Origin of the sequence: Rhizobium sp. RHZ01, from assembly GCF_014851595.1 — a bacterium.
In the GTDB taxonomy this organism is placed as follows: Bacteria; Pseudomonadota; Alphaproteobacteria; order Rhizobiales; family Rhizobiaceae; genus Rhizobium; species Rhizobium altiplani.
In genome coordinates this window covers 56,547-112,422 of record NZ_JACUZZ010000016.1, presented here as the reverse complement: position 1 = coordinate 112,422, position 55,876 = coordinate 56,547, and the positions used below count along the sequence as shown (strand labels likewise).

Below are 55,876 nucleotides of genomic sequence, written 5' to 3'. Positions count from 1 at the left end.
CTCGGGCTCGCCCAGCCAGCCGTATCGCGCACACTTTCCATGCTGGAGAAACGCGTCGGCGAACCGCTGTTCATCAAAGGCCGGCGACCGCTGCAGCCGACGCCCTTCGGCCTGGCACTGGCAGAGCATGGCTTCGTCATGCTGGCCGCCTCCCGCAAGGCTTCCGATCTCCTTGAAAGCTTCCGAGTTGGCAAGAGCGGCGTCGTGCGCGTCGGCGGTACGCCGTTCTTCATGGATGCCCTGATCGCCGGGCTCTGCGCAGAATTCCAGGCACACCATCCCGATGTGCGCATAGATCAAAGCTACGGCTATTTCCCAGATCTGCGCGCCGCATTGAAAGCCGACCAGATCGACCTTGCCATCTGCCCGATCGACATTCTCGACGAGGGCTCCGGGCTGGAATTCCAGCAAATCCTGCCCGGCCGCAACGTCATTGCCTGCCGCGTGACGCATCCGCTGCTCTTGAAACGCCGGCCGCAGCCGAGCCATCTGCTTGATTATCCCTGGGTCGCCCCGCCGCCCGGAAGTCCACTGATGACGGACCTTCGCGCGCTGCTGCTCTCCTTCGGCGCGACCGAGATCAAGATCCGCTATTCAGGCGGGTCGCTTATGGCAGTGATCAACTATCTGAAATCGGCAGATGCGCTGACCGTGATGCCGCACAGCGTCGTTTTCGCGCAACGCAAGGAAAAGACGATCACTGCCCTGCCGGTGAACATTCCCCACCCGGAGCGGGCGCTGGCGATCCTGAAGAGGACGGACGCCCCAAGGACGCCCGCCGTCGAACAATTCGCCTCCTTCATCCGAACCGGTTTTCAGGATCTCCGCCACCTCATCAAACGCCATGAAGAGGCTGTCATCTGGGGGCTTTGAACAGCTTTGCATTACCCCGCCGAAACAAGGCTCCTAAACTTTGGCGTGGCAGTCAGTGACAGAAAAGGCGATCGAAATCAGACCGCGCAAGTCCGGATGGGCAACCTCATTCGCCGCAATCAACGTAGGATGCGTTGACCTTTCTCGGGAAAATCGTCGAAGGTCGTGGTAACGCGAATGCGATACAAGCGAACACGAAAGATCGAAGAGGTTCCGGATTTTTGGTAACTGAAGGATCCAACCGGATCCCTCGTCACGATGCCACGAACGCCTGCCTCCTCAAAAGCTTCGCGCACGGCGCCCTCGGATGCAGTCTCCCCAGATTCCATGTGCCCTTTGGGAATACCCCAGTCTCCGGTACGACGGCTGGAAATAAGCAAGACCTCAGGCTCGCCACCAGACTCAACCTGGCGAAAGCACAGTGCGCCTGCCTGTTCGACCGTATCTTCAAGGGAGCTGCCAAGCGCCGGTCGGAGTGGAGTTGTCGTCAATATGTTCCGTCCTGACAAAAAGAGCGCCGGTGACCTCGGTCATGTCGAATCAGTTCGTGCCATTTATGACAGTTCCATGACGAACTGTCTGCCAGCCACGATCTCAAAAGCCATTGAGGCGCGTCTTCGAAGACATAGTTTTTCTACCGACAATCACGCGAAGAACTGTTTTCTCCTGGGATCACAGGCGCGCTATTAAAGGATAGAGCGAGCATGAGCCCCCAAGGTTCTGGCAGGAGCCAATAATTTGGATATCGAAGAAGAAGCAAGCCTGCTCGAGGTGGAAGCATCGGCGTGGAGCGAACTTGAGAACGGTGCCCTCAGTCCAGAGTCAAGTTTCAGGCAGGTGAGCCTGTGTTCGGTCGACACATCGTTGCGGCCGCAAGCACGCATGGTCGTGCTGCGAAAGGCAGACAGACGTGGCCGCCTCTTGGAGTTCCATACCGATATTCGAAGCCGAAAGTGGAGCGAGATAAAATCAAATGCCTGTGTCACGGTTCTTGGATTCTGCAACCGAACGAGATTGCAGCTTCGTCTAAAGGGGACGGCGACGCTTCATGGACCTTTCAGTGAGCAGGCAGAGGAGGCTTGGACAAAGCTATCGGAGTGGACCCGTAGAACCTATACAGGTGGACCGCCCGGAGACGCATTGGGCAATGACATACAAGTGCCCATGGCTGCATCAGGCGACACCACCGGGAAAGCGGTTTTCGGAATACTGACCTTCCAGGTCGAAACATTGGATTGGTTCATGTTGGAGCGGGACAATAACCGAAGGGCCGAGTTTATCTACAATGACACGGGCGTACTGGTGTCCGCTCGCTCGATCAATCCTTGAGTATCCGGTCGAGAATTTGCTTGAAGAAACGGACATATGCGACTGTAAACATGCCGACTGAGCCGAACCCGCCACGACCGTGGGTCGAGATGGTCGCATTCAAATACCGCTTGGCCAGACTGTCGCGGCGAAACTCACTTGATCGCATCGCCCCACCAGATACGTGCCAGCAAAAGCGAAAGGACAGCATGCAGGACCACAGCTGGCCAAAGCAGAATACCGGTCATTCCGTGAGCTAAACCGAGATAGGCGAGATAGAAGGTCACAAGGATACTGTAAGAGAGCATGCCCTCAAGGGGTTTGCTCCGCCAACAGGCGATCCCCAGTCCGATCAGCGCGATGCCGGCGACACGCGCGGCGGCCGCCGCCACGCCGACCAGGGCCTCCCCAAGCAGAAGTTCACCGACGAGTGCGGGAATGGCGACCAGCGCCAGGCCAGTCACAATTTCACCGATAGCCGCGACAGCCAGTGCCCTGTTCATCACGCCGATCCTCCTCTCGGACAGCTGGGTCACGAGGACGTGGCAACACTAGCACGGTGGCAGCGGATAGTATCCGCAGCCTGGCGGCGGGTAGTAGGGCCGGTAATAGGGACGGTCGTAGGCGGCCGCGGCCGCACCAGCGGCAGCCGCTCCGTACCATGCTCCCCGATAAGCAGTTCGTCGTGCCACACCCGCAAAGGATCGCGGGGTCCTCGGCATGCCAATAATGTCGATGAAAATCGATGCCGGGCCATCTGCCTTGGCGAGGCTGCCCTCCAGTATATCCACTTTGAACGTCAGGTTCGCGCCCTCGAGCTTCGGTTCCTTCAAGACGACGACGGCGTCCTCAACGCTCGACGCGTCCTTGTTCAGCACCGAGACGGTGGCGTTTGGCGGATCCTTCTCGAAGCTTCCGCCCTGAGCCCACTCTTCCAGCAAGTGCGTGGTCAGCGCATGTCCGGCGGAGCGCACCGGTCGGTCGGCGAACAGGATCGAGTTGTTGGAAATGCTCGTCAGCGTCAGCGTGTCGCCCTTTAAGGTCGCACCATCGGAGTTCATTACGATAAGCGACGGAACCAGTTCCGTCTTCTGCGTGCTCGAGGTGCCAATGGACTTCGTCGCTGGCGCGGTGATGGCATCCTCGGCGATCGACGTCGACGACGTCAGAATGCCGAGGTTCGCGGCTACACCAAGGGTGATGCCAAGGGTGATGATCGTGTGCTTGAGGCTCATTGGTTGCTTCTCCCGAGCTCAAAGGTCAGCTTGTCGATCTTGCCGGTGAACTTGAATGGTGTGTCGTAGCGATATTCCAAGAGCGCCACGCCTGTGCGCGTATCAAGGCCGACGTCGAAGGTCTCGTCCTCGGGAAAAGTCACCGGAATGCCATGTTCCAGGGAGTTGCGGGCCACCTCCTTTCCGTCGACGGAGAGGACGCCCATGCCGCCTGTACCGAGATTGGTGCCGTCCGCCTTGTAGTCAAAGGTGACCCGGTGTTTGCCTACTTCCAGTTCGGGGCCTTCCCACATGGTCCGCTTGAGGTCGAGCAAGTTGTAGAGGAAGACCACCCTGCCCCGGCCAACGCCGAAATCGCCCTTGCTCAGGAACAGGCCGTAGCCGCCGAAGCGCCCGCCTTCCGTGACGATCATGCCCTCCGCACCGCCCTCGGGAATATCGACATCGGCGGTGATTGTGTAGGATTTGTTCATGATGTCGGGGGCCGCACTCGCTGGCACGCCGCTCAGTTCTCCGGAATAGCTGAATTCCGTTCGACCGGCCGTGAGGTTCGGGCGTGGCGTATTCCAGCGGGTAAGCGTCGAGTTGTCGAGCGGCAGCACGTTGTACTTCTTTGCCTCGGAGTAGAAGAGGTCCTGCATCTGTTTCAGCTTGTCGGGCGAGGCTGACGCCAAATCGTTGGCCTCTGTCGGATCATCGACGACATTGTAGAGTTCCCAGTTGTAGCCGGTAATCACATCAGGCGGCGTCTTGGTGCTGAGTTCCCATGGCAGCGTGGCCGGCGTCGTCGCCGCCACCCAGCCGTCGTGATAGATGGCGCGGTTGCCGAGCATCTCGAAATATTGGGTCTCGTGCCGTGTCGGAGTATTCGCGTTGGCCTTGTCCCAGGTGTAGACCATGCTGACACCCTCGATCGGACTCTGTGGAATGCCATTGATCATGTCCGGCGCCGAAATGCCTGATGCCTCGAGTATGGTCGGCACGATATCGATCACGTGGTGGAACTGACGGCGCACGCCGCCGGCGTCGGTGATATGGCCGGGCCACGACATGACGACGCCCTGCGAGGTTCCCCCGAAATGCGAGGGCACCTGCTTGACCCACTTGAACGGTGTATCCATCGCCCAGGCCCACCCGGCCGCATAGTGCGGGAAGGTTCGCTCCGAGCCCCAGAAGGGATACCAGAGGAACTGGTCCTTGACCGGCACCGAGACACCGTTGAAGGTCGTGAACTCGTTCGGAGTGCCGTTGACCATGCCCTCCGCGCTCGCCCCATTGTCGCCGCCGATATAGATGATCAACGTGTTGTCGAGTTCGCCGAGGTCATCGACCGCCTGGACGACGCGCCCAATCTCGTGGTCGGCATAGGCAAGATAGGCGCCGTAGATATCCGCTTGACGGATGAACAGCTTCTTCTCATCGAAACTCAAGGAATCCCATTGCGGCAGGCCGTCCGGCCAAGGGGTCAGCCTGGCATCCTGAGGCATGATGCCGAGCCGCTTCTGGTTGGCGAAGATCGTCTCCCGCACCTTGTTCCAGCCGTCGTCGAACAAATGCATGTCACTGATCTTCTTGATCCACTCTGGCGTCGGATGATGAGGCGCGTGGGTTGCGCCCGGCACGTAGTAGACGAGCCATGGCTTACCGGGGGCAATCTCCTTCAATTGCTTGATGTATCCGATCGCTTCATCGGCCATTGCCGTCTCGAGGTTCCAGCCCGGATTGCCTTCGAAAGGGTAGATGGCTGTGGTGTTGCGATACAGGTTCGGTTGCCACTGGCTAGCATCGCCGCCGACGAAGCCGTAGAAGTACTCGAAGCCCATGCCGTTCGGCCACTGGTTGAAGGGACCCGCCTGGCTCGACTGATAGGACGGTGTATTGTGGTTCTTGCCGAACCACGACGTGGCATAACCGTTTTCCTTCAGGATGGTACCGATGGTGCCCTTCTCGATAGGGATAATGGAATCGTAGCCGGGATACCCCGTCGCGATTTCACCCACGACCCCGAAGCCGACCGAATGATGGTTGCGTCCGGTGATCAGGGCAGCCCGCGTCGGCGAACAGAGCGACGTGGAGTGGAAATTCGTGAAGCGCAGCCCTTCCTTCGCGACGCGATCCATCGCGGGCGTAGGGATCACCCCACCAAAGGTGCTCGGTGCACCGAACCCCTGATCGTCCGTCATGATGAGCAGCACGTTGGGCGCCCCTTTTGGTGGCACGATGCGCGGGGCCCACCATGGTGTCGATTCCGACGCCTTCTGCTTTATTGCGCCGCCAAAATTCGGATCGGGCGAGGGAAGTTGTTTTCCGGTAATGGTGGTGGTGGCTCCGGGCGACCCTGGTGTACCCGTTACCTGTTGAGCCCAAGCCCATCCTGGGACACAACCAAGGGCTAGGAAGCCCGCACCCGCAAGCATGCTCCGGCCAATTTTCATGACGCCCCCCTGCCGCAAACATCGCAAGGCACGATTATAAATTAGAGGTTGCTAATTTGCATCAATTAATTCGTGCGCCAAGGGCCGTGAACCCATTGGGATCCATAGCTCCGAGGACTTGATACCGGTGGGCTAATAAGTTGACAGAATAGGGAACCCTTGATTTCGCTGGAACGGTCAACGAATTACTGACGGCGAATTGTTTGGGGACGCCGCCGAAAGAGGCGCTAATCCGCCGACGAACAAGAACGACAAATGTTGACACTTTGGCCAAGGGGAGAATGGCCCAGCGCCGCGATACAAATGGCGTGAAACATGGCCGGGAGAAGGCCATGAGGACTACATCGCCTTTGACGGCAGCCGCGAGTTCGGCCACGATCTTTGAGTACCCGATCGAGGTCCATCAGCGCGGCCAAACGGCGGCTATACTAGATTTGCGGAAACAGTATAGACCGCCAGCTGGGCGATGCAGCTTGCCCAAACGAGTTGGCTATACTAGATTTGTGGAACTGGTATAGGAGCCGATCTCATGAAGCAAATTGACCTCATGTTTCGCACGATGGTAGCGGAACTCCAACAGCGGACGTTCGATGCTCAATGGTCGGCCGACTTTCCTCCGACGGGTCGCTTCGTCCCGGTAACAGTCGATAATCGCAAATACTGGTATTTCGATGAACCAGACGGCGCGGGCGGTCAAAAGCGGCGTTATGTCGGACCCGCTGACGATACCGAAATCTCCGCTCGGGTCGCAACGTTCAGGGCTGAAAAGGACGATTACCAGAACCGGCGAAAAATGGTCTCAGCCCTGACGCGCGAAGCCGGTATGATCGCGCCGGATCGTTTCACGGGCGCGGTCGTCGAGGCGCTGGCTGCAGCCGGTCTTTTCCGGCTTCGTGGCGTCTTGGTGGGAACGGTCGCCTTTCAATGCTATGCGGCATACCTTGGCGTGCGCCTACCAATGGCCGCGATCCTGACGGGTGATGCCGACATTGCCCAAGATTACGCGATCTCGGGGGAAGTGGCAGATTCCATGCCGCCAGTTGTGGAACTGCTGCAAGGTATCGATCCGTCATTCCGGGCGCTCCCGCATATATCCGGATCGCCCCGCTCTAATGCTTTCCGGAATGATAGCGGCTACCGCGTCGAGTTCCTGACGACAAACCGGGGATCGGAGGAATACGCTGATCAACCGGCGAACATGCCCGCGCTCGGCGGAGCTGCGGCGGAACCGCTCCGATACATGGATTTCCTGATCCGTGATCCGGTCCGAACGATCCTGCTGCATGGTGCCGGTGTCTCAGTCGTTGTGCCCGATCCGTCGCGGTTCGCGGTCCATAAGCTCATTGTCGCTGGTCGTCGCCTCAATGATGCCGGTGGGCGGGCAAAGAAGGACAAAGACTTGCGCCAGGCCGGAATGCTTTTCGAGGCACTGCAAGAAACTGCCTATGGTCGGGAACTGGCTGCCGCTTTGCGTGAGGCGTGGGGTCGAGGGCCGTCATGGAGGAGTGCGATCACGGCGGGCGTTGATGCGGTTCACAACCAATATGAACCGGCCGTCCATCGCACGTTTGGCATTCTGCCGCTAGAGGAAGTGGAAAAGGCCCGTCTATCCAATGAGCATAACGTCTGAAGGGTTGCTCATCGCGCATTGATTTGCAACGGAATATTCAACTTGAAGTTACTGCACTTTATACTTTTACTCGCAATCAGCAACACCCTCAACTGCATCGCGAGTTGCGAAGAAACGATGTTTTGATTTCGGCACCGCCGAGATGGTCGAAGCACCCATCGATGCCTTGTGCTCAAATCGTGCGATGCGAGCTCATCAAACTCAAGCAGCCAGGCAAACCCCGCGACAGCCAGGGGCCAACCGCTTCGGCTCGGCTATAGGTAGTCCGGCACTGGACGCGACACGCAAGAATGCTGCCCATCCCTACCAGCAAACCGAAAAACACTGCTGGCGAGCTAACGTGCCCCAACTATGGTCGTGAGTGGGATATTCGAGCAGGGCAAGCTCAGACCGATCGAAGAGAAAGGGCTCCGATCGCGGACTCGGGATTGCGACCATTTCCATCACGCCCTACCTACTGGCGATGATCGTATTCCTCGACTTCGAAGCCTCCTCCCTCAGCAAGCACAGCTACCCCGTCGAGATCGCCTGGGTCTTCGAGGATGGGCGCTCGCGGTCATTCCTGATCAAACCGAAGTCCGGATGGACGGACTGGTCCGCAGATGCGGAGAAGATCCACGGTATTTCGCGCGACCGCCTGCAGGAAGATGGAAGCGACATCGAACTCGTCGTGGGGGAATTGATGGCAGAGCTTTCGGGGCACGAGCTTTATGCGAGTTCGCCCTCCTGGGACGGGAAGTGGCTCAGCGCACTGCTTCGGGGTGGAGGAAAGCCACGCCATGCATTGCGGCTTCGGAAATCAGACGATCTCTTCATCGAGGTGGCGTCTGCCATCCTTGGCGCCGATAGCGCAAACGTCGATATTCCGGGTTTCGTCGCCGATGTCATCGCCCAGTCGGAACCTGTCAATCCGGCTCATCGCGCCCTTCCCGACGCACGCCTCGAGCTGAAACGGCTCGGGCTTGTCCAGGCTGCCGCCAGGAAAATTGCGGCCTCCTGCCACGATTGACGCGTCCGTTGCTGCAAGCTTTGCCGTTGCTCCAAAGCAGACATCGTCGGCGAACAGGTTGTAGGTCGCAGATGCACCAGAGAACCTGATCTCAGAAGAGATCGCTCCGAGCGGACGTTCTCCTGTCTCTGTCTTCCTGCTATCGTGGAGATGGGGGATGACCCTATGAGCGAGAATCGCAAGCTGGCTGCAATTCTGGCCGCTGATGTAGTCGGATATAGCCGGCTCGCCAGCGAGGACGAAGATCGCACCCTTGCAAGGTTGCGGGCACTGCGCAGCGACCTGATCGATCCAACCATCGCCGTGCACAATGGCCGCGTTATCAAGCGCACCGGAGATGGAGCGCTGGTCGAATTCCGCAGCGTTGTCGATGCCGTGCGCTGCGCCATCGAGGTACAGAATGGCATGGCCGAGCGCAATGCCGGCGTTCAGCAGGATCGGCGCATCGAGTTCCGGATCGGCATCCATCTGGGGGACGTAGTAGAGGAAAGCGATGGCGACCTGATGGGTGATGGCGTCAACATTGCCTCCCGTCTCGAGGGTATCGCGACCCCCAGCGCCATTTGCCTGTCCGAGGATGCCTATCGCCAGGTCAAGGCGAGGCTCGATCTCTCCGTCAGCGATCTTGGAGTGATGCAGCTCAAGAACATCGCCGAGCCCATCCGGGTCTATTCGCTTCAGGTCAGTGCCGCTGCGGAGGCAAAGCCAGCAGTAAGCGCAGGCGCCGTGGCTCATGCTCCGGCCGAATCGCCGCCTGAGCTTTCGATTGCCGTGCTGCCCTTCGTCAACATGAGCGGCGATGCCGAGCAGGAGTACTTCGCCGACGGCATCTCCGAAGATATCATTACTGCGCTATCGAAGCTGTCGCAGCTGTTTGTCATTGCTCGCAACTCATCATTTACTTTCAAGGGCCGGAGCGTGAACGTGCAGGAGGTGGGGCGCAATCTCAACGTGCGTTACGTGCTGGAGGGAAGCGTTCGCAAATCAGGCAATAAGGTAAGGATCACCGCGCAGCTCATCGATGCGACCACTGGCGGGCATCAGTGGGCTGAGCGTTTCGATCGCGACCTGAGCGATATCTTCGCAGTGCAGGATGACGTCACGCAGCAGATCGTCGGTGCTTTGGAACTCAAGCTGACGGCGGGAGACCAGCAGCGCCTCGCGGCCGAGCAGACACAAAATCTGGAGGCCTATGACTGCTTCCTGCGGGGTCGTGAACATATGTGGCGGCTCACGAGAGAGCAGAATGTTGAGGGCCAGCAATTGTTGCAGCGCGCCATCGATCTGGACCCCAACTTTGCCCCGGCCCACGCGTTCCTCGCCGTGGCGCAGGCACTGGCCTACGTCAACCAGTGGAGCCAATCGCCCTCGAAGTCACTGCAACAGGCGATCGAGTCTGCGACGCAGGCGGTCGCGCTCGACGATCGATATCCCTACGCGCATTGGGCGCTGGGCGTCACCAACTTGTACCTGCGACGACTTGACGTGGCCATCCGCGAGGCTGAACGCGTGATCGCGCTTGCCCCCAATCTTGCCGAGGGCCATGAAAGCCTCGGCAACGCTCTGCATTATGCGGGCCGGTCCGACGAGGCCCTCGTCTGTTTCGAGCGCGCAGTTGCGCTGAATCCATATTATCCCGACATCTTCCTGCACTTCCACGCGCAGGCGATGTTTCAGTTGGGCAGGTACGAGGAAGCTGTTGCCTTCCTGAAGCGTCGGCTTGTGCGCAATCCCGGCACCGACATCTCACGCGTGTTGCTAGCGGCGAGCTATGGTCACTTGGGCCGCTTCGCGGAGGCGCGCGAGGAGTGGGACGGAGTGTTCCGCATCAACCCTGATTATTCACTGGAGCACCGGCGCAAGGTGCTGCCCTACAAGAACCCTGCCGATTTCGAGCGCGTTGTGGACGGCCTGCGCAAAGCCGGTCTCACCTAATTGACGCGGCAGTATACAGCCTGATCCGCGGCGGCGCTAATGCTTCCAGCGCTGTGGCGCAAATTGCGCCGACACCCGGAATTGTCATCAGTCGAGAAGCGAGGGCATCTTGCGCGGCGGGTATCGAAGCTCCTTCTCAAGCACGGCGAGCTGTTCGGAGATCAAGACCCTTATTCCAACAAACCCTGCAGAGCATTCCGGCTGCCATGGGCTCAGACCGCAGATCCGCTCACCAAGGAGATATTCAATGCCACTCCGATGAGCATCTGACGGCAACGCCTCACCCATGGTGGTTAAGCGCCTGGTAGAACAGACTTCGGTGCATAGCGTTATCGACTGGAACCGACCTGGCGAGTCCACTGCACCGGGGCTGCCAATGAGAGAAGACGCCAGCAGCTTCAAACGCGCCGATGAGCGCTGAGACAGCAGCAGAGGTTCGCGCCAAGCCGCGCCGATCCACGTAGGTAAAGCTACGAAGATACAAGAGGAAAAGCGGGATGTAAGGATATTGTGCCACATCCACCGGCAAGGAGATTTCAGATGCGAATTTAGAGAGCATTTTCAAGCGGTTTTTGATGGGCTACTTCAGACACGGGCCGCCTTTGCAGACTACAGCCGAATGGCGGGTGTGGTGCGGATTCCGGCCAAGTAACTAGGTGCATTTCCGTATGACGCTGTTCGTTAAGCACCCTTGCACTGCTACGCTCTGCGCCGATCTAAAAAAGATATGCGACGAGGAGCATTTCAAATCGTATGCGGTCCTCAAATTTCCCGACGCTGGCACTGCCAATTTTTCTGACATGCTTATTGGCACAGATTGGTCAAAGGACGCTATTCTTCAAATATGCAAGGAAAGCGTTTTTCAAACGAAACTCCTGGATCTTGTCAAGCTTTCGACGTTGCCGATGGAAATAGAGCTAGAAACCAGAATAGAAACTTGCAACGATTCAGTATTCATCATGTCTAATTTGGGAAACAGACTTTCCGCCTTCTGCATACACGACCCGGAAGACAGTAAATATCTATTAATATTTACATCAACCCCGCATCAATACCATAATAGTAATTCTGTTCTGATGAAATGCCTTGCTGCAATTAACAGTTACTTCAGGCAATCTGTTGCCTCAAGACAAAGATCGCCGCTATCTCAGCGCGAGATTGAGTGCCTGCGTTGGGCGGCCGCGGGTAAGACCAGTGAAGAAACTGCGATCATCCTGTCCCTGTCCGGATCAACAATTAACACGTACCTAAAATCGGCTATGCGCAAGTTGAATGCATACAACAGGGTTCAGGCGGTTGTGCAAGCTTACAAACAGAAAGTCTTATGACGCTGCTGCCCATTGCAACGCTACCACCCAACCTCAGCAATGCGCGAAGACTGAAGGCATAAGCCCCGCAACTCTGGGCGCGCCGAGATCGGTCCCCTCAGATAGACGCGACACTATGGAAACCACAGATGGTCGCAAATGGGCTGCTGTTTACTGCCTCGTACCCCTTGATGACGGTTGCTCTGTGCGGATGGAAGTGCTCTCGTGATTGATGAGAAGTCGATCTCCCGCAGGAATCTGAGCTATTTTGCGCGGATGTGCCTCTACCATAAAGTACGAACACCAAAAGCATAAGGCCCAGCTTTCGCCGGGCCTTGATGAGTTGTCCATTACCGTGGTGTACGAGACCTAAGCCGTAGGGCCTTGGTTGACATGACAGCGACCTTTAAGTCAGCCTGCCTGAACAGATGAATAAGTGGTGGGCCAACTAAGTCAAGGGCTTGGCCTTAACGCGCCTGTTTTTCGGTTGTGCATGGAGAAACCAACCAGATAGACAGGTTTCTGAATTCGGCGTTACAACCCGCCCGTCCGGCAATGCACCGAGCCGTTTACGCTCTCGGATCAGGAGATGAAGGCGTTTGTGGCATTTGCTCCTAGAGGCTCTAGCAGCTCAGCAACGTGCGCATCGGTATGTTTACCTACCTGGCGCCTCTACCAATTGCAGCTGGAAACGCGGTATCTTCCTGAGATTTCATTTTTAATGCAGTTGTGATGGTATTCGTAAATGGTTCAGCGAAATCCGGTCTATCTCATCGATGATGATGAATCGATCAGGGATGCGATTCTGCTGAATTTGCACGTCGGCGGGTTGATCGCCATGGGTTTTCCCGACTGCAACGCTTTTCTGTCCAGCCTGCCGAATTTGAAGCCGGGCTGTATCTTGCTTGATCTACATATGCCGGCGAAGGGTGGGTTGGAACTGCAAACGGAGTTGACTAAGGCGTGTATTTACTGGCCCATCATTGTCGTCACCGGAACCAGAGATCTCGAAAGTTGCCGAGCGGCATTTCGCGCCGGCGCGGTCGATTTCCTCTGCAAGCCCATTGGTGGCGACGAGCTACGGGAAGCGCTCAAGCCAGCGTTCGCACAACTGGAAACACTCCTGGAACGCGACGAAGCGAGCCTTCTAGTGCATCAGCTCACGCTGCGAGAGCGGGAGGTATTCGACTTGTTGTGTCGCGGATTCGGCACCAAAGAGATTGCGAAGGTGCTTGCTATTTCCACCCGAACCGTCGATGCACATCGCGCCAACATTTCCACCAAACTGGGTACACGGTCCGTTGCTGAGTTCGTCCATATTCAGATGTTAGCATCCGTATAGCTGGCTGACTTTAGTGCGGAACGAAGACAACGAAACGCTGCCGAGATCTGCTTTACCTCAGTGACGACGACAAATCGATGAGGGATGCGATACTACCGAGTATTCAGGTCAACGGATTGACCTTTGAAGCCGCGCTGTAATCCTGCTCGACCTTCTTATGCCAATGAAGGACAGTCTCCTTCCGCGACCCGAAAGATGAGACCTGGCGGCGATATCGGCACCTTGCTATGGCGCGAGCCACGATCCCGGGAACAGCCCGGACATGACCTTCAAGACAATCTCCACCAACATCTGTTGTCGAACAATTCCGAAGCACTTGTGAAATAATACCAGTACGCCTTGGTGTACAGATAAAGAAATTTTAATGTTCCCAACGGAACTGGAGAGATTTCGTTTCCGGATTCATAAAGTTGATCTGTCAATATGACGTCATATGGACAATATCCTAGAGCAACATTGCGCCTCTGTTCCCTAATTCTTTCAGATCCGTCCAATTGTCCAAGAATATTGTCATGGTCATATAGAATTGTTTTAACCTTAAAACCGTCGCTTAGCACATCAGCAGCAAGGTTATACTCTTGAAATATCTCCTGAATCGTAATGTATCTTATGAATTCATTAAGTTCCGACTCTTCTAACCCCTGAATATCTGGGACATTTACGTATATCGCTGTTTTTTCTATATTTGTATTCTTTAGAGCGTAAGTCTTGCGTTCGTTGATTACCGATTTGTAGTCGATTGAGGCGAACTCAGAATTAAAGAAAAGCGGCGTCCCGAAGAACTGAGTCAATGACGCGGATTGATACCTCCAAAACAAGTCGTGAGTTTTGTTGGGAAAAATCCGTTCGAGAGACAAGCTGAGTTTCTGTACAAATGGGTTTTGCTGAGCATGGGGATTGGCACCAGCTGCTTGCCTGCCTACGTAGACGTAGCGGTCGCTCTGGTCGAAGACGTTTTTGGTCCCCACATCAAAGATGACCGAACGCCCGCTCACCCGAGCAAGAAACGTGTACGCGGCGCGGATATGTCGCGCAACAGCCGCTGGCACGGCATCGTCTATGGAAACCCTGAACTCCGACGCCCTATCATCATGTCGATCAAATTTGCTGGTGTAGATGTAATTGATCAATACCCCATATTCGTACAAGGCCTTGTCGAAAAAGCCGTTGTACTCCTGCTGCTTTTCAACAGCAAACGCGGCGGCCAACCAAGTCGCCGCGATGGCCGCCATCGCCAACCCCATAAGATAAACCGGGCGTCTTGAAATCGCTTTGCCTCCCTTTTTGACGCTATAACATGCAGCAGAAGCGGGAACGCTCAGACATAACGAAGCGCCCCGCGATCTCGGGGCGCAAGTTTGCTGCCATTGGCCTTAATTCGGTCGAGCCAACCTTGCGGGGTCGCTAGTATCACAACTCCCGCAACGATTGCCGTTCAACGCGCTCCACACATGATCATGGCTTCGAAGCGATTGCCTGTATCTCGATTCTGGGGCCTCCCGACCTTGGTCGGTCAATTCATCGCGAGTATTCCTCGTACCGTCGCGGTACCACTTGGTTTCGCTCACCACAGCTTCAGCCTGTCGGATGACGAGCCGTGCGCCCGTGGTTCACGCTATTTTTGTGGCTGTTAGCCTCCCTCACGAGCCAGAACCGACCAATGCTGCATCTCTCCGCCTGACAGCGAGTTCTTCACGATCGACGATTTAGCTGAGCCATTTCGTTCCATCCTCATCTGCCGCATCGAGGATAAATTCTTAAGTCAGCAATTGTTAGAGGTTGTATCTAGGTAAATATACCGATGCGGGCATTCGTCGTCAGCGCCACCTTCGCTCCCGACGACCTGTAACATTATTCTAACTTCAGAGATTGCAAGCTTGTTTGCTTCCCAGCGATTGAGAACCGCAGTTAATTTGGCATTGCCCGCCATCCTGATTTGGGTCGCTCTTCAGATTCTATCTACAATAGTATTGATATTTTTCCATATAGACAAAGTTGAGAGCAACATTGCTTCCTACGCCCAAAGCCTTGAGCGTCTGGCAGTTAGTCGGAACAGCCAGAACTTTGGCTTCATGCAATCACTTACGATGGTAGCGGACGCTCCACGTAGCCGTTCTATCGCGTCTTTTACGAATCTCGCGGAGAACCTCCACGCCCGGTACCCGCAAATATCTGGCATAGCGTGGTACGAAATGGAGCCGGACGAGAAGGTGCGACTGAAACCTATCGTGCAAGTGCCCACCGAGGGGGAGAGCTCGATACTGAAATCTGCAAAGCTGTTTGAGGCCTTAGCAGGCCACCATGGTCAGGTTCAAGTTGTTGTTGATAGTACATTAGAGAACAAATACTACCTCGTCGAGCACGTCCGTAACTACAAAAATCATTTCTCCATCATAATCACGATCGATTCTCGAGAAATGCTCAAGCCATCTTTAGTCGATAATTGCCCAAAGGTTACCTGGACGTCGGGCGAGTTGACTTTATTCTCCAATGTATCCACGAAAAAGAACAACTCGTTTATACTTTCAACAATAGAACGCCGTATTGAGGTTTATATCGGCGATATATATCAAAAACCAAACGACAATTTCTTGAAAACGAGCATCAATGTTGAAAAACCAATCGCCCTGGACGCGATTTTCGACAACAGCATGCTGTACGTCTTCTCCACATTCTCCATACTTATAGCGGGCCTGTCTTCATATGCTCTCCACCAAGGACAGGTCACGCGGCGCCTGCGAGAGGCCGAGCGCCTCGCGAAAGCGAATATTAACCGCCTCGAACTGGAAAAGCGGCACGAACATGCGTCGCGAGTCTACGCGATTGGGGAAATGGCGGCAGCAATTGCTCACGAGCTGATTCAGCCACTGACAGCTATTCTCATCAACAGCCAAACTGGTGTGAAGCTGATGAATGCCATGTCGACACCCCAGGCGAACGTGACGAGCATTCTTTCCTCGAACGTGAAAGACGCGCAGAGAGCGAGCGAAATCATCAGGAATGTTCGAAGCTTCGTAAGCCCGAAGCCAACAGACACAGCCTGCACCGACATAGTTGCGGCGATACGTGAGGTTGTCACCCTCATGGAAGCTCTGTTCGTAGAGTGTGGTTTCGAAATCGCACTCGATTTCGACGAGGGACCGCTGCTTTGCAAAATCGGCAGAGTTGAATTTGAACAGGTCGTTTACAATCTCGTTCGCAATGCGTTGGAGGTGGGCGAGCATCTTGACGCCAAAGACCGGATTGTCGCGATCAGCGCTCGGCGCACTGACGATCGTATTTCTATCCGAGTACGGGATCGGGGACCTGGTATCGAGGAGAAAATGCTGCAGAGCCTCTTTGTCCCATTTTCGACGACTAAAGTATCGGGTATGGGTTTGGGCCTTTCACTTTCTCGCCGTATCATAGAACGCGCTGGAGGGGAGCTTTCTGGCCAGAACCATCAAGGTCGGGGAGCGATCTTCGAGATAGTGTTGCCAAAGGCGCCGCGCGTGATAGCGTCGTCAAACCGGCGGCAGCAGGTTACAGCCGACGAGGCTCGATGTCACCGCGAGACAAAGCAGTCCTAAAGGCGTTGATGTTGCCGTCGCTAGAAGGCGACCAAAGCGCCCACGGTTGTCCTGCTGAAATCGAGTATCGGATGGCGCAGCAAGCTCATGGAATGGGCGAAGAAACGGGGGATTGCATTGAGCCGCATCCAAACCGGGCAAGCCGAAGCAGAATGCCTATGTCGAACGCTATAACCGAACCGTCCGACATGAATGGCTCGACCAACACATCATCGAAGGCATTGAGGGGGCACCGAAATTTGCCACGCAGTGGCTAACAACCTACAACAACGAACGGCCCAGTATGGGCATCGGCGGCATCAAGCCCGCACAGAACTGAAATGGCCGCGTGAATTCTACCGCGGAGCTCCGTTGAAAACGAGCGGATTACCACTCGGCGCGGCCGAGAAAACAGCCAATCTCGTAGGGATTTAGTCTGCGTCGGTGTCGCGGGCCGCGCTCGTCGAAGTCATCGATCGGATGCTGGAGCTTGGCCCGTCTATCGCCGATACCCTTTCAAAATCGAGTCCGATGTGGCTGAGAAGAAATGCCATGTGTTTTCCTCGATCCGTTGACCGATCGAGGTTGATCAGAAAGGTTCGGGGCTAGGCCGGCGCATGCCGGGCTGGCAATGTTTCCCGGGCGGGAACGAAATTCATCGAGGCCGCGGGGGGGCGTGGCGATCCCAAAGAACGGCGGCCCTAAAAATCTCCGCACTCTGTCCACGATTATACGCTTTCGTAAGATTGTGCCTTTCTACGAAGGCCCTATCGCGCTAGCCGAACCACTGAAAGCTAGTTGAAAGCTTCGAGCGGCTACCAACGAGCTGCATCGTGGAGGAAGCACTTGTATCGTGATGACAGGCGATGCGTAACTCATACTGGAGGAGACCTTAATGCGTTCGTCACGCAGTCTTTTTAATAGCATCGCTGTTTCCGCAATGATCGCCGCCGCGTCGTTTGGTGCATCCACGGCCCGCGCCGCTGACAAGATCACCATCATGGTTGGCGGTTACGAGAAGCAAATCTACCTGCCCGCAAAGCTCGCCGAGTCCCTCGGATACTTCAAGGATGAAGGCCTGGACGTCGAGCTTCTGAATGAAGCCGCAGGCGTCGACGCCGAGAACCAATTGCTAGCCGGTGCCGTCCAGGGCGTTGTTGGTTTCTACGACCACTGTGTCGACCTTCAGGCCAAGGGAAAGTTCGTCGAGTCCATCGTCCAGTTCAGCCAGGCACCAGGCGAAGTTGAGCTCGTCTCCACGAAGCAACCGGACATCAAGTCGCCGGCAGACTTCAAAGGTAAGAGCCTTGGCGTAACGGGCCTTGGCTCGTCCACCAATTTCTTGACCCTCTACATGGCCTCGAAGGCTGGGTTGCGGCCCGGCGACGTCGTCACCATCCCCGTAGGCGCAGGCGCGACATTCATCGCCGCCATGCAGCAGGATCAGATCCAGGGTGGGATGACGACCGAGCCGACGATCTCGCGCATGTTGAAGACAGGAGAAGCAACTGTCCTCGTCGACATGCGAACCGTCGAGGCGACGCGACAGGCGCTTGGCGGCACCTATCCGGCGGCATCGTTCTACGTCGAAACCTCCTGGGCGGATGCTCACAAGGACGAGGCCCAGAAGCTGGCCAATGCGTTCGTGAAGACACTCCGCTACATCAACACGCACTCGGCGGCCGAGATCGCTGAAAAGATGCCTAAGGACTTCTACGTCGGCGACAAGGACGGGTACGTCAAGGCACTCGACCAGGGCAAGGGAATGTTCACGCCAGACGGCGTGATGCCGGAAGACGGCCCCAAGACAGTCCTGGCGGTCCTTTCGGAATTCTCGAAGAACGTCAAAGGCAAGCAGATCGACTTGTCAAAGACTTACACGACTGAGTTCGTAAAGAACGTAAAGTAAGTCACGTTGCGCCACTTCCGTCCAGTCGGAAGTGGCTCCCACCCTGGGCATCGCGTGTGCGCCCCCAAAACCACGCACAGGTATCACCATGAATCAGGACAACAAGCAGATCCCCGCGATCGAGCTGATCAATGTCAGCCGTCGCTTTGTTTCCCCGACCGGAAAGTCATTGACGGCACTGCGCGATTTCAACATGACGGTTGGCCGCGGAGAGTTCGTTGCGGTCGTCGGCCCAACGGGTTGCGGCAAGTCGACCACTCTCAATCTGGTCACAGGTCTTGCGAAGCCTAGTGCAGGTGAAGTTCGCTTGATGGGCGGCCCAATCAACGGCATAGACCCTCGTGTTGGCTTCGTGTTCCAGACCGACGCTCTCTTCCCCTGGAAGAACGTCCTCGACAACGTCATGTCCGGTCCGCTCTTCCGTGGCAAGTCGCGGGCTGAAGCCGAGAAAGGCGCAAAGGATTGGCTCGCGCGCGTCGGGCTATCCAAATTCAGCCATCACTATCCCCATCAGCTATCCGGAGGGATGCGCAAGCGCGTTTCGCTCGCGCAGACGTTCATCAACGAACCTGAAATCCTGCTAATGGACGAGCCGTTCTCGGCCTTGGACGTCCAGACCCGCACTGTAATGCACGAAGAACTCCTGAAGCTTTGGGCGGACCGCAAGGCGTCGGTCATTTTCGTCACCCACGACCTCGAAGAGGCCGTCGCGCTCGCCGACAAGGTTTACGTGCTGACCGCAGGTCCGGCGACCGTAAAGTCGGTTTACACGATCGACCTGCCCCGCCCGCGCGTTGTGTCTGAGATCCGTTATGACCAGACCTTCATCGACTACTGCAAGACGATCTGGGACGACCTGCGGCAAGAGGTCGAGACCAGCTATAGGCGCGCAAGCGAAGCAGCCTAAGGGAGGAAATCAGACATGGCATACACGACTTTCGAGGCCCGAACCGCGCCAGTCTTCTCTGCCGGCACCTCTGATGCCGAAATTGAAGCCACTGCGCTGAAAGCCATAAAGCGCCGGAAGAACCTCGTTCTCTTCTGGCAGGTATTTATCCTGGTAGCTGTCGTCGGCATGTGGGAGCTCTCCTCCAACATGCACTGGATAGATCCGTTCTTCTATTCCAGCCCCAGCGAGGTGATGCAGCGGCTTTACGAATGGGCGACGCAGGGAACCACCGAAGGCTCGCTCTGGTACAATCTCTGGGTCACAATGGAAGAAGCCCTGATCGGGTTCTTCGCGGGATCGATCACCGGCGTATTCGTCGGCATCGGCCTTGGCCGCAACAAGTTCCTGTCGGACATTTTCTCGGTCTACATCAAGGCGATCAACTCGATCCCGCGTGTTGTTCTCGCGCCGATATTCATCATGATCATGGGCCTTGGGCTACCGTCCAAGGTTGCCCTCGCCTTCATCATGGTGTTCTTCGTGGTGTTCGCCAACGCCTTCCAGGGCGTCCGCGAGGCAGACCGCAACATGATTGCCAATGCTCGCATCCTGGGAGCATCTGACTGGCAAGTAACGCGCACAGTCGTGATTCCTTCCGCCATGAGCTGGATCTTCGCCAGCCTGCACGTATCCTTCGGCTTCGCGATTATCGGTGCGATTGTTGGCGAGTTCGTCGGAGCTCGGTTCGGCATCGGCCAGCTGATTTCAATCGCAAAAGGAACATTCGACGCTGCTGGAATGTATGCCGCGATCCTGCTTGTGATGGTCGTTACGCTTTTCGCCGAATTCATCATGACGTTGATCGAAAACAGGCTCGCGAAATGGCGTCCGCAACAGCACATCGACACGCAATAAGCAGCTAGTCCTCCCAAGGACCATGGGGCTGGGTTCGTAGGGCCCGGCCTCATCTATTTCTTGCGTCAACCGCAATAACCTGTTGATTTAAAGCAATAGATGCCGATCATCTGACACCTGTAAACGCCTAGAAATTTCTCCTTCGCAGAGAGTCGTCGTTCAAATTCGGTGTCAGGCGACACCATGTCTGAAGAACCAAAGCTACGAGGTCTCCGACCCGCCCACTGATCCAGCGCAGCAACTGGGGCAGCATCTTTCGTCGCGGCAGCCAGCCCCTTGTAAGACCCTTTCTAATGCAACCCTGCGCAAGGGCCACCTGCTGACGTAGACACTCGTAGTGTGTCGTCGCTTACCGTCAACGCAGCGCCACCATTGAAAACCAGGATGGTCCGATGTTTACCTATGCGTGTTAGTCAGCTGCGCAGACCCAAAGATGGATCCGGTCCATTGCTTTATCGACAAAATGCCCGTATATGTTGTGCAGTCGGTGATTAACGTGGGCAATACCTCCCATCCCATGCACCGACCGTTCCCCTCTGGAGGTTTCAAACCTCCACACCTTGGGCCTCGACTATCGATGGCCCTATTTTTTTGGTGCTAGCCAACCATCTGTTGCGACAGTCCGGCCCCCGGGTGGCTGAAACGCCTTCAACTTGACGACCTTGCCCTGTCAGCCTGGTCTCCTGCGAGGCTGAGCATGTTGGGGCCTGCTAACACGCTCAGTGTTTGGCTCTTGCAGGCAGCCGAACGGTTACCACCAGTCCGCCACCCTTGGCGCCATCCAGCCAAACGGTTCCACCGGCACCCGTCGCCACCTCAAGAACGATGGCTAACCCCAAGCCGCTTCCCTCCCCTTCGGTGCCGATAATGCGATAGAAGCGCTCGAGGACGTGCTCGCGCTCCATTGGGTGAATTCCCGGCCCGTTGTCCTCGACACGAAGCACGGCTGTCCCATTTTGTCGCGTTACGGCCACAGTGACCCGGCCAGGCGCAGGAGTGTAGCGGATGGCGTTGTCAACGAGGTTTACCAGCATCTCCCGCAACATGGTGCCGTCGCCCTCAACGTCGACGGAACCATTTTCCTCCAGCCCAATGTCGATGCCACGGCGAAGCGCTTCCTCGGCTTGCGTGCCGAGTACCTCCCTTGCAACGGCGACGAGATCGACGACGTCTGTCCGTGGCCGTCTGCTTCCAGGCTCTGCACGGGACAGGGTCAGGAGCTGACTGGCAAGCCGCGATATCTGGTGCGTGCTGTTGCGAAGCGCCTGTAAGGCCTCATCGCGGCGCTCTGTATTTTTCTCCCTTGCCGCAACGCTGGCCTGCGTTGAAATGAGTGCAAGGGGCGTGCGGAGTTGATGTGCTGCGTTCGAGACAAATCGCCGTTGAGCGGCCATTTGGTTTTGGACCCGCTCCATATGGTCGTTGAGCGCGAGAACCAGTGGGCGCAGCTCGGATTGCACCATCGTCGGTGACAAAGGGTCGAGCCGATCTCGACCTCTCTCACGAACCGCATCGCGCAATCTAAGCAGGGGAGCGAGCCCACGCTGGAGACCAATAATCGTGACAACGCCCGCGAGGAGCACGAGGACGACCTGCTTCGTGAAGTCCGAGAACCATAGACGGCGCCGCAACGCGTACTGAGCGTTGTGGGTGACCGCAACCGTCACGGCGATTTCGCCGTCTTTGGGGAGCCCAACAACCGGGTGGTTCAGCGTGAGCGCTCGTACCCCGGCGTTACGAAAGGCACGATCCTGCCCTACCCGCTCGACGGTCGGCAACGGTAGTTCGGGGAAGCCCGCGACGAGATTTCCCCAGGCCGTGATGACTTGATAGAAGACCTGGTCACCATAGCCGGTGTCGAACATTTCGATTGCCGCAGGCGGGATATCGACCTCAACTGTACCTCCTGCGTCAACGCGAACCGCTTCCGCGATGACGCGGGCCGAGGCAAGCAACGTATGGTCTGTAACAAGCTTCGACGCGGCGTCTGCGGTTCGGAAGCTGTCGTAAAGATTGAAACAGATCGCGCCGAAGAGCGTCAGGATCACCCACGCAAGCAGTTGCGCTCGCAGGCTTTCGCGAAGCCGCCCGAAAACAGACCGCGGATAGTTGTACCAGGCCAGCCGCATATCACTGTGCTTCTCGGAGCAGATAGCCTAGACCACGCAACGTCGCGATCTGCGCTGAGCTTCTCTCAAGCTTCTTGCGCAGACGGTGAACATAAATCTCGATTGCAGTCGGGTCGGCCTCGTCATCGAAACCGAATACGCTTTCGGACAGCGTGGCCTTTGACACCGTGGTCCCCACCTTCATAACCAAGTATTCCAGCACCGCGTGTTCGCGCGGAGTAAGGGCTAGCGGTTCACCGCCGATGAAGAACTGACGCGTTGAGCCAGCAAATCTCAGATCGCCCACCATGATTTCGGGCGCGGCCCTGTCTTGTCCGCGTCGTACGACCGCTCTGATCCTGGCTTCCAGTTCCGCGATTTCGAAGGGCTTCGCGAGGTAGTCGTCCGCGCCGCCATCAAGCCCGGCTACCCGACCGTCAAGGCTGGCATTGGCCGTCAGAATAATCACGGGCACCTTCTCGCCATTTTGGCGGATGCGTTTCAACAGCGTCATGCCATCGATCTTGGGAAGGGAGAGGTCAAGAATGACGACCGAATAGGTCGCGACCTTGAGCATCAACTCGGCATCTTCGCCGTCGAAGGCGATGTCCACTGCATACTGGGCTTGCCGAAGCGCCTTACCGAGCCAATCGGCAAGTTCCTTATTGTCTTCAACGATCAGGATTTTCATAGTCTGTCCCTAGCACATGCGAGCCGTCTATTGAATGCGAGAGAGCCTCAATACAAACGCCATGTGTGCGAGATAGCTCGATATGGCCATCGATTGTCGGCAGCGGTTACGACAGGCTTTCGAGCGAACCCGCCAGAACTCCCGGATTAACACGCCGCGCCGTATAGGCCGGGCGTTCACCGCGGCCAGCCGACTTTCAGCTTGTCGGCAATCCGGGCTTCGACAATCAGCAATGCCATGAAGAGAATGATCGCCAAGAGCCAGCCAAGCAAGGCATCAGACGCGTAGTGCGAACCCACTGCGACACGTAAACCTGCCATTGTCAACGAGCCTGCGACCAATGGCGGTCCAACCCACAGGCGAATACGGGACGGCAGCAGGAAGAGAAGACAGAGCAGCCACCCTGCCCCGGAGGCTTCGCCCGAGACAAAAGAACAGTTTTTCGCACACTCACCAACGAACGTCCCGGCTGCTTCAAAATCGAAGGGGCCGCCGAAAAGACTTGTCTGTACAGGCCGAGGTCTACCCGAATAGGCTTTCAGAAACCCGTTTACAATTAATCCCGGCCCCAAGCAAAGGCTTATGATCGCAACCACCAGCCTGCCCATCGGAATGCGTTTGCGGATTTCCGTTGAAAGAACGCCACTCGCGCCGACCACGACAATCAGCGCTGCCGCTGCGAATGGAAGCACGTACAGTATCTGCCTTACGTGTTCGACGACCTGCAGTCGACGAAGTGGGAAGTACCCGCAGACAAAATCGGGAAGAGCTGCCTCACATAGTGGGCCGGCGAAGAAGAACGAGGACACCTCGACGTCGAGGGAAGGATGGAGATAGAACGCGGCCAGCAAGGCGAACCATGCGACGATCAATGCGAGTACTGCCGTGGCCGAAGGGGCTGGCGTATAGGACGACTGGCTCACGTGCGCCATAAGAAAATCTCAACGAATGAAGCCTGAGGCTGTTCCATATTCATCATAGCCTGACAAACACCTGAACCGGTAATCGGACTGACGATGAGCTTTTGCGACAGTTAACGGGTTGCTTCTGTCGGCTCGCTCGAGCTTTGGGACAGCGTCATATAGATCACGATTGCGACGATCAGCCCGAGGAAGAGCACGCTGGTATAGATCGTTCCGAAGCCCATCCCGCCGTACTCAAGTGGTTGTGACAGCAGATCACCCAAAGAGGCACCCAACGGGCGGGTAAATATGTAGGCAAGCCAGAACGCCACGATTGAATTAAGGCCCGCGAGGGCATAGGCCGCAGTAATAACGCAGATGACCACCATAAAGAGGAGGGCTGTCGTCAGGTAGCCGAAGTCAAACGTTTCCGCGATCAGGTCCCCCGCTGCCGTGCCCAGTGCAAATGTGAAGAGGATAGCCAACCAATAGAACGCCTCGCGTCGCGTCGTATAGATCGTGTGGATCGACAGTGTGCGTTCGAACGCAAACCAGACGGCGAACGTCACAGCGAGTGCGATTGAAAATCCAATTGTGGTTGCCTCGAGCGGAACCCCGAAATTATCAACCAGATTGTCCGTGATCAGTGTACCGACAACACTGATCAGCACAACCGCCGCCCAGTAACTTGCAGGCACATAGCGTCTCTGTGCGAATTGAATTGCCACGACCGCGACGAGAACCGCTGTCATGATGACCGACGTCACCGTCAGGCCTAGACCGAGGTTGACTGCGAGATAGTCCGCTGCCGTTTCGCCCATCGTCACAGCCATGAGTTTGATCAACCAGAAATCAATTGTGACCTCGGGGACCCGGTTTACGGGGGCGGTCTGTGCCAGCGCTTTCATCTGCCCGCTCCTTTACTTGCCCATGATCTTCATTGCTTCGGCAAGGAACTTGTCCGAGCGGGTGTCATCGTCGGCATTGCAGCGTTCAACGGCTTTCGTTTCGAGGTCGTTGACCTTTTGCACGTCTGCGTCACTGAGCTTCGCCCCGGCCTTGGCAGCGCGCATGTCCTTCAGCATTTCTTCACAGGGAACGGCCGAATGCGCAGGAATGGAGAGAGCGAGGAAGCCAAGCGCAGCGAACCCGTTGAGAACAGCGGCGGCAACAATCGTTTTCATGATGAGTGTCCTTTGAGGATTTCTCCGCTGCCCAGAGCGGCAGTAGCGGGACACTATGCGTCGTCGTATACAGGCGCCTTGCCACAACCATACGGTTTCGTAAGGTCGCGAGATCGGTTACGTTTCGGATCCGTGTGCTTTCCGAAAGATCGGCGAAAAGCCAGTGGTTCAGATAACGGTCAGGAAACTATGGCACGCGAATCTGATGCGGATTTTAGTTATCGAAGACGATCGCAAGACAGCTGACTTCCTTGCCAAGGGCTTCGGAGAGGCGGGACATGTTTGCGATGTCATGAAGGATGGGCGAGACGGCCTCTTCCAAGCACAACGGGAAGAGTACGATGTCGTCATCGTTGACCGCATGCTTCCGGGATTGGACGGTTTGTCGATCGTCCGGTCACTGCGCGCTGCCAGGGTCAGCACCCCTGCCCTGTTTCTAACGTCGGTCGGCGGCGTGGATGATCGGGTCGAAGGGCTCGACGCGGGCGGCGACGACTATCTGGTGAAGCCGTTCGCCTTCTCGGAGTTGCTCGCAAGGGTCAATGCGCTCCTGCGACGCCCTCCCGTGCAAGAGCAAAAGACGGTCCTAAAGGTGGCCGACCTTGAACTCGACCTGATCCGACGGCAGGCAAGGCGCGCTGGACAGGCAATCGAGCTTCAACCAAGGGAATTCACACTGCTCGAAGTCCTGATGCGAGGAGAAGGTCGCGTGCTTACGAAGACCATGCTGCTCGAGAAGGTCTGGGATTTCCACTTCGATCCCAAAACCAGCGTCGTTGAAACGCACATCAGCCGCCTTCGCGCCAAAATCGACAAGCCGTTTCAAGCGCAGTTGCTGCACACGGTCCGTCATACCGGATATAGCCTGCATGCGCCTAACTAACCTCAGACGAAGTACGCCGTTTCGCCTGGCGCTATCGTTCGCGCTGCTGTTCATCCTGACAGTCGTAGCAACTGGTGGCATCATGTATCACCTGCTCCGCAACGGCCTCAACGCCCAGCTCGACACCGCGCTGAACGACACGTTCCAGGTCGTTTCCTCGACCTATGCGCCTGACGACATTGAGGACTTGGTCACCACCCTCGATAGCTATGCTAATCTCAAACCGGCTGACGACGGCGTCTACTCCTTGATTGATGGGTCCGGGAAGAAACTGGCTGGCAATTTCAAGGCGCCGATACTTCCGGAGGGCGTCTTTACCGTGACATCGGCCGATCTCGGCTTGAAGGGTAGCACCGTCTACCGGCTGCAGGGAGCCAAACTGGGCCAGAATACGCTCGTTGTCGGCAGGAGCTTCGCGCAGATGGACTCCATGCTGAGGACGGTGCTCGTCAGCCTGATCTGGGCTGCGGTCCTCGCTGTCCTTGCGGCGGTCGGCGGAGGCATATTCCTTGCAAGCCGGGCACAAAAGCGCCTGGATGGCGTTGCCCGGACGATGCTGGAAGTGTCAAATGGGCAGCTGGAAAGCCGGATACCGCTGCGAAACGCAGATGATGATCTCGACCACGTCTTCAAGCAGATCAATGACGCACTCGTTCGGCTTGCAGGACTGGTCGAAGGTATGCGCCAGGTTAGCGCGGACATCGCACACGAACTGAAGACACCACTCAACCGCCTGCGGCTGACCCTGGAGGAGGCACGCCAAGCACACGGCGAACAAGATGACGTCGCGAGGTTTCTCGACGAGGCGCATGACGAGTGCGATCAGATAAACGCGACGTTTGAAGCGCTGTTGCGTATTTCACAGATTGAAGCAGGCGCGCGCCGCCTGAGCTTCAGCTTGGTAGGGCTCGGCGAACTCCTTGATCTCGTGGAGGACGTCTACACCGATGTCGCGCAGGACAATCACCAACGGCTGATCGTCGAGCCGTCCCGAGAGACATATATCAATGGAGACCGCGAACTGCTGGTTCAAATGGTCGTAAATCTGGTTGAGAACGCCATTGCGCATTGCCCTCCGGACACCGTTATCAACGTTTCCCTGCGGCGCGATGGCCCGATCGCGGTCATCACGGTAGCCGACACTGGTCCCGGTATACCCGCCCCTGAGCGCGACAAGGTATTCCGACGGCTCTACCGCCTCGACAAAAGCCGGACGAGGCCGGGAAGCGGTCTCGGACTAAGCCTTGTGAAGGCGATAGCCGATCTGCACGGGGCGCGGATCGAGATTGGGGATAATAGTCCTGGCGTCAAGATTTCGGTGCAGCTTCCAGCACTCTAGTCCCTGTCCTTCAGGCCTCCGTCAGCTTCGGCTGGCATTTGGCCGTGAGTAGTCAAAACCTGCGGAACATTGATGTCAAAACGTACTTCGGTGATTTTCGCTTGCCTGATTGCTGTGGGAACGGCGGTCGGTTGCTATCCGCTTTATCTTCAACTTTCCGGCAATTTCCACACAGTGATTGAAGGGCAATTGTATCGCTCGGCTCAACCAACTCCCCGGCAACTTGAGAGGTATGTCTCCAGCCACGATATCAAATCGATCATCAATTTGCGTGCGAGTGGCGACAAGGGAACATGGTATTCCGCGGAACTCGCGACCGCGGGCAAACTTGGCGTCGAGCATGTTGACTGCCCGATGTCAGCCTCCCAGGTTCTCACACCTGAGCAGGCCGACCGTCTTGTGGCGCTCATGGCAAGCCTTCCGAAGCCTATCCTGATTCACTGCCAGGCAGGTGCAGATCGTACGGGACTTCCTTCAGCACTGTACGTCAGTCGGATAGCTGGGCGCGACGAAGAAGCCGCCGAGCGGCAGCTATCTTACTATTTTGGCCATGTGGGTATCCCTCGTCTTTCGGCAGCATATGCCATGGATAAGAGCTAGGAAAATCTGGAAGTTCATTTCGGGCTAAGGGGTTAGGCTGGATTTTTCGGCCGACTCGCCAATCCATCCGTCTTGCACAGTACGACGGGGTGCCGTCCTCGAAGATCGGCGAACTCTGCCCCGACGGTGGCCATCTCTGAGGACTAGAAGTCGAAAGGCTTTTGGCCGGTCGAAACACGGTCGCCTGTCGTGGCACCCGCCATCGCTTCCGAGAGACTCCGTTCGCATCGAGATGACGCCCACCAACCGCCTGCCCCATATAACCGTTTCAGGAACGTCACGGGACGCATATTCTCTATTTCAATACGAGCGATGATTGGAACCCCGGTGGCGCCACGCTGGTAGTCGGCGGCAAGAAGATCGAAGCTATGAATCCCGATTTCGCGGATTTCGAGACCAGCGCTGCAGCTTGCATCACCGACAACCACAGCTTTCTCTTCAAGAACACGTCGTCGGCCTGGCCCGGAGCTACAGCACTTACCTTTCCCGACGACAGCTACCGCCGCCTCTCCAGCATCATTTTTGAAATGCCTAGACGCTCCGCGGGGCGCAAGCTGGTCGATCGTGCACGCGCGCTGTTCAAGCTATCAGACTAGTAGCACCACACTAGGCACTTACACGTTCCTCCGCATTCCGGCTGACCGAAGCGCTCAGTTACCGTCACCCAGGGGGGTTACCATATGTGGAAGCCGTTCACGACAGAATGCCTGGCAGGCAGACAATCCTCGGCGTCGTCGGCTCGTCGGTGAAAACCGGCAGCAGGCCAGTCGATACGGTCTTCAAGATCGCCCAGTGCGAGGACACTCTCCGGCGCCCCCCAAAACTCAAAACCGAACTCCAGAACCTTAGCCAGCCTGCAGTTCGGCCCGAGGAAACTCGCGCGAAAGAGATTTCAGCGTGCCGCTTTCAGCTCGTCAAAGACACCCATTTTCTTCATCGAGCTCACCAGACCAGTAAGTACAATCACCGCAATGAAAAGCCCGACAAGCACCATCGCATAAGAGAGCTCCTGATCCGATATAGAATCTGCCGCCACCCTGTAGAACTCGGTAGCCAACAGCGCGATCAGCGCAGACGACATCGTCGAGTAGTCCTTGGCAATAACGCGCCTGAAATTGAATGCCATTCCTTCCGTGGATGCCGAGAATGCACTCAGCTTGAGCCCCCACCTGGGGACGTCCCGGCAGTACGCGCTGTAGGCCTCCCCGAACTTGTCAGCCAAGAACTCTTCTTCGGCGTAAATGATGCACTGGTAGATAAACCCGAACAACAAGCATCCGACGGCAACGACCACTGGATTGCCGTGGAACAGGAAGAGCCCGGAGTAAATGAGCATGTTCCCAACGTACAACGGGTTGCGGCAAACACCGAACATGCCTTCCGTGACCAGGTCCTTGGCATAGACCCGCTTATTCAGGCCGCCACGCTTGATATAGGCATAACCGATCACGGTTGCGCGCAGTATCAAACCCGCGGATACGATGAGCAGTGCGGCGGCGTCTTTCCACTGTTCGAGCGTCGCACTGCCCAGAACCGTCGCGGCCGGCGGTGCAGCAACAAACAATGCGACGATGATGAGCGGAAACGCCTGGTTTCGGTACTTGAAAAAGAAATTCCCGATCGACAGCATGAGATCCTTCATGGCTTCTTGTCTCACTTGACCGCGACGATGCCGCAGAAATTATACCAACGGAAGAACACTTCGGTGCTCTTGAAGCCCACCTCTTTGAGCAATTGGGTGTTCTCCTCGAGACGGTAAGGGATGAGAACGTTTTCCAACGCCTCCCGCTTCTTTGATATTTCGATCGAGGAATACCCGTTACGCCGCTTGAAGTCGTAATAATGGTCGATGAAGAGCCTGTTGAAGGTCGTGTCCTCGCTGGTCAACTTCTCGATCAGCAGCAAGCATCCGTGTTCGTTAAGACCGTCGTAGATCGTTTTCATCACCCGCTCGCGAAAGAGCGGCCGTACAAATTGCAAAGTCAACAACATCGTCACGACGCTGGCGTTTTCCACGGAGAAGCCGCGGTGAAGGTCGCCTGTGACGAGCTCGATAGATCGGTTTGTTCCCGAGTCCTCGATCTTCTCGGCAGCTTTTTTGAGCATCTCCGGGGCGTTGTCGATACCGACGAAGTCCACGTGGTTGTCGACGACGTGGTCGAGTGCGAGGAGCGTCGTGGCCGTCGAGCAACCAATGTCGTAGAGGTTGGACTGAGGCTGAGCAAAATCCCGGGCCAACTCGCAAACCATCCGCTGCATTTCCCCGTAGAACGGGACCGAGCGGCTGACCATGTCATCGAATACGTTCGCGACGGTGGAATTGAACGAGAAGTCCGCAACTGAATCGCGTTCGTCGGCAAACACCTCGTCGCGCGAATTCGTATGCAAGACAAGACGGTTAGACGGGTCGGTCATATCCGCTCCACATGTATATCAATGTTATATGGGCGGGCTTTCTTCCCCAAAGCACACCCGGCGCGCCACGATTTGGTCACAGTAGTCTGACGGCTACCTGAAAGCGTCTCCGTCAGATCGATGGCGGAAAAACCGCCTGAAAGTGAGCCAGCACGCGAACGTCCAAAGGGAGCCCGCGCACCACCCGAAGAGGACATCAGTTGGATAATGTACGCCGAGGTAAATTCGGCTGACGCCTATCGTGCAGATAAGCGTGCCAGCGACCGTGAATATATATGCTTTCTGGGCTGGCGCAGACAGAAATCGGGAGGCGACAATTGCCAGTGCCAGATAGGTTGCCGCCGAAACCATCGCGTGACCGCTTGGAAAACTGGCATCGCCGACCGCCGCCAAATGGGTGACTACGTCTGGGCGGGGCCGCACCACCCATAGCTTCAGAGTATTGCTGGAAAGCCAACCGCCCGCAAGCGCAACACAAAGGAACAGCGCTTCGACGGGCCGGCGTGAAACCAGCAGGAGACCGGTAGTGGCCAGCGTGATGAACAGAAGAACGGCCACGCCACCGAGGCTCGTGAAGTTCACCATCGTCGTTGTTATCCACGCAGGTCCGAGCGGCAGGGCAACATCGTCAGCGTGCCTCAACGCAAGCAGGAACGCCTGATCCCAAGCCAGCGTGTCGCCCTCACCTACCTCGACCGAGAAGTAGAAGAGAACCGCGAGAGCCAATAGGAGTAACGCGAAGGGTATAGCCCTATAGGCAATTTTCGAGCTCAATCGCGCACGCGCATTGCCGATCGCGCGCCTCATTGCTTAACCAGCCTCATCCGTACCGAAAGCTCGTCAAGGTCGAAAGGTTTGACGAGGAAATCGTCCGCCCCTCCCTCAATTCCCGCCAGTCGATCGCTGTATTGGTCCTGTGCTGTCATAATGATAACCGGGGTCTTGTCATCTCCCCTGCGAATGTCCCGCAGAAGAGACAGGCCATTGCCGTCCGGCAGGCGCAGGTCGAGAAGCACCAGGTCATACTTCTTCGATGTGAGCCGACAGGCAGCGTCCTTGAGGTTCACACACCAATCAACGCGATGCCCATCGGCCACCACATGGGCCGATATCGCGTCTCCGATGTTAATGTTGTCCTCGACGACAAGCACGTTCACAGGATCGCGCTCCTATCTGTTGTGTTGCTGTCGCGTGGAAACGATGTTCATGAATTTCGACTCCTGCACTTTGCGAATACGTCGAGCCGCTTGTCGTAAACCGACGTCTCCACGTTCATCATACCGAGCACGCTGTGGAACAGGTTGTCGTGAGACGTCGCGGCAAGTGCATCTCTTCGGAGGCAAGCCGTGTCCAGATCCATCGACTTACTGAAGTCGTTGTCAAACCAAGTTAGGAACGGCACATGTGTCTGCTGCGAGGGAGCAAACATATACGGTGTTCCATGAAGGTAGAGCCCCTTCTCGCCGAGGGACTCCCCATGATCGGACATGTAGATCAGGCCCGTCGCCATCTTGCCCGAACGGGACTTGAGGCGGTCGATGACGGTCGCGATGAAGTCGTCCGTATAGAGGATCGAATTGTCATAGGCATTGACGATCTCCCCGGTCGAACACTTGCCAAGCTCAGGGGTACGGCAGTCGGGAACGTACCTACCTTGATGTTCGGGATATCGTAGATAGTAAGCGGGTCCGTGGCTGCCCAGCTGATGGAGTACCAGAACGCTATCGCCTTTGACATGATCCAACCAGCCATCAAGCTTGTCCAGGAAGATGCCGTCAAGGCACTCGCCTCCCTGGCAGAATCGCGGATCTTTCGAATTCGCCAAGTCGAGGTATTGGACACGATCAGCAACGCCCTTACTGCCCGTATTGTTGTCGAACCAGGCAACGCCAATTCCTGCATGAGCCAGCACGTCTAGAAGTGATTCATTCGCCATAGCCTTTGCGTGGGTGAAATCCGCACGAGTGAACCGCGAAAACATGCAGGGAATAGAGGTCGCGGTAGCCGTGCCGCAGCTGGTTGTATTTGGAAAATAGATGACATTTGCGGCCTTGAGGCGCGGATTGGTTTCGCGCGAATATCCACCAAGCGAAAAATTCTCCGCGCGCGCAGTCTCGCCGGCGACAATTATCGTAACCCGCGGCTTGTTGATAGGCGGTTCGGGAGGTTTGACCGTAGCGTCGGCACCGACTGGCTGAACCACAATCGATGCCTCTTTCCCTGCGTTCAAGATGTAACGAACCGTGCTGACAATCGGCGTGACGGGATTGAAGCTCTTTGCGATGTCCCGCCGTTCCCTGACGGTAGCGGTGTACTCCCTAGAATAGGTCACGCCACAGATTCCGAAGATCGCGAGTGAGGCGGTGATTGCTGTCAGGTTCCAGATAACCTTTCTCAGGAACGGGCGGTGAACAATCTTTGCCCAGCCGATCACAAGAGATGGCACGACCCCGAAGATCGCAACGTGAACAATGAATTCGAACGTGATCAGGTGTTGCGCTTCCGCAGGCGTTGTCTCCATCGCGTTGCGGATCATGTCACTGTCGATAACCGCCCCAAACGTGTCTGTGAAATAGGACGCCACGGCGGCGACGACGATCAAGAAGATCAAAAACGGCTTGATGAGGTACTTAGTCGAAAATGGAGTAATTACAGCAATGAACAGCGCCGACATCGCGAGGTACAACGCCCATAGCGAGCCGCTTCCGCTTCCGAGATAGTCAGTTGCCTTCCGCCAGAACGTGTTGTTGCAGAATAGTAGGATGTAGCAGCTTGTCAGTACGCAGAGCGGGATGCTTCCAATCCTCGGCCGCAGCGAGCTCACATGTGCAGGCATGTTCGTCAATTTTACCTCTCCGATGCAAACACCCGTTTTGGAGAGGGTTGCTGACAGTTACCTGAAATCGAAAGAGATGAAGGTGATCCAACGGTCGCGGCTGCCGTCACTGGAGCCCTTTGCGTCGCTCAACGGCAATGTCGCCAAGGGGATGAAACGGACACAAATGGCCCCTGCACCAGGAATTGGCTGACGGCGACGACTTCGCCCATATGGACGCCGTCATAAATGCCTTGCGATGCGTTCGATTAGGCGAGGAGCCGCGATCGCCAAAATGCTGCCTGAGTTGCGCGTGGAGGCAAAGTCAAGGCCGGCAAAGTCAAGGCCGGCAAAATAGAGGCCCGGAAGGAAGCCCAGCTAACGGATGGTCCCAATCTATGGCTGGTGCGATACAGGAAATCCGTAAGGTCTCTCTCTAAGCCGTTATCAACGAATTGGGGCGTCTCTCTCGAGCTTTCGCGCGTACTCGGTCAACGGATAGCACAGGGCAAAGAAGATTGCAGCAACGAGGCCGTAAACCTTGAAGGGCTCGAACGTGGCGTTGTTGATCGCATTTGCTGTCCTCATCAGTTCCTCAAAGCCGAGAATGGACGTCAAGGCGGTGCTCTTGATCAGCTGCACCAGAAACCCGACGGTCGGCGCGCGAGTTATTCGGAAAGCCTGTGGCAGGATGATAAGCCGAAGTTCCTGCAAGCGGTGCAGACCAAGGCTTGCGCCCGCGTCCCACTGGCCACGCGGAAGTGCCTCGACACCGCTGCGCCATATCTCGGCCAGATAGGCACTGGCATAAAGCGTCAGCCCGCACACGGCAGCCGTCCAAGGCTCAATCCGGAATCCCAACATGGGCAATCCAAAGAACATCAGGAAAAGCTGCATGAGCAGAGGTGTTCCCTGGAATAGCGCTATGTAGCCTGACGCGAGCCGCCGTGGCCAAAAGGACTGCGATATCCGAGCAAAGAGGATTGCCATGCCGACCGTTGCCCCGCCGACAAAGGCGGCGATCGACAAGAGAACTGTCCAACGCGTCGCGAAGGCAAGATTGCGCAAAATATCCCAGAACGTGAACTCGATCATGATATCCCCGCTCCAAGAAACCGACGACCGCCAGCGATCAGCAACCGCCTGAGGCTTGCCGACATGGCAAGATAGATCATCGTTACGACCAGATAAGTCTCAAATGAACGAAACGTGCGGGCCTGCAAAAGATCGGCCTCCTGCGCCAGTTCCCGAACGGAAATCTGTGAGACCACGGCTGATTCCAGCATCATGATGACGATCTGGCTTGTCAGGGCCGGGAAGATAACCTTTAGCGCCTGGGGCAAGACGACTTTAAAAAACACGTGTCTCGGCTTCAGCCCAAGCGCCAGTGCCGCTTCGCTTTGCCCTTTCGGGATCGCATCGAGGCCCGCGCCGACAACCTCGGTCGTATAGGCCGCCATGTTGAGGGTCATGGCAAGTATTGCCGCAGTTACAGGATCGAGACGGATTCCAATGGTTGGAAGGCCAAAGAAGATGAAGAACAGCTGGACGAGAAACGGCGTGTTGCGGATCACTTCAACATAGATGCCAACTCCCCGTCGCAGCCAGCCGAACCGACCTCTTCGCGCGGCAGCACCGAAGACACTTAGCACCGTTCCGAAGACGGTGGTGCAGGCAATCAGGAAAAGCGTCATGCCCGCACCATATGCCAGCGCTCCCGCACCGCCCCAGAGCCAGTCGAAGCCAAGGCTATAGGTCATCGCCACTCCTTTCACGGCGGGGAGCACTCATTTCGATCAATCCTTCAGGTTTTCAGGGTTGAGTGGCGTCTTCAACCAGGCCTTCGAGCTTGCGTCGAGTTTCCCTTCCGAGATCATCTTGGCAACGACGTCGTTGACGGTGCTCTTGAGACCCTCCTCGCCCTTGCGGAGGGCGATGTGCGAAGGCGACGTCAAGAGCTGGAACTTTTGCTCGGGTTTCAACGCGTCCTGGCGTGCCAGGACCTGCGCTCCAACATCGTTTCCGACCACCATCAACTCGGTTTGACCAGAAATGAAGGCCTGTATGACCGAATTGTAGTTTTCGAAGCGCTGGATCGTTGCCGATGCCGGTGCTGCAGCCGTCAACGAGGTGTCTTCGAGCGTGCCGCGGTTAACCGCAATTGTCTTGTCGGCAAGGTCATCCTTGCCTTTGATCGAGACAGCTGCCGGGCCTATGACCGCGATGTAGTACGGGGCGTAGGCAGCAGCAAAATCGATGACCTCGGCACGCTCCTTGGAAAAGCCGACGCTCATCAGAATATCGACGCGCTTGTCGTTCAGATAGGCAATTCGGTTTTGTCCGGTGACACTTACGAGGTTGAGCTTCACACCAAGACTGTCGGCAATGCTCTGGGCGACATCGACATCATATCCCTTGAGGCTCATGTCGGCGCTGGCCGACGAGAATGGAGGGAAATCAGAGAAAATGCCGACACTGATTTGGCCGGCGGCCTTGATGTCGGCGAGGTCGTCGGCATGTGCCGACAGTCCGACCAGAGTGAATGCGGCAGCAGCGGCGATGGCTCTTCCTAGTTTGCTCATATTCATTTTATGTTCCCTTTTTCTTGGTTTTGGATTTTGAAGACAGGTCCGACTGTTTCAGGCGGCCCGCTTGCGTGCGGACGGACTGAACATGGCAAGGCAAAGCAGTTCGAACAGCACCTGTGCGGCTATCTGGGCAGTATTGGTAGTCGCGTCATACTGCGGCGCGACCTCCACCACGTCGCCGCCGACGAGATTCACGCCTCGGAAACCGCGCAGCATGGCGAGAACTTCTCTCGGAAGCAGTCCACCAACCTCCGGTGTTCCAGTTCCCGGCGCAAAGGCGGGATCCAGGCTGTCGACATCAAAACTGATATATGTCGGGCCGGAACCGACAACCTCGAGTGCGCGCGCGATGACGGCCTTGATGCCCATCTCCGCGACTTCCTCGGCGTGTATAACCGTCATGCCCGAAGCGAAAGAGAATTCCCAGAGGTATTCGGCTCCTCCTCGAATGCCGATCTGGATCGTTCTCTTGGGGTCGAGGACACCGGCGAGGACAGCCTCCCGGAACGGCGCGCCGTGATGGAACTTGGAGCCCTCATATGGCCCGGCCGTATCACAATGGGCATCGATGTGGATCATTCCAACAGGAGTACGGCTTGCAAATCCCTTGAGGATCGCGCCGGAAATGGAATGGTCACCCCCCACGGACAAGGGGATCACTCCGGTATTGGCGACCATGCGGTAGCAGGCCTCGATGTCCGCGTGGCAACCGGCGAGATCAAAGCGGCTTCTCATCGGAACGTCACCGACATCAGCGACCTTGAGCTTGCCCATCGGCGCGACCCGAAGAACATGCTCGTAGGGTCCGACACGTTCGATCCCCCGGACAGCCCTCGGGCCCAACCGTGATCCGGCTCGATTGGTTACGCCAAGGTCCATTGGCACGCCGATAAGAGCTACATCAAGGGCCTCCAAAACCTCCGGCCTGATGCCGTTCTCGATGAAGGACGCGCCAAGGAAGGTCGCCGGATCGGCAAACGGCCATTTGCGGCTGTCGCCATCCTTGAAGACGCTTGCAGCAACTTCGCGAAAATGTGGATCCTGCATTTCACCGCCGGCGGCATTGCCGAAGCGACGGCGTAGGTCCTCCAGAAAATCCTGGTCAATCGTCAAGACAAGCTCCCCCGTTTGATCCGAGATGCCATCATTCGCCGAGCCAAAAGGCTTTACAACCTTGATATTTCGTGAGGGCCTATAACGATTTCTGATACTCAAGTCGCTCCCATTGCAGCATTCAGCAGCGGGTCCGTTCAGAAAACCTTATAAGCTGGACGTGGGGGGCGATTATGACATTACAGACGACGGCAAAGCTTCTGGCCGTTGCGCATGAACTTCAGATCGTACAATGTCCACGCTTAGCCGAAGACGGAGACCGTCGCACGGCTGGTTTAACGCAGACGAAGAACCCGCCTAATGCTTGATCTCGATTCATATTTGTTGCGGGCGTTCCTGACGGTCGCCGAAATCGGCACGGTCAACGGCGCTGCTGCCAAATTGCACCGAACTCAAGCGGCGGTGAGCATGCAGATCCGCAAGCTCGAGGAGCTCGTGGGGGTAACGCTCTTTTCCCGGTCGTCCAAAGGACTTGAGCTCACCGCTCACGGCCAGATCATGGTGGCCTACGCCCGAGAGATCGTGGTCCTTTCCGACGAGGTCGGCCGCAGGCTCACCGGAAAGATACTTCAAGGGCGCATCCGTCTCGGAGTCGTCGAGGACTTCGCCGCCAGTCGACTGATAAATATCCTTCGTGACTTCAGGGCTCAGAACCCCAAGGTCGACATCGACATAATCGTCGAGCCCAACCGGCGTCTGGCAGAGATGTTTGAAGAAGGGAAACTCGATATCGTTGTTTGCGATATCACCGTCCTCAATCGGAAACCCATCCTGATCTGGACCGAGTATCTCACCTGGGTTGTCAGATCGGATTTCGTGGTCGACGCAAGCAGGCCGCTCCCGGTGATCATGTTTGATGAGAGCTGCCCCTGGAATGTCCGCACCATCGCGACGTTGTCGCAGCGGAACATAAAATGGAAGACGGCATGCGTTGCTTCCACGTTGGTCGCGATGGCAACGGCGGTAAGGGTCGGCATTGGCGTCGGTCCTATGCTTGAAGCCACTATCCCCGAGGGATGTCGTGCGCTGGACAAGGCCGCCGACCTACCTGGCGCAGTGCGGATCGAAATTGGATTCTATGCCCAGTCCGAGGCATCCGAGGGCGTCCGTTATCTTGTCGAGTTCGTGTCACGACACACCGCCATGGCGGACCGCCCATAACGACCCGTTATAGCCGCGAAAAATAAAACAGCCTGTTCAACTGGCGCGATGGCTGCAATCTGACCTTCGGCAGCAACCGGCATGCCAAGTGAAACAAGGATACCGGCCGATGGCTATCGAGCACTCGTCCGTGGACGAGGAAACGCCACTCCAAACAGTCCATATTGTCGGCCAGATCGCCAGCTCCGCCGCGGGGGACAGCGTAAGTGCGCAGACGACCGAAATTCTTCATCGCCTTGATACCCTTCTCAAAGAGGCGGGCACCGATAGGGACGAACTGATTCAAGCAAATATCTGGCTTCGGGATCTCATGGATTTTGACGAAATGAATGCCGTTTGGGAAGGATGGGTAGCTGCCGGCACGACACCGCGGAGAACCACTTTTGAAGATCGGACTCTGCCACGCTTGTGCGATATCCGGGTAGACGTGATCGCTTGGCGGAAAACCGAAGAGTTTGCCTCGCCGTGAAGCCGTTGACGGTATGCTTATTGCAGTGACAGTCGTCGCGACTTGCGCCAACGTGACAATGCTGGTCGAGGAAGCGCCTGAGAAGCGGCCAACCCCTTGCGTCCCGCTCATTCAACGCAGCAACCAGGCTGTCCACGGTGGGTACCGGCAGGCCATCGAGCGCAACAACCCGAACTGGGCCGGTCACCTGAAAAGGTGCCAATCATTGCCCCACCGCCGTTTGATGAACGTGTTCTCGAACCATGTTGCTTTTTATCCATCGGTCGGCATGGGCAAAACGTAGATTAAAAAAAGCATCGGGACACAGTCGATACATGGGCTCAGCTGCGGACTAAATTTGCTGACTGTTCTTAATCAGTAGTCACACGCGTGATCGTGCGTGCCTGTAGGAACAAACGACGTGTAACGCCATTTACCTTCTATCAATGGAGGAAATGCGATGCCCTATGATCCCAATTCTGAGAAGGGCCTCGATCTTCGCACGACACCAATTGCACGCCGAGGCGGAGCCTGGGGTCCCTGGATTGCTCTCGCCGCCATCATTTTGGTGGCTGCATTTGCATGGATCCAGTGGGGTGGCACCGCAACCGACCCAACTTCAACTGCATCCACAACGCCCCCGATTTCTCGATCTATTCCGAAGCCAGCGGTTCCCGCAAGCCCGCCGGCCGCCGCTCCGGCAAATCCGTCAACCGGTACTCATCCGTAAGGGCGCGACGATGGAATGGCAGCTTGGAATCATCGTGGGGACCTTCACTTCACCTAAACCGTCGTCATTTTCGTGCGCCAGGAGTGGCTGGGATGGCGGTGACTTTGCCATCAGGCGACTAAAGAGAAAGCTCAAGAAAACAATTCAACCCGATATGACAATGGGCAAAGGAATACGCGGTTGAAGAGGGCTTGACGTGATGGGCCATCACGTCGGCATGTCTTTTACTCTCGGGGCCGGAGCGGAAACCAAAATCATCGACAACATGCGGCCTTGGCAACCGCTCAAGGAGAGCATGATGGCTATCGGAACTCGTTATCCGCCTGCGGATTTTTTTCAGGTGTCGCCCATCTCCAAGCGCGGGACGCCAAATTATCCGCCAGGATCATTAGCAGCACCTTGGAAATCCCTTCGATTCAAGGCAAATTCAAGCCGCTCTAGTGTTTGGGGAGGTTTCGATGGAAAACCACGAGCCATTTTTGCACGAGGCAATTGCACTTTCGAAATCCGCGGTGGAACACGGCGACGAACCGTTTGGGTCGCTGCTGGTCAAGGACGGCGACATAATCCTACGCGCTGAAAACAGTGTCTATACCGGCCACGACATGACCAACCACGCCGAGATGAATTTGGTTAAGCTGGCGGCGAAGCACTACGATCCTGCTTTTCTCGATCACTGCACGATTTACGCCAGCACGGAGCCTTGTGCGATGTGCTCGGGGGCAATTTACTGGTCGGGTATCGGGCGCATGGTGTTTGCGTGCTCGGAAACGCGGCTTGGCGAGATCGCTGGTATCGGGTTGAACGTGCCGAGCCGGTCGATTTTGCAAACCGGCGCGCGCGTCGTCACCGTGGTTGGTCCGACGAACCTCCAAGACGAAGCCGCAAAAGTACATCAGGAATTCTGGCCGAAGCATCTTGGCAGGGCATAGGTTCGTTTTGGTGTTCATAAGCAGACGGGGGCCGCTTTCGGTCGATGACCCTGCGGATAACTCCAAATAGTTGCGACAGTGGAAAAGTTCGCGCAGCTTGAAACGGCCAATTCAGAACGCGATGCGCAGCAAGGATTATGCGGCAAGCTAACAGCGGAAAGCAGACACCAACCATCGAAGCGAAACGGAAATCCACCGTCAAGCTGCAAATTGATGGCAACGTCCTATGTGCATTTTTCAGGTTTGGGAGGCGAACTGGGAGATTGTCACTATCATCGGTGTTTTCGGCACCTTCTATCTCGGGCACCAGTTTAGAATAGTGCTGGCAAAGGCTCGCGCGTGCGGTTGGAGCGATTTTGCAGGTAATCCGTCGCACGCAGAACGCCCATTCTTTCGACTGTGCACGGCCGCAATGATTGGGAAAAGCTGGGCGTGCAATGCCAGTGGATTGTGTTAGGACGACGTCTTCAAACGACACAGGTTCCCTAAACATGATTGAGCTTACCCCATCGCAGATTGCCGCATTAAAACTCGCCAAGGACGGAGATCTATATCCGCAACCGTCGAGTAAATGGACGCACCAGAATGCAACGGTGACTTACGCGAAGTCTGACCGCTGGAAGGAACGGCCCCAGAAAGTGAAGTCCGTAACAGCTAAAACTTTGGATGAGCTAAATGGACATGGCTTCCTAGAGCGGCGGCATCTCCACGATGACGACTCGAAAGACGTCTACGGGATCACGATGGCCGGGAAGGTCTGGCTACTTAAGAACAAGTAAGGCGCGGAGCGGCAGGCGACGACCGGTGTAGCGGATTGAGCCCCTCAGAAAAACCGCTTGTGGAAGAGCTTCTTCTTGCTCCGTCAGGGCTTCAGATCCAGCAGAGCGCGACCGCTGCCATCCATGGCGAACGGAACAGACTCATGCTGGTGGGCAACCAACCATCGACCATCGCGCTTCACGAGCCCGAGCGTCTGCCGGAACCAGAGATCAACGTTTGTCCCCTCCGTCTTCGTACCCGTCATATGGACCAGCCCGCTCCAAAACGCTACGCAGGCGCCGATTGTCAGCTTTGCATCCTGGACCTCGCCGCCGATCGGACCATCCCAGGTGTCGAACCACGCTTGGAGACCAGCCTCATCCTTTCCGTGATGAAGGAGCGGCGGCGCCAGCGAGAACTCGACGGAATCCTCAGCGTCATAGGACAGTGCATCCTTGGCGTTCCTTTCCCTGTTCGCGATCGCGCGCATCATCAACATCGCGGCAATTGCTTCTTCGTCGCTGGTGTTGGCTTTTTCATCGTTCATTCTGGATCCTCCTTTTCTCACCAAGGACGGACAAGAGTCGAGCTATCCGACATCGGCATTAAAGATTTGTGGGTTCGTGTGTGCGCGTCCTAGGGCATGTGCGATCGCGGCGAAGAACGTCGCTGCGATCCATTGACTTCTCCGACATTCAATCAGCAATGGCAGCGCGTACCGCTATTGGCGTACGTGTCATCTATGGCTGGTTGTGCTCTTATGAGCGCGGCCCGAATGCGGCCAACGCGACCATTGTGCGCCTATAGCCAAGTGCTGCAACGCGCGACTGCCTCGGCTCTCTCGAAATAGCTTGGCCGTGAGCAGATACCGGCCCGCAATCAACTCAAGCAACATCAAACTGGAGGGTTATTTGTATGCGTACTTACGAACCATCTGAGTTTATTTCGCAGTTGGCTGCCAACGAGCTTGTTGAGCCATTAGACCTAACGCTTTATGGGCTCGTCAAAGTCGATGAAAAGGACAGCTCTGTTTTGTATTTTTCATCTGCGCGCTCGTGCGAGCAATGGATATCAATTCCCGTTTCCTTGATCTCGTCCGTATCACATATCCGCAATGTGAAATGCAAAGATCATCAGCATCCACTTGCAAAGATTGCGCTCATTGAACCCAACAAAGATGATGCCCAGGCGGTTCTTTTCATGCAGCTATTCGCTCAGGCCAAAGCGTCCGCGCCCACAAGACGAATGGCAAAGGCGAGTGCAATGACTCGCCAGGGATGCGAAATCCTCGAATTCGACGACGTGCCGTACCTTTGCTGTGACGGAGAATGTTGGATCATGCTGTAGAACGAGTTGACTGGGGCGCCTCACTACATGGCATTCCGGGTCTTCGACGCGGCGCATGTGTGCCCTTTGTTTGAGGAATGACGGCGGTCGCCGTCTGCGATTCAGACGATGAGGCCGTTACTGAATGACCTGGATGACTTTGCGCGACGAAGGTTCAATGATCACGCGCTCGTCGTTGACGATCGCATAGGCATAATCCGGGTCGTCGGGAATTGGCGTTACCACGACGGTTTCCGGAAGGGGCTGGCCAACCACGATCTTTTCCTTGACGACGACGCGCGTTGTCGGCGCCGGAGCCTTCTGTACAAAGGTGATCACTTTCTCCGCTGCCACAACCGACTGCGCAAAGGCTCCGCTCGAGGCCATGAGCACCGCGGCTGCAATTCCTACCATTTTGAGATCCTTGACGTTTTCCTCCTTTGGCAGCGGACAATCCCGCTGGGGATCAACCGCCAACAAAGGCCACTGTTCCACCCCCGGACTTCAGTCCCAGGCACGCAGGACCAAAGGCCGAGATGCCGCAAGTCCCGATCACCGAGATGAAATCCGAAGAGAATTGGGTTGGTCTCTACGTGGCCGGCGGCGGGGTAACGGGGGTAATGCGGGCGCTTCGGGAAGACGGAGGTCCTGCTCGAAACGGCTCGTGGTTGTCGCGCACGAACTGACCAATGAGACGCGTGCCGGGCTGGCGGAGGGGATTATCAAGGTTGTCCTTTCCCACCCTGCCCGGTTGCTTGCGGACACCCTTGTGAAGGCCACGGCGGAGGCGCTGGACACGCAACGCACGCCAATCGTCTCACGGCATATGCTGCCGTTCGAAATCTTCACCGCAGCCAATATCATATCTGATGGCTAAACAATCTGCGATCAACGCGTTTCGGATTCCAATGGGCCGAAGGTTAATCCACCGAGGAACGTCACGCCTTGAGATCCACCCAGTCCCCGAGCCAACGTCGGTCTAAGCGATCGCCCGCCTCCGATAACATCCTATGGTCCCTCGGTCCCCCGCCGTGATTGCACTCAGCGCTGGGTCCGCTCAACTGCCAGTGACGCTCCCACCACCAGGGCGCGCAGACCCAAGTAGTCAGGCACGGCCGGCCTGTTCTGCAGCGTCGCACTGTTGGTGTGGGTAATAACAACAACAGAGGCACCAGCAGCCTCCGCGGCATGTATCCCCGCGTCAGCATCCTCGAACACCAGGCATCGCGTGGGAGAAACGGAAAGAAGTTCGGCGCCGGCAAGAAACGGGTCGGGCTTCGGTTTTCCTCGACGTACATTCTCAGCGGCAATGATGGCCTTCGGTTGCGGCAAGCCGGCGGCTGCAATACGTCTCAATGCGAGCTCCTTTGGAGCAGAGGTCACCACCGCCCATTTTCCAGTTGGAAGCGATGCCAGGAACTCGAGCGCTCCGGGGATTGGAACAACACCGTCGAGATCCGCGAGCTCGCGTTCTGTGATTTCAGCGGCAGCCCTTTCCAGATCAATTCCCGAAGCCCTCAGGTCAGCCATCGTGTCCTCCACCCGTCGACCATGATAGGGCGGCGTCGGAATTCCGTTGTCCCTTGCCCAGCCTCCCCAGACGCGCTCCGACGCAGCGCTGGAATCGAGGATCGTTCCGTCCATGTCGAACAGGAACGCGTCAAAGGATTGGGTTTCGAGCGGGTTATGCGATAACATTCTTTCCTCTTCTGCCTGATGAACGAGTATTGAAAGGAATGTGCCGTCGGGGCGCGGTTGCCCATTGACGTGCGGACTGGAGTGTTGGGCGTTGCCGTTGCCAGCGCCGCGCTATTCACCGGACGGTGACGCATGGACCGCATAGTGCTGATCGTCCAAACCGTCAATGACCAAGGCCCTTTAAAGGCCCTAAAACTCGGCGGCAGAACTCGGCAGATCACGCTTGGCGAGACACTTGTTGCGAAGCCATTTCGATGATGAACGTATCGGTACGCCGCATATCCGCAGGTAACAGTTGACACTAGCTTTACATCCGTTATTCTGGATATATGGAATCAAAAGTGGCGATTGCGGCGCTTGCCGCCCTGGCGCAGACGACAAGGCTAGAAACCTTCCGCTTGCTTGTGAAGTCCGAGCCGGACGGCATTCCGGCCGGGGAATTGGCGCGAATGGTGGATGTCCCCCAGAACACCATGTCTGCCCATCTTGCGACCCTTTCGAGGGCGGGCATCGTCAAGAGCGAGCGACGCAGCAGGTCCATCATCTACCGGGCGGATCTGGAAGGTTTCCGCGAACTCACGCTCTTTCTGCTCAAGGACTGCTGCGGCGGAAATGCAGAGCTGTGCGCTCCGCTGATCGCCGACCTCACACCCTGCTGTTCGCCGGAGACCGGGCCGTGCGTGAACTGAAACTCGATCCGATCAGTGTTTCTGACGAGCTGACGAGCGGTCTTGCGGCAGCTGGGCTACCGATCGACGACATCGGCGAACCGGGGCGATCATTCTTCCGGCTCGCTGACACCGAGAACCAGATCATTGGCTACTCCGGGATCGAAGCGGCCTCGCACGATGCTGTTCTCCTGCGGTCTATGGTGATCCTACCGGCGTTCAGGTCACAGGGATATGGCCGCCGCCTCGCGGCAATGACGATCACGCGAACGCCAAACGGATCCGCCGTCTATCTCGCGACCACCAACGCTGCACGGTTTTTCGAGCACCTCGGCTTTGCGGCTGTTGGCCGCGATCAAGTTCCCCAAGCGATCCTTTCCACCCGCCAGCTCTCGGGGCTCTGTCCCGCGTCGGCGACGATCATGAAACTGACCAGGCGGCCTGCGACCTAACCACGGAACACGACCATGACCGACAAGACGTACAACGTGCTCTTCCTGTGCACGGGCAATTCCGCACGCTCAATCCTCGCTGAGTCCATCCTCAACAAGGAAGGCGCTGGTCGTTTCAGGGCATTCTCCGCCGGAAGCCAGCCCAAGGGAAAGGTGAACCCGCACGCGCTCAAGGAACTGGACGCCCTCGGCTATCCGTCGACAGGCTTTTCGTCAAAAAGCTGGGACGTCTTCGCTAAACCCGGAGCGCCCGAGATGGACTTCATCTTCACCGTCTGCGACAGCGCGGCTGGAGAAGCCTGCCCGGTCTGGATCGGTCACCCGATGGCCGCGCACTGGGGCGTCGAGGACCCAGCCGCCGTGGCCGGAAGCGAGGTCGACATCCAACGCGCCTTCGCGCAGGCCGCGCGCTTCCTCAAGAACCGCATTGCCGCCTTCATCAACCTGCCTTTGGCTTCCATCGACCGCATGGCGCTCGAACAGCATGTCCGGCAGATCGGTTCGCTTGAAGGCGCGTCCGTCAAATCCGCAAAGTCCAAGTGATATGTCCACGTTCGAACGATACCTCACCGTCTGGGTCTTCCTCTGCATCGTGGTTGGAATCGCGCTCGGCCATGTCATGCCTGGCGTGTTCCATGGCATCGGTGCGGCCGAAGTCGCCAAGGTAAACATCCCGGTCGCGATATTAATCTGGCTGATGGTCATCCCGATGCTACTGAAGATCGATTTCGGTTCTCTGGCGAAGGTCGGCAGCTATTGGCGCGGGATCGGGGTCACCCTCTTCGTCAACTGGGCCGTCAAGCCATTCTCGATGGCACTTCTCGGTTGGCTGTTCGTCGGATGGCTTTTCCGCCCACTGCTCCCGGCCGACCAGATTGACTCATACATTGCTGGTCTGATCATTCTGGCGGCCGCGCCGTGCACCGCCATGGTGTTCGTGTGGTCGAACCTCACGAAGGGCGAGCCCCACTTCACCCTTTCACAGGTCGCCCTCAATGACGCCATCATGATCGTCGCTTTCGCACCGATCGTCGGACTGCTATTGGGCCTCTCGGCGATCACGGTCCCCTGGGATACTCTGGCGATATCGGTGGTCCTCTATATCCTCATCCCGGTCGCCATCTCCCAGATCGTTCGTAAGCGCCTGACTGCTGATGGCACGACGCGATCCCTGGACAGTTTGCTGGCAAGGCTGCAACCCCTTTCGCTTTTCTCCCTCCTTGCCACCTTGATCCTGCTCTTCGGGTTCCAGGGCGAGCAAATCATCGCGCAGCCCGCCGTCATCGGCTTGCTCGCGGTGCCGATCCTGATCCAGGTCTACTTCAACTCCGGACTGGCCTACCTGCTGAACCGGATATCGGGCGAACAGCATTGCGTCGCGGGCCCGTCTGCGCTCATCGGAGCCAGCAATTTCTTCGAGCTTGCGGTCGCGGCCGCCATCAGCCTGTTCGGCTTCCAGTCCGGAGCCGCGCTCGCGACTGTTGTCGGGGTCCTCATCGAGGTTCCCGTGATGTTGTCGGTGGTCTGGATCGTGAACCGCACCAAGGGCTGGTACGAGGCCGCACCCGCCGTATCCCGAAACACCATCACAGAAAGGACATGACCATGGACGTCACGATCTACCACAATCCCGCATGCGGGACGTCGCGGAACACGCTTGAGATGATCCGCAATGCGGGCATCGAGCCGCGTGTAATCGAATACCTCAAGACGCCGCCGTCACGAGCCGAACTGGTGAAAATGATCGCAGACGCGGGCCTCACCGTGCGTCAGGCGATCCGCGAGAAAGGAACGCCCTACGAAGAACTTGGTCTCGACAATCCTTCGTTGACCGACGACCAATTGCTCGACGCCATGCTCAAGGACCCGATCTTGATCAACCGTCCGTTCGTCGTCACGCCGCTCGGCACGAGGTTGGGCCGGCCGTCTGAAGCTGTGCTCGATATCCTGCCGGACACCCATAAAGGTGCCTTCACCAAGGAAGACGGCGAGAAGGTTCTCGACGAGAAGGGAAAGCGCGTTGTCTGAGGAATTCCCCGCTCTCGAGGAGCGGCATCTTCGCCAGCCTGACCTTGAAGCGCTCCGCCCGCGGTTCTCGACACACAAGCCGCGCATCCTGATCCTCTATGGCTCGCTTAGGGAGGTTTCCTACAGCAGGTTTCTCGCTCACGAGGCGCGTCGTCTGCTGGAGCGACTGGGTTGCGAGGTTCGGGTGTTCGATCCCAAGGGCCTCCCCCTGCCAGATGAAGCTCCCGTCAGCCATCCCAAGGTGCAGGAACTTCGTGAACTTTCCGAATGGTCCGAAGGCCAGGTATGGGTCAGCCCCGAGCGCCATGGCGCGATGACTGGCGTCATGAAGTCCCAGATCGACTGGATTCCCCTTGCCGTCGGGTCGGTGCGGCCAACGCAGGGAAAGACGCTCGCGGTAATGCAGGTATCTGGCGGCTCGCAGTCATTCAATGCCGTCGGCCAGCTTCGCATCCTCGGCCGCTGGATGCGGATGATCACGATCCCCAACCAGTCCTCGGTCGCCAAGGCCTATCAGGAGTTCGACGCCGACGGACGGATGAAGCCGTCGTCCTACTACGACCGTGTTGTCGACGTCTGCGAGGAACTCGTAAAGTTCACCTTGCTCACCCGCGACGCCTCGTCCTACCTCACGGATCGCTACAGCGAGCGGAAGGAAGACGCTGCCAAGCTCGAACAGAGAGTGCAGTTGAAGTCGATCTGACGGCTACCTGTGCCGCCAGACCTTGACGGCGGAGAGAAGCAGGATCACAGCGAGCGCGGGCAGAAGAACCGCGTTCGGAACGATCCCCAGCAGCAAGCCGCCGATGAACGTGCCGACGATCGATCCCGCCGCCATGACCATCACGAACATTTTGTTGCGTCCCAGTACCGAAAAGCTCTGATCACGGCTGTATCGCGTGAAGCCAACGAGCATTGTCGGCAGGCTGACGGAGAGCGACAGCGATCCGGCCAGCTTGATGTCCGCACCGAACAAAAGCACGAGCGTCGGGATCAGCAGTTCGCCGCCCGCTACTCCGAGAAGGGACGCCACGAGACCAATCACGAAGCCTGCAACGACGCCCGCGACTAGCTGGGCACCACCCGTTAGAAGCGGCTCGCCTGCAGTGGCATTGTGACCGACGATCAGGACCAGAGCGATCGCGACCAGAAGCGCGGCGATGATCTTGTAGAGGGTCTCGGACTTGAGGCGCGTCGCCCATCCGGCCCCGAACCATGCGCCCGCCAAGCTTCCGGCCAGCAGATTTACCACGATCGGCCAGTGGGAACCGATTTCGCTGAACGGTACCGTCGCCGCGCGGAACGGAAGCGCCGACGCCACGACAACCAGGCTCATCGCCTTGTTGAGGATGACGGCCTCCAGGGCCGCAAAGTTGAAAGCTCCGATCAGAAGAGGAAGCCTGAACTCCGCGCCTCCGAGTCCAATTAGACCGCCAAGTGCGCCGATTGCCGCCCCACCAGTGAAGGCAGCCGGTTTGCTACGGGATGATGGCACATCGGCAGGAGCGTCCATCTTCATTATGTCTCGAGAAAAATTACGATGAAAACCCTTATGCTTACAGGCAAGATACCCTGCAAGTGATGTTCGGCGAAACAGGTTCCATTGGCCGACGGCGCAGGTGAAGGTAGCGTTGATTGGTCCTGGACAGGCGCGTATCGCTGACCTGCAATAGTTGCATTGTCTCGGCTAGGAACGACAGCGTTCATTGGTCACCGTCACCTCGTTGCTCCCTCGTCCTTATACTTTGCGCCAGTCACCAGATTGAAGAGGCTGTCGATCGCGCTAGATGCCGCCACGCGGACCAAGGCCTGTTGCTGTGGCGACGTCGCGACACGTGGAACCTGGCAAAACGAAATCTGAGGAGGGTTCAATGCCGAGCATGCGCTGTGTTGAAGTAAAAGCCGCAAATCAATCATTGCAAATGGTCGAACGCGAGATTCCGACCCCGACCGCTGGCCAGGTCTTGATCAGGGTTCAGGCATGCGGAGTATGCCACAGTGACAGTTTCACCGTGATGGGAGCGTTTCCCGGCATCGCCTACCCACGCGTGCCTGGTCACGAGGTGGTCGGCGTGATCGATAAGGTCGGTGAGCACGTGCCCAACTGGAAGCCCGGTCAACGGGTGGGTGTTGGTTGGCACGGCGGCCATTGTGGGCATTGCCCGTCCTGTCGGCGCGGCGATTTCGTAACCTGCCAGAACGCACAAATTCCCGGCATCAGTTACGACGGCGGCTATGCAGAGTATATGATCGCACCATTTGAAGCCCTAGCCGCAATCCCTGATGAGCTCGATGCAGCCGAGGCCGCTCCACTGCTATGCGCCGGGATCACGACCTACAACGCGTTGCGCAACAGCGGTGTTCGGGCAGGCGACACGGTTGCCGTGCTCGGCATCGGCGGACTCGGTCATCTCGGCGTACAATTCGCCGCGAAAATGGGTTGCCGCACGGTCGCTATCGCGCGGGGAGCCGACAAGGAGCCATTGGCGCGTGAGCTCGGTGCTCATCGCTATCTCGACAGCACCACCCAAGACGTTGCGGCCGAATTGGGAAAGCTGGGCGGAGCCCGCGTGATCCTGTCGACCGTCACCAATTCGAAGGCGATGAGCGAGGTGCTTGGTGGGCTGGCGGTCAATGGCAAGATGATCGTGCTTGGCGCGTCATCCGAGCCAATCGAAGTCTCGCCATTCCTGTTAATTGGCGGACGTCGCGGAATTCAGGGATGGCCATCCGGGACGTCGAGCGACTCGGAAGACACCCTGGCATTCAGCGCTCTCGCCAACGTTCGTCCGATGATCGAAACGATGCCGCTGGAGCGGGCGGCAGAGGCTTATGAGCGGATGATGAGCGGAGCGGCACGCTTCCGGATGGTGATCACGACCAGTAGGTGACCCAACGCAGACTAAGCAGGTCTAGCCTTCCCGCAATAGCCGGCACAAGCGCGCATATGGACCCGGGGTGGAGTCCTTGATTAAGCGTAACCGGAGTTCAAGCCCCCCGTTGTCCTCATCACCCTGATCTGTGATCGCCTTCATGGATGAGCTCACGACCAGGAAGTCTGGACGTGAGGTGCACCGGCCAGACGCGTTAAGGCGCAGATCGTGTCGGAGAGCCTTCGGCCAGGCGCGATGGTCAATCCCCATCGATCCGCCGAAACTGCTCAGACCGCTCGAACTTCGGCGAGCCGCTTGACGGCGTACTCGTCCTGCCAGCAGACGGCGGCTTCCCATGCGGCTGACGCTTGCGTGGCGATGTCGTGCGCGTCGTGGTCGAGACCGGCAGCGTTGCCGGGCAGCACAAGGTCGAGGTCGGGAACGTCGACATGTGACTCGTCCCAGTCGATCAACGCGACCCGATCGGCGGTCATGCGGACGTTGCCAGGGTTGTTGGGGTTGCCGTGGACAACGCATGTCTGACGTTCGATGAGCCGTGCCCACGCTGCTCGACATCGAATAACGCCCTCGGGAGGCATCGCGGCAAGGTTGATCCTCGTTCCAGTTTCAGCGTGAAGGAGGTCGGTCGACGATCGCCAGCCTGGGCGCTGCGGCCAGCCCTGTGTCAACCGATGCAGATCGCGGAGCGTGTCGGCCACACGACGCCAGTCGGACTCTGTCTCGGGCGGTCCGCCCTCCATGTATTTCATCACCACCAGACCGTCCACGAACAGCCGACCGTCAGTCGTCGGGATCGGCACTGGAACGTGCATGCCTTCACTGTCGAGGTATTGGATTAGCACGGTTTCCCAAGCAAGATCGGCGTCGGTCCTGGGACCGAGGCGAGCGACCGCGATCTGCCCGTGGACGCGAACGCTCCACACGTCGTTGGCAACTCCACCCCTGAGTCGTTCGATGCGAACCGCGTCTTCACCCCATTCTCCGAGTGCTTCCCATCCCATCGGCGATACCCTGGCGGCCATGATTAAATTGACTGAAGAAATAGATAATTTTTACGACGCCACGATGTCCGCTTCTGGCGGCGCGAAGCAGCCATCCCGTCATGGCTGCAATCATCGAAACCTAAAGCATTTAAGCCCTCGGTGGTAGCGAACGCCAGATGGGTCGCAATACAGACTATGCTGCCGAGTGCATCATCGGACCTGGGAGAAGCTTACCTCGCGTCTCTAGATCCCTTGGCGCAGAAAAACCACCCGGACGAGGATCTGAACGGGGACGATCGATCTCCTCGAGAACTTTGGCATGTCACTCGTCGTTGCGCCTGACGAAAATGATAAGGAGCTTGACGCCGACCAACGCGTCCGGTCCCGAGCCGCGATTGGTTCTACATCAATTATGAGAACCCTACGGAATCGCTCCCCTACAACTCAAAAGAAGGCTGATGGGGCCTCCGGGTGTGGCTACCATGGTGTGATCCTACTGTTTCCTTCACAAAGAAGCTCATGAGGATTCAATCAGTTCCGGGGAGCTGCATTACTCATTCGTTTAGCGAAATGAGGAGACTTCGGACATTCGCCAGACTCCCTTGTTTTCGGGGAGTCCGGCGCGCGCCTGAAAAAGACAGGGAGCGAAGGTCCGGCTTGCTATTGCTTCGCCAGCTTTACCTTCAGGGCCTCGATCTTCGGGGTGATCGTGTCGCCGCTGGACAGCTTCGGCGTGAACTTCGTCCAGCTTCCGCCCTTGCTCGGCTCCGCGCGGTATAGAACCTTCGGCTTCGCGGTATCGCGCGCCCAGAGCTGACATTCGTCGGAATGGTTCGTTCCCCATGCTCCGGCCCACTGATCCGAGACACAAAGCTTCCCGTCCGCTGTCGACCAAGTGCCTGCGGCATGGGATGGTCCGTTTCCCGTATAACCCAGCATCTTGCCGTCGGCGCCAAGGTACCAGGAGATCGGTTCTTTCTCGCCCTTGTGGCCTTTCTCGGTGAAATTATATGTCTTCCCGGAGAACATTTCCCTGATCTCGGCCGCCGGAATTGGCGCGGCGCCTTTGGGCGCAGCCTGAGCGAGGGCCAAGGTGGGGACGGCAGCAAGCACTGCCAAGGCAATGATCGGTCTCATGATAACCTCCAGTTGTCAGCAGAATCAAAACCGCGTTCGACCTGACCGACAAACGGCGCCACAAGACGCGCGGAACGGCCACAGCTCGAACGGGCCAGCACGGCATTCCTGTCCAAATCGGTGGCCGGACACCTTCCGGCGAAATCCCTCGTCAACGCCGCAAGGGCACCCCTCCGGCCACCACAGTGCAGGCTATCAAAAGCTGGGTTGGCGCGCATATATCATTTGATAGACGAACGCTTCAGTCGCCGCACTTGGCAAGACCGAAAATCAGCCGAGCGAGCTCAGCCTGGCGCTTCGAACCCGTCTTGTCGAAGACCGCATGAAGCTGGGTTCGTATCGTGCCCACGGAGACTTCGCGGGCCTTCGCCACTTCGTCGACGCTCTTGCCGAGGCCGATCTCGCGGGCGACGGACGCTTCAGCAGGAGTGAGGTCGTAGAGGCCAGCAAGAATGCCTTCGTCGACCGTTGCCTCCTTCGACAGGGGCGTGATGGCCAGCAGCAGATCGGCTGCATTGAAGATGTCGTTCGCGGCTCCGGCTATCGGAAGCGCGTGGACGACCATTGCAAGCTGATCCTCCTGTGCGGCGATCGGGAAGGAGCCGCCGTATTTGGTGACGCCCGCTTCGAGCAGCGACGCCCAGCGGGCATCGCCTGTCTTCTGGTCGATGACCAGCCGATGTCGACAGTCGCGCATGGTACTCGGGATCAGGCGTTCGAAACTCTGATTGGCTACGACCAACCGACCGTTCTTTAAGGCGCCAGCCCAAATGCCAAGCGCTTCCATTGCGTCGACTGTCGACTTGATCTGCTCGAACTTCAGCCGCGACGCCAGGAGAGCGGCGCGAGCGAGGTGTGGCCTAATCTCCGTCAGCGATGCGGTGACCTTGCTCGGGAGCGGGCCTTCCTCGAAACTGCGATGGATCGAGAGCTTGATGATATCTCCAGATGGTGAAGTAATGCCCGTTCCGGCATGCCAGAAGCATCCGTGCGGTCGCATGAAGCCCTGATAGTATTCGCTCGCCATCATTTCCTCGTAGGTCATGATGTCCGTGTCCATCAGGAATCGCGGTTCAGAGAACCTGCGGGTTCGCTCCTCGCTCAGGAGATATGGATTCTTTGAACCCCAGTTCTCTGCGATGTAGACCTTCATCTTCGGAACGGCGGAGTCGTTCCCGATCCAACGGAAATCACCTTCCGGGGAGACGCCCATCAGAACGCCGTCGTGGGCATGGCTACGCCGTGCCAGTTGATCGAGCAGTCCGCGACCCTTCCACAGTTCGGGAATGACTGCTGCTTCGTATATCGATGCGATGAAATCGTGGTCCATCGGCGCCTCCGGGGCGACATTATCACAACGGTCAGCGCCCGGAAGCAACATGGTCGACGAGCAGCTACCTTCGATGGAGGTAGCCTCCCGGCGTGTGTGGGTCCAACGCGCTTGATACGGCCATCAACTCGACGAACAGCGGTCGTAGTCTGTCGTCATGGCCCCGACCTAAGGCAATCGCCGCCAAGCGTCGCCGGATGCAGCGGACGGCACGTAAAGACACCCCTTTGAACGCATTGTACGATCTGCACAAGGACGGTCTTCGCTACTGCATTCACTATCAGCTTCCGGAAACGAAGCGGACGACGTCCAATATCGCCTTTCCGGAGTTGAAGATCGCCTATTCCTTGACGACTACTACTTCGGGCTCTACACCCGCTTCAACATTCCAAAGTTTGGGACCGAGGTGGTCAACCAGCGCTATCCTCGGATCAATCGTCAATGAAGTTTCGCCAACTTGGCGCCTCGCCGCTCAGACTGTCAGAAATCGGGTATGGCGCCAGCCGCATTGGCGACCTCGGCAGTGTTCTGGATTGCGAGGCTGTTCTGGAAGCGGTCTGGGATTGCGGGATCCGCTATTTTGACACAGCTCCCGGATACGGGCGGGGGCTTTCCGAACGGCGGCTCGGCGACTTCCTCAGAACGCAGGAACGGTCGTCCTACGTCCTGTCCACCAAGGTCGGCAAGATCCTGACGCCGGTCGGCGGGCGTCCCTCGAATGTGATGCCTTTCGACATCGCGTACGACTACTCCTACGAAGGCGTGATGCGCTCCTTCGAGTTCAGCATGGCCAGGTTGGGATTGTCATCAATCGACATTCTACTGGCTGATGATCTCGAGGCCCCTACCCTTGGTCGCGCAGACTATCGACGGCACCTTGCCAAGTTCCTTGAAAGTGGTGTCAAGGCGCTGGACGAACTAAAGGCGAATGGAGACATTGCCGCCTTCGGCATCGGCGTGAACGATGTAGGCGTATGCCTTGACGTAATGCAGCGGGCCAAGCTCGACTGCATCATGCTCACGGGCCGCTACACTTTGATCGATCGGACCGCCGGAACTCGCCTCTTGGGACTGTGCCAGCGAACAGCAACGCCCCTGATCGTTGCAGGGATTCTGAACGGGGGAACGCTTCTTGAGGAGAATGCAGAGCGTGACGTCTCGGATCCTCTAGCGCCTTTTGCGAAGACAGCGCAGGAAATTGCCCGGGTGTCAGGCGTCAACTTGGCAAGCGCCGCCTTGCAATTTCCTCTTGCGAATTCATCAGTCGCTTCCGCCTTGCTTGGAACCACCGATGCCCAACGTATCAAGGGCTTGGTGGCGGGGATCAAGGAGCAGATCCCTGATCACGTCTGGTCAAGATTCAATTCTGTGGCCCTCAACTAGGGAGGCCGGCGTCCAAATGGATGCTCGTCGCGATGGCCGCAATCGCGGCCCTGATATATCCGCAACATCTAATTGATTTAATTACGTCTTTTGCGTTCATATCGAATTATCATAACGCTCACCGAGCTTTTCGCAGCCAGCTGGAACTTTTCCCGCCGCCATCAGTTTTCCCCAGCGTAGCGATCCCAACGCGCTGCAAGGACCGATGCATCGCCCAAATGCTGGTCCACAGTAGGCCCGGCGGGACCCCCTCCCTGCCGGGCTTTCGCTTTCTCATCACAGGGAACCTAAAGCAGGCTCAGCAGTTCTGGGAATGCGATGACCATTCAGCCGGTCAGCGCAAGCTGGAATCCAGTCCCAACTGATGACCAGCCCAATGAAAGGCTCGGCGCATGATGTGTCGGGCCTTTTCCATTTCAAATGTGTCCTGGGGCGCCGGGATGTTGCGCTTTGAGCTCTTCACATCGCGATTGTATCCTGAGGTCTTTGGCAATTTGGGGCGATACCAATGAAGCGCATGTTTCTTCTGGCCGCGGTCCTGGCTTCAGTCACTGCCCTTGCCGTCAGTCGCAGTGCAGTGCCCCAAAAGAGTTTGCACGCAACTGTGCCGTGCGATGAGTTCCGGGCTGCGGATAGCGTGCCCATCGAAATTGCGAAGATCAAAGGCAAGCATGAAGACATTGCCGACATGCAGCTTCCCTCCCCGACCACATAGTGGGTTCTGCAGTTTGCCGAAGTAGGGTGCATTTCCTCATCGGAGTCCAGTGCTTCACCGTTCAGAACGGTGGTGGGTCGCCGAGTAGGCTAGACGCCTGGCCAGGTTACTGGCCTCATGCGCTGAAAATATAGGCACAAGGGTGCCCGGTGGGCGATAAGGCATCTCTCGTGGTGAGCATCTTTTGCAAACCTGGCTTACGGCCGCGGGCATTTGCAAATGAGGGTAGAACCGCGCACCGAACATGACGGGTCTTTCA

At 57.2% G+C, this 55,876-nt stretch carries 57 protein-coding genes and 1 pseudogene (2 of these 58 only partly in view); 31 read left to right on the top strand and 27 right to left on the bottom strand.

The genetic code is table 11. The annotated features are described in order from the left end of the window. Both IB248_RS17785 and IB248_RS17775 read left to right on the top strand, forming a co-directional pair. Window positions 1-873, top strand: partial view of a LysR family transcriptional regulator gene (locus IB248_RS17785; protein WP_169682479.1) — the 3' portion only. The gene continues 78 nt to the left of window position 1, outside the view; 873 of the gene's 951 nt are visible here — the last part of the coding sequence; its start codon lies beyond the left edge, outside the window; its stop codon occupies window positions 871-873. 738 nt (window positions 874-1,611) lie between these two features. After that, entirely contained in the window at window positions 1,612-2,202 is a 591-nt protein-coding gene (locus IB248_RS17775; RefSeq protein WP_192241420.1) for a pyridoxamine 5'-phosphate oxidase family protein, read from the top strand. 134 nt (window positions 2,203-2,336) lie between these two features. Here the strand turns inward: IB248_RS17775 and IB248_RS17770 are convergent, their stop codons facing one another. Genes IB248_RS17770 through IB248_RS17760 form a run of 3 tightly spaced genes read right to left on the bottom strand, consistent with a single transcriptional unit; the run spans window position 2,337 to window position 5,851 of the window. Continuing rightward, window positions 2,337-2,684, bottom strand: a complete 348-nt coding sequence (locus IB248_RS17770) for a hypothetical protein (RefSeq protein WP_025659554.1) — start codon at window positions 2,682-2,684, stop codon at window positions 2,337-2,339. A 48-nt stretch (window positions 2,685-2,732) separates the two neighbouring features. After that, window positions 2,733-3,416, bottom strand: a complete 684-nt coding sequence (locus IB248_RS17765) for a hypothetical protein (RefSeq protein WP_192241419.1) — start codon at window positions 3,414-3,416, stop codon at window positions 2,733-2,735. After that, on the bottom strand, window positions 3,413-5,851 hold the full coding sequence (locus IB248_RS17760) for an arylsulfatase (protein ID WP_192241418.1): 2,439 nt from the start codon (window positions 5,849-5,851) through the stop codon (window positions 3,413-3,415). Before IB248_RS17760 ends, IB248_RS17765 begins: the two co-directional genes overlap by 4 nt. A 529-nt stretch (window positions 5,852-6,380) precedes the next feature. On the opposite strand from IB248_RS17760, the gene IB248_RS17755 reads away from it, so the two are divergent. The 5 genes from IB248_RS17755 to IB248_RS17735 all read left to right on the top strand — a co-directional run bounded on the left by IB248_RS17755 (window position 6,381) and on the right by IB248_RS17735 (window position 13,074). After that, on the top strand, window positions 6,381-7,481 hold the full coding sequence (locus tag IB248_RS17755; protein ID WP_029792672.1) for a GSU2403 family nucleotidyltransferase fold protein: 1,101 nt from the start codon (window positions 6,381-6,383) through the stop codon (window positions 7,479-7,481). Window positions 7,482-7,944: 463 nt separating this feature from the next. After that, a complete protein-coding gene (locus IB248_RS17750) occupies window positions 7,945-8,490 on the top strand; it encodes a transcriptional regulator (RefSeq protein ID WP_169682464.1) in 546 nt (181 codons plus the stop codon). A 165-nt stretch (window positions 8,491-8,655) separates the two neighbouring features. Further along, window positions 8,656-10,425, top strand: a complete 1,770-nt coding sequence (locus tag IB248_RS17745; protein WP_192241417.1) for an adenylate/guanylate cyclase domain-containing protein — start codon at window positions 8,656-8,658, stop codon at window positions 10,423-10,425. 668 nt (window positions 10,426-11,093) lie between these two features. Next, the gene (locus IB248_RS17740) at window positions 11,094-11,753 is read left to right on the top strand and encodes a helix-turn-helix transcriptional regulator (protein ID WP_246779268.1); all 660 of its coding nucleotides are present in this window, start codon (window positions 11,094-11,096) and stop codon (window positions 11,751-11,753) included. Between the two features lie 724 nt (window positions 11,754-12,477). Further along, window positions 12,478-13,074, top strand: a complete 597-nt coding sequence (locus IB248_RS17735) for a response regulator (RefSeq protein ID WP_192241416.1) — start codon at window positions 12,478-12,480, stop codon at window positions 13,072-13,074. Between the two features lie 269 nt (window positions 13,075-13,343). Here IB248_RS17735 and IB248_RS17730 read toward each other — a convergent pair whose 3' ends face one another. Next, entirely contained in the window at window positions 13,344-14,306 is a 963-nt protein-coding gene (locus IB248_RS17730) for a hypothetical protein (protein WP_192241415.1), read from the bottom strand. 645 nt (window positions 14,307-14,951) lie between these two features. Between IB248_RS17730 and IB248_RS17725 the strand changes: the two genes are divergently transcribed. Both IB248_RS17725 and IB248_RS17720 read left to right on the top strand, forming a co-directional pair. Then, window positions 14,952-16,643 carry an ATP-binding protein gene (locus IB248_RS17725; protein ID WP_192241414.1) on the top strand — a complete coding sequence of 564 codons (1,692 nt, stop codon included), beginning with the start codon at window positions 14,952-14,954 and terminating at the stop codon, window positions 16,641-16,643. 81 nt (window positions 16,644-16,724) lie between these two features. Then, window positions 16,725-16,962, top strand: a pseudogene (locus tag IB248_RS17720) (transposase); the annotation flags it as partial. A gap of 91 nt (window positions 16,963-17,053) precedes the next feature. On the opposite strand, the gene IB248_RS32385 reads toward IB248_RS17720, so the two are convergent. Beyond that, window positions 17,054-17,176: a hypothetical protein gene (locus IB248_RS32385; protein WP_348648608.1), complete on the bottom strand. Its 123-nt coding sequence runs from the start codon at window positions 17,174-17,176 to the stop codon at window positions 17,054-17,056. Window positions 17,177-17,517: 341 nt separating this feature from the next. Between IB248_RS32385 and IB248_RS17715 the strand changes: the two genes are divergently transcribed. The 3 genes from IB248_RS17715 to IB248_RS17705 all read left to right on the top strand — a co-directional run bounded on the left by IB248_RS17715 (window position 17,518) and on the right by IB248_RS17705 (window position 20,335). Beyond that, entirely contained in the window at window positions 17,518-18,531 is a 1,014-nt protein-coding gene (locus IB248_RS17715) for an ABC transporter substrate-binding protein (protein ID WP_192241413.1), read from the top strand. Window positions 18,532-18,619: 88 nt separating this feature from the next. Beyond that, window positions 18,620-19,438, top strand: coding sequence for an ABC transporter ATP-binding protein (locus tag IB248_RS17710; RefSeq protein WP_192241412.1), 819 nt, complete (start codon window positions 18,620-18,622; stop codon window positions 19,436-19,438). A 15-nt stretch (window positions 19,439-19,453) separates the two neighbouring features. After that, window positions 19,454-20,335, top strand: a complete 882-nt coding sequence (locus IB248_RS17705) for an ABC transporter permease (protein ID WP_192241411.1) — start codon at window positions 19,454-19,456, stop codon at window positions 20,333-20,335. A gap of 719 nt (window positions 20,336-21,054) precedes the next feature. Here the strand turns inward: IB248_RS17705 and IB248_RS17700 are convergent. From IB248_RS17700 to IB248_RS17680, 5 genes are all read right to left on the bottom strand, one after another. After that, the gene (locus tag IB248_RS17700; RefSeq protein WP_192241410.1) at window positions 21,055-22,464 is read right to left on the bottom strand and encodes a sensor histidine kinase; all 1,410 of its coding nucleotides are present in this window, start codon (window positions 22,462-22,464) and stop codon (window positions 21,055-21,057) included. Window position 22,465: 1 nt separating this feature from the next. Continuing rightward, window positions 22,466-23,134 carry a response regulator gene (locus IB248_RS17695; protein WP_192241409.1) on the bottom strand — a complete coding sequence of 223 codons (669 nt, stop codon included), beginning with the start codon at window positions 23,132-23,134 and terminating at the stop codon, window positions 22,466-22,468. A gap of 176 nt (window positions 23,135-23,310) precedes the next feature. Further along, on the bottom strand, window positions 23,311-24,006 hold the full coding sequence (locus tag IB248_RS17690) for a phosphatase PAP2 family protein (protein WP_246779267.1): 696 nt from the start codon (window positions 24,004-24,006) through the stop codon (window positions 23,311-23,313). Between the two features lie 161 nt (window positions 24,007-24,167). Further along, window positions 24,168-24,944, bottom strand: a complete 777-nt coding sequence (locus tag IB248_RS17685; RefSeq protein ID WP_192241407.1) for a hypothetical protein — start codon at window positions 24,942-24,944, stop codon at window positions 24,168-24,170. Between the two features lie 12 nt (window positions 24,945-24,956). Beyond that, the gene (locus tag IB248_RS17680) at window positions 24,957-25,220 is read right to left on the bottom strand and encodes a hypothetical protein (RefSeq protein WP_192241406.1); all 264 of its coding nucleotides are present in this window, start codon (window positions 25,218-25,220) and stop codon (window positions 24,957-24,959) included. A 205-nt stretch (window positions 25,221-25,425) separates the two neighbouring features. Between IB248_RS17680 and IB248_RS17675 the strand changes: the two genes are divergently transcribed. The 4 genes from IB248_RS17675 to IB248_RS17660 all read left to right on the top strand — a co-directional run bounded on the left by IB248_RS17675 (window position 25,426) and on the right by IB248_RS17660 (window position 28,638). After that, window positions 25,426-26,103: a winged helix-turn-helix domain-containing protein gene (locus tag IB248_RS17675; protein ID WP_018859085.1), complete on the top strand. Its 678-nt coding sequence runs from the start codon at window positions 25,426-25,428 to the stop codon at window positions 26,101-26,103. Then, complete coding sequence (locus IB248_RS17670; RefSeq protein WP_192241405.1) at window positions 26,090-27,442, top strand: HAMP domain-containing sensor histidine kinase; 1,353 nt, start codon at window positions 26,090-26,092, stop codon at window positions 27,440-27,442. Before IB248_RS17675 ends, IB248_RS17670 begins: the two co-directional genes overlap by 14 nt. Window positions 27,443-27,514: 72 nt before the next feature. Beyond that, a complete protein-coding gene (locus IB248_RS17665) occupies window positions 27,515-28,042 on the top strand; it encodes a dual specificity protein phosphatase family protein (protein WP_192241404.1) in 528 nt (175 codons plus the stop codon). Window positions 28,043-28,410: 368 nt separating this feature from the next. Continuing rightward, complete coding sequence (locus IB248_RS17660; RefSeq protein ID WP_192241403.1) at window positions 28,411-28,638, top strand: hypothetical protein; 228 nt, start codon at window positions 28,411-28,413, stop codon at window positions 28,636-28,638. Between the two features lie 296 nt (window positions 28,639-28,934). Here the strand turns inward: IB248_RS17660 and IB248_RS17655 are convergent, their stop codons facing one another. From IB248_RS17655 to speB, 9 genes are all read right to left on the bottom strand, one after another. Then, complete coding sequence (locus IB248_RS17655) at window positions 28,935-29,684, bottom strand: isoprenylcysteine carboxylmethyltransferase family protein (RefSeq protein WP_192241402.1); 750 nt, start codon at window positions 29,682-29,684, stop codon at window positions 28,935-28,937. Between the two features lie 11 nt (window positions 29,685-29,695). Further along, window positions 29,696-30,457, bottom strand: a complete 762-nt coding sequence (cmoA, locus tag IB248_RS17650) for a carboxy-S-adenosyl-L-methionine synthase CmoA (protein WP_018859079.1) — start codon at window positions 30,455-30,457, stop codon at window positions 29,696-29,698. Window positions 30,458-30,550: 93 nt separating this feature from the next. Then, window positions 30,551-31,264 carry a phosphatase PAP2 family protein gene (locus IB248_RS17645; RefSeq protein WP_192241401.1) on the bottom strand — a complete coding sequence of 238 codons (714 nt, stop codon included), beginning with the start codon at window positions 31,262-31,264 and terminating at the stop codon, window positions 30,551-30,553. Next, a complete protein-coding gene (locus tag IB248_RS17640; protein ID WP_018859077.1) occupies window positions 31,261-31,614 on the bottom strand; it encodes a response regulator in 354 nt (117 codons plus the stop codon). The genes IB248_RS17645 and IB248_RS17640 overlap by 4 nt, the downstream gene beginning before the upstream one ends. A gap of 47 nt (window positions 31,615-31,661) precedes the next feature. Continuing rightward, on the bottom strand, window positions 31,662-33,293 hold the full coding sequence (locus tag IB248_RS17635; protein WP_192241451.1) for a phosphoethanolamine--lipid A transferase: 1,632 nt from the start codon (window positions 33,291-33,293) through the stop codon (window positions 31,662-31,664). 426 nt (window positions 33,294-33,719) lie between these two features. Further along, window positions 33,720-34,367, bottom strand: coding sequence for an amino acid ABC transporter permease (locus IB248_RS17625; protein ID WP_112648713.1), 648 nt, complete (start codon window positions 34,365-34,367; stop codon window positions 33,720-33,722). Further along, complete coding sequence (locus tag IB248_RS17620) at window positions 34,364-35,032, bottom strand: amino acid ABC transporter permease (RefSeq protein ID WP_192241400.1); 669 nt, start codon at window positions 35,030-35,032, stop codon at window positions 34,364-34,366. The genes IB248_RS17625 and IB248_RS17620 overlap by 4 nt, the downstream gene beginning before the upstream one ends. A gap of 36 nt (window positions 35,033-35,068) precedes the next feature. After that, the gene (locus IB248_RS17615; RefSeq protein ID WP_026372030.1) at window positions 35,069-35,854 is read right to left on the bottom strand and encodes a transporter substrate-binding domain-containing protein; all 786 of its coding nucleotides are present in this window, start codon (window positions 35,852-35,854) and stop codon (window positions 35,069-35,071) included. Between the two features lie 57 nt (window positions 35,855-35,911). Continuing rightward, window positions 35,912-36,973 (bottom strand): agmatinase, encoded by a 1,062-nt coding sequence (gene speB / locus IB248_RS17610; RefSeq protein WP_192241399.1) that lies wholly within the window; start codon window positions 36,971-36,973, stop codon window positions 35,912-35,914. Between the two features lie 300 nt (window positions 36,974-37,273). Between speB and IB248_RS17605 the strand changes: the two genes are divergently transcribed. The 4 genes from IB248_RS17605 (at window position 37,274) to IB248_RS17590 (ending at window position 41,023) form a co-directional block, all read left to right on the top strand. Beyond that, complete coding sequence (locus tag IB248_RS17605) at window positions 37,274-38,134, top strand: LysR substrate-binding domain-containing protein (RefSeq protein WP_169682431.1); 861 nt, start codon at window positions 37,274-37,276, stop codon at window positions 38,132-38,134. Between the two features lie 109 nt (window positions 38,135-38,243). Continuing rightward, window positions 38,244-38,603 (top strand): Rid family hydrolase, encoded by a 360-nt coding sequence (locus IB248_RS17600; RefSeq protein WP_192241398.1) that lies wholly within the window; start codon window positions 38,244-38,246, stop codon window positions 38,601-38,603. 1,167 nt (window positions 38,604-39,770) lie between these two features. Then, on the top strand, window positions 39,771-40,244 hold the full coding sequence (locus IB248_RS17595; protein ID WP_192241397.1) for a nucleoside deaminase: 474 nt from the start codon (window positions 39,771-39,773) through the stop codon (window positions 40,242-40,244). A 491-nt stretch (window positions 40,245-40,735) separates the two neighbouring features. Further along, complete coding sequence (locus IB248_RS17590) at window positions 40,736-41,023, top strand: hypothetical protein (RefSeq protein WP_192241396.1); 288 nt, start codon at window positions 40,736-40,738, stop codon at window positions 41,021-41,023. Between the two features lie 83 nt (window positions 41,024-41,106). On the opposite strand, the gene IB248_RS17585 is transcribed toward IB248_RS17590, so the two are convergent. Next, window positions 41,107-41,550, bottom strand: a complete 444-nt coding sequence (locus tag IB248_RS17585) for a nuclear transport factor 2 family protein (protein ID WP_192241395.1) — start codon at window positions 41,548-41,550, stop codon at window positions 41,107-41,109. A gap of 368 nt (window positions 41,551-41,918) precedes the next feature. On the opposite strand from IB248_RS17585, the gene IB248_RS17580 reads away from it, so the two are divergent. Continuing rightward, a complete protein-coding gene (locus IB248_RS17580; RefSeq protein WP_192241394.1) occupies window positions 41,919-42,350 on the top strand; it encodes a hypothetical protein in 432 nt (143 codons plus the stop codon). A 117-nt stretch (window positions 42,351-42,467) separates the two neighbouring features. Here the strand turns inward: IB248_RS17580 and IB248_RS17575 are convergent, their stop codons facing one another. Next, on the bottom strand, window positions 42,468-42,743 hold the full coding sequence (locus IB248_RS17575) for a DUF1236 domain-containing protein (RefSeq protein WP_192241393.1): 276 nt from the start codon (window positions 42,741-42,743) through the stop codon (window positions 42,468-42,470). Between the two features lie 250 nt (window positions 42,744-42,993). Here IB248_RS17575 and IB248_RS17570 point away from each other — a divergent pair, with 250 nt between their 5' ends. Beyond that, a complete protein-coding gene (locus tag IB248_RS17570; RefSeq protein ID WP_246779266.1) occupies window positions 42,994-43,206 on the top strand; it encodes a hypothetical protein in 213 nt (70 codons plus the stop codon). A gap of 164 nt (window positions 43,207-43,370) precedes the next feature. Here the strand turns inward: IB248_RS17570 and IB248_RS17565 are convergent, their stop codons facing one another. Next, window positions 43,371-44,027 (bottom strand): HAD-IA family hydrolase, encoded by a 657-nt coding sequence (locus IB248_RS17565; protein WP_192241392.1) that lies wholly within the window; start codon window positions 44,025-44,027, stop codon window positions 43,371-43,373. Window positions 44,028-44,356: 329 nt separating this feature from the next. Between IB248_RS17565 and IB248_RS17560 the strand changes: the two genes are divergently transcribed. The 6 genes from IB248_RS17560 to arsH are packed head-to-tail and all read left to right on the top strand — an operon-like array spanning window position 44,357 to window position 47,878. Beyond that, entirely contained in the window at window positions 44,357-44,716 is a 360-nt protein-coding gene (locus tag IB248_RS17560; protein ID WP_062370190.1) for a metalloregulator ArsR/SmtB family transcription factor, read from the top strand. Further along, window positions 44,704-45,147 carry an arsenic resistance N-acetyltransferase ArsN2 gene (gene arsN2, locus IB248_RS17555; RefSeq protein WP_192241391.1) on the top strand — a complete coding sequence of 148 codons (444 nt, stop codon included), beginning with the start codon at window positions 44,704-44,706 and terminating at the stop codon, window positions 45,145-45,147. Before IB248_RS17560 ends, arsN2 begins: the two co-directional genes overlap by 13 nt. Before the next feature lie 15 nt (window positions 45,148-45,162). After that, window positions 45,163-45,690, top strand: coding sequence for an arsenate reductase ArsC (locus tag IB248_RS17550; protein WP_192241390.1), 528 nt, complete (start codon window positions 45,163-45,165; stop codon window positions 45,688-45,690). 1 nt (window position 45,691) lies between these two features. Continuing rightward, window positions 45,692-46,750, top strand: a complete 1,059-nt coding sequence (arsB, locus tag IB248_RS17545) for an ACR3 family arsenite efflux transporter (RefSeq protein WP_192241389.1) — start codon at window positions 45,692-45,694, stop codon at window positions 46,748-46,750. Then, a complete protein-coding gene (arsC, locus tag IB248_RS17540) occupies window positions 46,747-47,175 on the top strand; it encodes an arsenate reductase (glutaredoxin) (protein WP_192241388.1) in 429 nt (142 codons plus the stop codon). Before arsB ends, arsC begins: the two co-directional genes overlap by 4 nt. Continuing rightward, window positions 47,168-47,878, top strand: coding sequence for an arsenical resistance protein ArsH (arsH, locus tag IB248_RS17535; RefSeq protein WP_192241387.1), 711 nt, complete (start codon window positions 47,168-47,170; stop codon window positions 47,876-47,878). The genes arsC and arsH overlap by 8 nt, the downstream gene beginning before the upstream one ends. A 3-nt stretch (window positions 47,879-47,881) precedes the next feature. Here arsH and IB248_RS17530 read toward each other — a convergent pair whose 3' ends face one another. Further along, window positions 47,882-48,772, bottom strand: a complete 891-nt coding sequence (locus IB248_RS17530; RefSeq protein WP_192241450.1) for a sulfite exporter TauE/SafE family protein — start codon at window positions 48,770-48,772, stop codon at window positions 47,882-47,884. Between the two features lie 274 nt (window positions 48,773-49,046). Between IB248_RS17530 and IB248_RS17525 the strand changes: the two genes are divergently transcribed. Further along, complete coding sequence (locus tag IB248_RS17525) at window positions 49,047-50,066, top strand: alcohol dehydrogenase (protein ID WP_192241386.1); 1,020 nt, start codon at window positions 49,047-49,049, stop codon at window positions 50,064-50,066. 269 nt (window positions 50,067-50,335) lie between these two features. Here the strand turns inward: IB248_RS17525 and IB248_RS17520 are convergent, their stop codons facing one another. The 3 genes from IB248_RS17520 to IB248_RS17510 all read right to left on the bottom strand — a co-directional run bounded on the left by IB248_RS17520 (window position 50,336) and on the right by IB248_RS17510 (window position 53,519). Beyond that, window positions 50,336-51,070: a phosphotransferase gene (locus tag IB248_RS17520; protein ID WP_192241385.1), complete on the bottom strand. Its 735-nt coding sequence runs from the start codon at window positions 51,068-51,070 to the stop codon at window positions 50,336-50,338. Between the two features lie 642 nt (window positions 51,071-51,712). Continuing rightward, entirely contained in the window at window positions 51,713-52,189 is a 477-nt protein-coding gene (locus IB248_RS17515; protein WP_192241384.1) for a DUF995 domain-containing protein, read from the bottom strand. Window positions 52,190-52,430: 241 nt separating this feature from the next. Beyond that, window positions 52,431-53,519 (bottom strand): helix-turn-helix transcriptional regulator, encoded by a 1,089-nt coding sequence (locus tag IB248_RS17510; RefSeq protein WP_192241383.1) that lies wholly within the window; start codon window positions 53,517-53,519, stop codon window positions 52,431-52,433. 441 nt (window positions 53,520-53,960) lie between these two features. Here IB248_RS17510 and IB248_RS17505 point away from each other — a divergent pair, with 441 nt between their 5' ends. Then, window positions 53,961-54,902 carry an aldo/keto reductase gene (locus IB248_RS17505; protein ID WP_192241382.1) on the top strand — a complete coding sequence of 314 codons (942 nt, stop codon included), beginning with the start codon at window positions 53,961-53,963 and terminating at the stop codon, window positions 54,900-54,902. Between the two features lie 508 nt (window positions 54,903-55,410). Beyond that, the gene (locus IB248_RS17500; RefSeq protein ID WP_192241381.1) at window positions 55,411-55,617 is read left to right on the top strand and encodes a hypothetical protein; all 207 of its coding nucleotides are present in this window, start codon (window positions 55,411-55,413) and stop codon (window positions 55,615-55,617) included. Between the two features lie 197 nt (window positions 55,618-55,814). On the opposite strand, the gene IB248_RS17495 is transcribed toward IB248_RS17500, so the two are convergent. Further along, window positions 55,815-55,876: the 3' portion of a hypothetical protein gene (locus IB248_RS17495; RefSeq protein WP_192241380.1), read on the bottom strand. Its footprint extends 976 nt past the window's final position; the window shows 62 of its 1,038 coding nt (coding positions 977-1,038); its start codon lies off the right edge, out of view; the stop codon is at window positions 55,815-55,817.

What these genes read in the sequence shown, in the direction of transcription:
- IB248_RS17770 (WP_025659554.1), bottom strand. Translation starts at nt 2,684, where the DNA reads ATGAACAGGGCACTGGCTGTCGCGGCTATCGGTGAAATTGTGACTGGC.
- IB248_RS17765 (WP_192241419.1), bottom strand. Translation starts at nt 3,416, where the DNA reads ATGAGCCTCAAGCACACGATCATCACCCTTGGCATCACCCTTGGTGTA.
- IB248_RS17760 (WP_192241418.1), bottom strand. Translation starts at nt 5,851, where the DNA reads ATGAAAATTGGCCGGAGCATGCTTGCGGGTGCGGGCTTCCTAGCCCTT.
- IB248_RS17755 (WP_029792672.1), top strand. Translation starts at nt 6,381, where the DNA reads ATGAAGCAAATTGACCTCATGTTTCGCACGATGGTAGCGGAACTCCAA.
- IB248_RS17750 (WP_169682464.1), top strand. Translation starts at nt 7,945, where the DNA reads ATGATCGTATTCCTCGACTTCGAAGCCTCCTCCCTCAGCAAGCACAGC.
- IB248_RS17745 (WP_192241417.1), top strand. Translation starts at nt 8,656, where the DNA reads ATGAGCGAGAATCGCAAGCTGGCTGCAATTCTGGCCGCTGATGTAGTC.
- IB248_RS17740 (WP_246779268.1), top strand. Translation starts at nt 11,094, where the DNA reads ATGACGCTGTTCGTTAAGCACCCTTGCACTGCTACGCTCTGCGCCGAT.
- IB248_RS17735 (WP_192241416.1), top strand. Translation starts at nt 12,478, where the DNA reads ATGGTTCAGCGAAATCCGGTCTATCTCATCGATGATGATGAATCGATC.
- IB248_RS17730 (WP_192241415.1), bottom strand. Translation starts at nt 14,306, where the DNA reads ATGGCGGCCATCGCGGCGACTTGGTTGGCCGCCGCGTTTGCTGTTGAA.
- IB248_RS32385 (WP_348648608.1), bottom strand. Translation starts at nt 17,176, where the DNA reads ATGGCATTTCTTCTCAGCCACATCGGACTCGATTTTGAAAGGGTATCG.
- IB248_RS17715 (WP_192241413.1), top strand. Translation starts at nt 17,518, where the DNA reads ATGCGTTCGTCACGCAGTCTTTTTAATAGCATCGCTGTTTCCGCAATG.
- IB248_RS17710 (WP_192241412.1), top strand. Translation starts at nt 18,620, where the DNA reads ATGAATCAGGACAACAAGCAGATCCCCGCGATCGAGCTGATCAATGTC.
- IB248_RS17705 (WP_192241411.1), top strand. Translation starts at nt 19,454, where the DNA reads ATGGCATACACGACTTTCGAGGCCCGAACCGCGCCAGTCTTCTCTGCC.
- IB248_RS17700 (WP_192241410.1), bottom strand. Translation starts at nt 22,464, where the DNA reads ATGCGGCTGGCCTGGTACAACTATCCGCGGTCTGTTTTCGGGCGGCTT.
- IB248_RS17695 (WP_192241409.1), bottom strand. Translation starts at nt 23,134, where the DNA reads ATGAAAATCCTGATCGTTGAAGACAATAAGGAACTTGCCGATTGGCTC.
- IB248_RS17685 (WP_192241407.1), bottom strand. Translation starts at nt 24,944, where the DNA reads ATGAAAGCGCTGGCACAGACCGCCCCCGTAAACCGGGTCCCCGAGGTC.
- IB248_RS17680 (WP_192241406.1), bottom strand. Translation starts at nt 25,220, where the DNA reads ATGAAAACGATTGTTGCCGCCGCTGTTCTCAACGGGTTCGCTGCGCTT.
- IB248_RS17675 (WP_018859085.1), top strand. Translation starts at nt 25,426, where the DNA reads ATGCGGATTTTAGTTATCGAAGACGATCGCAAGACAGCTGACTTCCTT.
- IB248_RS17670 (WP_192241405.1), top strand. Translation starts at nt 26,090, where the DNA reads ATGCGCCTAACTAACCTCAGACGAAGTACGCCGTTTCGCCTGGCGCTA.
- IB248_RS17665 (WP_192241404.1), top strand. Translation starts at nt 27,515, where the DNA reads ATGTCAAAACGTACTTCGGTGATTTTCGCTTGCCTGATTGCTGTGGGA.
- IB248_RS17660 (WP_192241403.1), top strand. Translation starts at nt 28,411, where the DNA reads ATGAATCCCGATTTCGCGGATTTCGAGACCAGCGCTGCAGCTTGCATC.
- IB248_RS17655 (WP_192241402.1), bottom strand. Translation starts at nt 29,684, where the DNA reads ATGAAGGATCTCATGCTGTCGATCGGGAATTTCTTTTTCAAGTACCGA.
- cmoA (WP_018859079.1), bottom strand. Translation starts at nt 30,457, where the DNA reads ATGACCGACCCGTCTAACCGTCTTGTCTTGCATACGAATTCGCGCGAC.
- IB248_RS17645 (WP_192241401.1), bottom strand. Translation starts at nt 31,264, where the DNA reads ATGAGGCGCGCGATCGGCAATGCGCGTGCGCGATTGAGCTCGAAAATT.
- IB248_RS17635 (WP_192241451.1), bottom strand. Translation starts at nt 33,293, where the DNA reads ATGCCTGCACATGTGAGCTCGCTGCGGCCGAGGATTGGAAGCATCCCG.
- IB248_RS17625 (WP_112648713.1), bottom strand. Translation starts at nt 34,367, where the DNA reads ATGATCGAGTTCACGTTCTGGGATATTTTGCGCAATCTTGCCTTCGCG.
- IB248_RS17620 (WP_192241400.1), bottom strand. Translation starts at nt 35,032, where the DNA reads ATGACCTATAGCCTTGGCTTCGACTGGCTCTGGGGCGGTGCGGGAGCG.
- IB248_RS17615 (WP_026372030.1), bottom strand. Translation starts at nt 35,854, where the DNA reads ATGAGCAAACTAGGAAGAGCCATCGCCGCTGCTGCCGCATTCACTCTG.
- IB248_RS17605 (WP_169682431.1), top strand. Translation starts at nt 37,274, where the DNA reads ATGCTTGATCTCGATTCATATTTGTTGCGGGCGTTCCTGACGGTCGCC.
- IB248_RS17600 (WP_192241398.1), top strand. Translation starts at nt 38,244, where the DNA reads ATGGCTATCGAGCACTCGTCCGTGGACGAGGAAACGCCACTCCAAACA.
- IB248_RS17595 (WP_192241397.1), top strand. Translation starts at nt 39,771, where the DNA reads ATGGAAAACCACGAGCCATTTTTGCACGAGGCAATTGCACTTTCGAAA.
- IB248_RS17590 (WP_192241396.1), top strand. Translation starts at nt 40,736, where the DNA reads ATGATTGAGCTTACCCCATCGCAGATTGCCGCATTAAAACTCGCCAAG.
- IB248_RS17585 (WP_192241395.1), bottom strand. Translation starts at nt 41,550, where the DNA reads ATGAACGATGAAAAAGCCAACACCAGCGACGAAGAAGCAATTGCCGCG.
- IB248_RS17580 (WP_192241394.1), top strand. Translation starts at nt 41,919, where the DNA reads ATGCGTACTTACGAACCATCTGAGTTTATTTCGCAGTTGGCTGCCAAC.
- IB248_RS17575 (WP_192241393.1), bottom strand. Translation starts at nt 42,743, where the DNA reads ATGGTAGGAATTGCAGCCGCGGTGCTCATGGCCTCGAGCGGAGCCTTT.
- IB248_RS17565 (WP_192241392.1), bottom strand. Translation starts at nt 44,027, where the DNA reads ATGTTATCGCATAACCCGCTCGAAACCCAATCCTTTGACGCGTTCCTG.
- IB248_RS17560 (WP_062370190.1), top strand. Translation starts at nt 44,357, where the DNA reads ATGGAATCAAAAGTGGCGATTGCGGCGCTTGCCGCCCTGGCGCAGACG.
- IB248_RS17550 (WP_192241390.1), top strand. Translation starts at nt 45,163, where the DNA reads ATGACCGACAAGACGTACAACGTGCTCTTCCTGTGCACGGGCAATTCC.
- arsB (WP_192241389.1), top strand. Translation starts at nt 45,692, where the DNA reads ATGTCCACGTTCGAACGATACCTCACCGTCTGGGTCTTCCTCTGCATC.
- arsC (WP_192241388.1), top strand. Translation starts at nt 46,747, where the DNA reads ATGACCATGGACGTCACGATCTACCACAATCCCGCATGCGGGACGTCG.
- IB248_RS17525 (WP_192241386.1), top strand. Translation starts at nt 49,047, where the DNA reads ATGCCGAGCATGCGCTGTGTTGAAGTAAAAGCCGCAAATCAATCATTG.
- IB248_RS17520 (WP_192241385.1), bottom strand. Translation starts at nt 51,070, where the DNA reads ATGGGATGGGAAGCACTCGGAGAATGGGGTGAAGACGCGGTTCGCATC.
- IB248_RS17515 (WP_192241384.1), bottom strand. Translation starts at nt 52,189, where the DNA reads ATGAGACCGATCATTGCCTTGGCAGTGCTTGCTGCCGTCCCCACCTTG.
- IB248_RS17510 (WP_192241383.1), bottom strand. Translation starts at nt 53,519, where the DNA reads ATGGACCACGATTTCATCGCATCGATATACGAAGCAGCAGTCATTCCC.
- IB248_RS17505 (WP_192241382.1), top strand. Translation starts at nt 53,961, where the DNA reads ATGAAGTTTCGCCAACTTGGCGCCTCGCCGCTCAGACTGTCAGAAATC.
- IB248_RS17500 (WP_192241381.1), top strand. Translation starts at nt 55,411, where the DNA reads ATGAAGCGCATGTTTCTTCTGGCCGCGGTCCTGGCTTCAGTCACTGCC.